The sequence below is a fragment of the Bradyrhizobium sp. TM239 genome, assembly GCF_036247985.1.
Taxonomy (GTDB): Bacteria; Pseudomonadota; Alphaproteobacteria; order Rhizobiales; family Xanthobacteraceae; genus Bradyrhizobium; species Bradyrhizobium ottawaense.
This window is the reverse complement of sequence record NZ_BTIR01000008.1, coordinates 165042-222712: the sequence shown is the minus strand read 5'-3', so window position 1 is coordinate 222712 and position 57671 is coordinate 165042. Positions and strand designations below refer to the sequence as shown.

47 protein-coding genes (1 of these 47 only partly in view) are annotated in these 57671 nt (G+C 64.9%); 23 read left to right on the top strand and 24 right to left on the bottom strand.

The genetic code is table 11. The features are described from left to right. Positions 1–343: 343 nt before the first annotated feature. Together AABA84_RS14770 and AABA84_RS14765 are read right to left on the bottom strand one after the other, a co-directional pair. Positions 344–604: a hypothetical protein gene (locus AABA84_RS14770; protein WP_338312396.1), complete on the bottom strand. Its 261-nt coding sequence runs from the start codon at positions 602–604 to the stop codon at positions 344–346. A gap of 29 nt (positions 605–633) precedes the next feature. Then, the gene (locus AABA84_RS14765) at positions 634–2148 is read right to left on the bottom strand and encodes a caspase family protein (protein ID WP_338312395.1); all 1515 of its coding nucleotides are present in this window, start codon (positions 2146–2148) and stop codon (positions 634–636) included. A gap of 199 nt (positions 2149–2347) precedes the next feature. On the opposite strand from AABA84_RS14765, the gene AABA84_RS14760 reads away from it, so the two are divergent. From AABA84_RS14760 to fabA, 4 genes are all read left to right on the top strand, one after another. Continuing rightward, complete coding sequence (locus tag AABA84_RS14760; RefSeq protein ID WP_338312544.1) at positions 2348–3307, top strand: helix-turn-helix domain-containing protein; 960 nt, start codon at positions 2348–2350, stop codon at positions 3305–3307. 299 nt (positions 3308–3606) lie between these two features. After that, complete coding sequence (locus tag AABA84_RS14755; protein WP_212244349.1) at positions 3607–5121, top strand: DEAD/DEAH box helicase; 1515 nt, start codon at positions 3607–3609, stop codon at positions 5119–5121. Between the two features lie 165 nt (positions 5122–5286). After that, on the top strand, positions 5287–6354 hold the full coding sequence (locus AABA84_RS14750) for a GGDEF domain-containing protein (RefSeq protein WP_338309343.1): 1068 nt from the start codon (positions 5287–5289) through the stop codon (positions 6352–6354). 95 nt (positions 6355–6449) lie between these two features. Beyond that, the gene (gene fabA, locus AABA84_RS14745) at positions 6450–6980 is read left to right on the top strand and encodes a bifunctional 3-hydroxydecanoyl-ACP dehydratase/trans-2-decenoyl-ACP isomerase (protein ID WP_338309348.1); all 531 of its coding nucleotides are present in this window, start codon (positions 6450–6452) and stop codon (positions 6978–6980) included. Positions 6981–7043: 63 nt separating this feature from the next. On the opposite strand, the gene AABA84_RS14740 is transcribed toward fabA, so the two are convergent. From AABA84_RS14740 to AABA84_RS14705, 8 genes are all read right to left on the bottom strand, one after another. Beyond that, entirely contained in the window at positions 7044–7490 is a 447-nt protein-coding gene (locus AABA84_RS14740; protein ID WP_338312394.1) for a TfoX/Sxy family protein, read from the bottom strand. A gap of 195 nt (positions 7491–7685) precedes the next feature. Then, complete coding sequence (locus tag AABA84_RS14735; protein ID WP_212244355.1) at positions 7686–8084, bottom strand: HesB/IscA family protein; 399 nt, start codon at positions 8082–8084, stop codon at positions 7686–7688. 49 nt (positions 8085–8133) lie between these two features. Then, positions 8134–8505, bottom strand: coding sequence for an SUF system Fe-S cluster assembly protein (locus AABA84_RS14730; RefSeq protein WP_338312393.1), 372 nt, complete (start codon positions 8503–8505; stop codon positions 8134–8136). Beyond that, the gene (locus tag AABA84_RS14725; RefSeq protein ID WP_338306745.1) at positions 8502–9749 is read right to left on the bottom strand and encodes a cysteine desulfurase; all 1248 of its coding nucleotides are present in this window, start codon (positions 9747–9749) and stop codon (positions 8502–8504) included. The genes AABA84_RS14730 and AABA84_RS14725 overlap by 4 nt, the downstream gene beginning before the upstream one ends. Next, positions 9746–11050, bottom strand: a complete 1305-nt coding sequence (gene sufD / locus AABA84_RS14720; protein ID WP_212244358.1) for a Fe-S cluster assembly protein SufD — start codon at positions 11048–11050, stop codon at positions 9746–9748. Before sufD ends, AABA84_RS14725 begins: the two co-directional genes overlap by 4 nt. An 11-nt stretch (positions 11051–11061) precedes the next feature. Further along, positions 11062–11814 (bottom strand): Fe-S cluster assembly ATPase SufC, encoded by a 753-nt coding sequence (sufC, locus tag AABA84_RS14715; protein ID WP_165637354.1) that lies wholly within the window; start codon positions 11812–11814, stop codon positions 11062–11064. A gap of 62 nt (positions 11815–11876) precedes the next feature. Further along, positions 11877–13373 (bottom strand): Fe-S cluster assembly protein SufB, encoded by a 1497-nt coding sequence (sufB, locus tag AABA84_RS14710; RefSeq protein ID WP_338306747.1) that lies wholly within the window; start codon positions 13371–13373, stop codon positions 11877–11879. A 113-nt stretch (positions 13374–13486) separates the two neighbouring features. Further along, a complete protein-coding gene (locus AABA84_RS14705) occupies positions 13487–14629 on the bottom strand; it encodes a cysteine desulfurase family protein (RefSeq protein ID WP_338312392.1) in 1143 nt (380 codons plus the stop codon). Positions 14630–14976: 347 nt separating this feature from the next. Here AABA84_RS14705 and AABA84_RS14700 point away from each other — a divergent pair, with 347 nt between their 5' ends. Then, entirely contained in the window at positions 14977–15624 is a 648-nt protein-coding gene (locus tag AABA84_RS14700) for an alpha/beta hydrolase (RefSeq protein WP_014495555.1), read from the top strand. Here AABA84_RS14700 and AABA84_RS14695 read toward each other — a convergent pair. The 3 genes from AABA84_RS14695 to AABA84_RS14685 all read right to left on the bottom strand — a co-directional run bounded on the left by AABA84_RS14695 (position 15621) and on the right by AABA84_RS14685 (position 18565). Continuing rightward, positions 15621–15944, bottom strand: a complete 324-nt coding sequence (locus AABA84_RS14695) for a DMT family transporter (protein ID WP_338312391.1) — start codon at positions 15942–15944, stop codon at positions 15621–15623. The two genes, AABA84_RS14700 and AABA84_RS14695, sit on opposite strands and share 4 nt — an antisense overlap. Positions 15945–15954: 10 nt before the next feature. Then, entirely contained in the window at positions 15955–16632 is a 678-nt protein-coding gene (locus tag AABA84_RS14690; RefSeq protein ID WP_338312390.1) for a glutathione S-transferase family protein, read from the bottom strand. An 829-nt stretch (positions 16633–17461) separates the two neighbouring features. Next, positions 17462–18565, bottom strand: coding sequence for an anhydro-N-acetylmuramic acid kinase (locus tag AABA84_RS14685; RefSeq protein WP_338312389.1), 1104 nt, complete (start codon positions 18563–18565; stop codon positions 17462–17464). A 164-nt stretch (positions 18566–18729) separates the two neighbouring features. On the opposite strand from AABA84_RS14685, the gene tyrS reads away from it, so the two are divergent. The 4 genes from tyrS to AABA84_RS14665 all read left to right on the top strand — a co-directional run bounded on the left by tyrS (position 18730) and on the right by AABA84_RS14665 (position 24003). After that, entirely contained in the window at positions 18730–19983 is a 1254-nt protein-coding gene (gene tyrS / locus AABA84_RS14680; protein WP_338312388.1) for a tyrosine--tRNA ligase, read from the top strand. A gap of 57 nt (positions 19984–20040) precedes the next feature. Then, positions 20041–21288 (top strand): MFS transporter, encoded by a 1248-nt coding sequence (locus AABA84_RS14675; protein ID WP_338312387.1) that lies wholly within the window; start codon positions 20041–20043, stop codon positions 21286–21288. A 219-nt stretch (positions 21289–21507) separates the two neighbouring features. Further along, positions 21508–21945 carry a DoxX family protein gene (locus AABA84_RS14670; RefSeq protein ID WP_338312386.1) on the top strand — a complete coding sequence of 146 codons (438 nt, stop codon included), beginning with the start codon at positions 21508–21510 and terminating at the stop codon, positions 21943–21945. A gap of 363 nt (positions 21946–22308) precedes the next feature. Continuing rightward, the gene (locus AABA84_RS14665; RefSeq protein ID WP_338312385.1) at positions 22309–24003 is read left to right on the top strand and encodes a methyl-accepting chemotaxis protein; all 1695 of its coding nucleotides are present in this window, start codon (positions 22309–22311) and stop codon (positions 24001–24003) included. A 132-nt stretch (positions 24004–24135) separates the two neighbouring features. Here AABA84_RS14665 and AABA84_RS14660 read toward each other — a convergent pair whose 3' ends face one another. Continuing rightward, complete coding sequence (locus AABA84_RS14660; protein WP_338312543.1) at positions 24136–27948, bottom strand: YhdP family protein; 3813 nt, start codon at positions 27946–27948, stop codon at positions 24136–24138. A 204-nt stretch (positions 27949–28152) separates the two neighbouring features. Here AABA84_RS14660 and AABA84_RS14655 point away from each other — a divergent pair, with 204 nt between their 5' ends. Both AABA84_RS14655 and AABA84_RS14650 read left to right on the top strand, forming a co-directional pair. Then, on the top strand, positions 28153–28842 hold the full coding sequence (locus AABA84_RS14655; RefSeq protein ID WP_338306756.1) for a redoxin domain-containing protein: 690 nt from the start codon (positions 28153–28155) through the stop codon (positions 28840–28842). A 110-nt stretch (positions 28843–28952) separates the two neighbouring features. After that, entirely contained in the window at positions 28953–30305 is a 1353-nt protein-coding gene (locus tag AABA84_RS14650; protein WP_338312384.1) for a peptidoglycan DD-metalloendopeptidase family protein, read from the top strand. 28 nt (positions 30306–30333) lie between these two features. Here the strand turns inward: AABA84_RS14650 and AABA84_RS14645 are convergent, their stop codons facing one another. Together AABA84_RS14645 and AABA84_RS14640 are read right to left on the bottom strand one after the other, a co-directional pair. Beyond that, positions 30334–31569, bottom strand: a complete 1236-nt coding sequence (locus AABA84_RS14645; RefSeq protein ID WP_338312383.1) for an ABC transporter substrate-binding protein — start codon at positions 31567–31569, stop codon at positions 30334–30336. Positions 31570–31677: 108 nt separating this feature from the next. Continuing rightward, on the bottom strand, positions 31678–32589 hold the full coding sequence (locus tag AABA84_RS14640; protein ID WP_338312382.1) for a DMT family transporter: 912 nt from the start codon (positions 32587–32589) through the stop codon (positions 31678–31680). Between the two features lie 63 nt (positions 32590–32652). Between AABA84_RS14640 and AABA84_RS14635 the strand changes: the two genes are divergently transcribed. Then, positions 32653–33045 carry a hypothetical protein gene (locus tag AABA84_RS14635; protein WP_338312381.1) on the top strand — a complete coding sequence of 131 codons (393 nt, stop codon included), beginning with the start codon at positions 32653–32655 and terminating at the stop codon, positions 33043–33045. 107 nt (positions 33046–33152) lie between these two features. Here the strand turns inward: AABA84_RS14635 and AABA84_RS14630 are convergent, their stop codons facing one another. The 4 genes from AABA84_RS14630 to AABA84_RS14615 form a co-directional block, all read right to left on the bottom strand. Next, positions 33153–34034 (bottom strand): NAD(P)-dependent oxidoreductase, encoded by an 882-nt coding sequence (locus AABA84_RS14630; protein ID WP_338306761.1) that lies wholly within the window; start codon positions 34032–34034, stop codon positions 33153–33155. Between the two features lie 2 nt (positions 34035–34036). Beyond that, positions 34037–35168 (bottom strand): peptide chain release factor 2 gene (gene prfB, locus AABA84_RS14625; protein WP_135213487.1). Its coding sequence is split into 2 segments (ribosomal slippage): positions 34037–35098 and positions 35100–35168, totalling 1131 coding nucleotides; the frame shifts between segments, so codons are not numbered across the junction. A gap of 113 nt (positions 35169–35281) precedes the next feature. After that, complete coding sequence (locus tag AABA84_RS14620; protein WP_212244385.1) at positions 35282–37792, bottom strand: penicillin-binding protein 1A; 2511 nt, start codon at positions 37790–37792, stop codon at positions 35282–35284. Between the two features lie 276 nt (positions 37793–38068). Further along, a complete protein-coding gene (locus AABA84_RS14615; protein WP_338312380.1) occupies positions 38069–39364 on the bottom strand; it encodes an N-acetylmuramoyl-L-alanine amidase in 1296 nt (431 codons plus the stop codon). A gap of 705 nt (positions 39365–40069) precedes the next feature. Between AABA84_RS14615 and AABA84_RS14610 the strand changes: the two genes are divergently transcribed. Together AABA84_RS14610 and AABA84_RS14605 are read left to right on the top strand one after the other, a co-directional pair. Beyond that, complete coding sequence (locus AABA84_RS14610) at positions 40070–43132, top strand: ribonuclease E/G (protein ID WP_338312379.1); 3063 nt, start codon at positions 40070–40072, stop codon at positions 43130–43132. A gap of 68 nt (positions 43133–43200) precedes the next feature. Then, on the top strand, positions 43201–44433 hold the full coding sequence (locus tag AABA84_RS14605; protein ID WP_338312378.1) for an NAD(P)/FAD-dependent oxidoreductase: 1233 nt from the start codon (positions 43201–43203) through the stop codon (positions 44431–44433). Between the two features lie 27 nt (positions 44434–44460). On the opposite strand, the gene AABA84_RS14600 is transcribed toward AABA84_RS14605, so the two are convergent. Next, positions 44461–45297, bottom strand: a complete 837-nt coding sequence (locus AABA84_RS14600) for a helix-turn-helix transcriptional regulator (protein ID WP_338306767.1) — start codon at positions 45295–45297, stop codon at positions 44461–44463. Between the two features lie 105 nt (positions 45298–45402). Here AABA84_RS14600 and AABA84_RS14595 point away from each other — a divergent pair, with 105 nt between their 5' ends. Then, on the top strand, positions 45403–46287 hold the full coding sequence (locus tag AABA84_RS14595) for an SDR family oxidoreductase (protein WP_338312377.1): 885 nt from the start codon (positions 45403–45405) through the stop codon (positions 46285–46287). Between the two features lie 28 nt (positions 46288–46315). Here AABA84_RS14595 and AABA84_RS14590 read toward each other — a convergent pair whose 3' ends face one another. The 3 genes from AABA84_RS14590 to AABA84_RS14580 form a co-directional block, all read right to left on the bottom strand. Beyond that, on the bottom strand, positions 46316–47650 hold the full coding sequence (locus AABA84_RS14590; RefSeq protein WP_338312376.1) for a dicarboxylate/amino acid:cation symporter: 1335 nt from the start codon (positions 47648–47650) through the stop codon (positions 46316–46318). Between the two features lie 83 nt (positions 47651–47733). Next, complete coding sequence (locus tag AABA84_RS14585) at positions 47734–48288, bottom strand: biotin transporter BioY (RefSeq protein ID WP_338307183.1); 555 nt, start codon at positions 48286–48288, stop codon at positions 47734–47736. Positions 48289–48377: 89 nt separating this feature from the next. Beyond that, on the bottom strand, positions 48378–49565 hold the full coding sequence (locus tag AABA84_RS14580; RefSeq protein ID WP_212244397.1) for a pyridoxal phosphate-dependent aminotransferase: 1188 nt from the start codon (positions 49563–49565) through the stop codon (positions 48378–48380). 204 nt (positions 49566–49769) lie between these two features. Here AABA84_RS14580 and AABA84_RS14575 point away from each other — a divergent pair, with 204 nt between their 5' ends. The 8 genes from AABA84_RS14575 to AABA84_RS14540 form a co-directional block, all read left to right on the top strand. Then, the gene (locus AABA84_RS14575) at positions 49770–51170 is read left to right on the top strand and encodes a M48 family metalloprotease (protein ID WP_212244399.1); all 1401 of its coding nucleotides are present in this window, start codon (positions 49770–49772) and stop codon (positions 51168–51170) included. A 98-nt stretch (positions 51171–51268) separates the two neighbouring features. Continuing rightward, positions 51269–52036, top strand: coding sequence for a DsbA family protein (locus tag AABA84_RS14570; RefSeq protein WP_338306771.1), 768 nt, complete (start codon positions 51269–51271; stop codon positions 52034–52036). A 207-nt stretch (positions 52037–52243) separates the two neighbouring features. Continuing rightward, positions 52244–53056: a DUF1236 domain-containing protein gene (locus AABA84_RS14565; RefSeq protein WP_338312375.1), complete on the top strand. Its 813-nt coding sequence runs from the start codon at positions 52244–52246 to the stop codon at positions 53054–53056. A gap of 256 nt (positions 53057–53312) precedes the next feature. After that, entirely contained in the window at positions 53313–53780 is a 468-nt protein-coding gene (aroQ, locus tag AABA84_RS14560) for a type II 3-dehydroquinate dehydratase (RefSeq protein WP_338312374.1), read from the top strand. Positions 53781–53818: 38 nt separating this feature from the next. Continuing rightward, a complete protein-coding gene (gene accB, locus AABA84_RS14555; protein WP_212244404.1) occupies positions 53819–54307 on the top strand; it encodes an acetyl-CoA carboxylase biotin carboxyl carrier protein in 489 nt (162 codons plus the stop codon). 101 nt (positions 54308–54408) lie between these two features. After that, a complete protein-coding gene (gene accC / locus AABA84_RS14550) occupies positions 54409–55767 on the top strand; it encodes an acetyl-CoA carboxylase biotin carboxylase subunit (protein WP_212244406.1) in 1359 nt (452 codons plus the stop codon). A gap of 105 nt (positions 55768–55872) precedes the next feature. Continuing rightward, on the top strand, positions 55873–57381 hold the full coding sequence (locus AABA84_RS14545; RefSeq protein WP_212244408.1) for a sensor histidine kinase: 1509 nt from the start codon (positions 55873–55875) through the stop codon (positions 57379–57381). Between the two features lie 5 nt (positions 57382–57386). Beyond that, positions 57387–57671, top strand: partial view of a response regulator gene (locus tag AABA84_RS14540; RefSeq protein WP_018323001.1) — the 5' portion only. It continues 156 nt past the right edge of the window; only the first 285 of its 441 coding nucleotides appear in the window; the start codon lies at positions 57387–57389; its stop codon lies beyond the right edge, outside the window.

Sequence of the window (57671 nt, the reverse complement as noted above, 5' to 3'; positions counted from 1 at the left end):
GTGGTGCCGTGCGTCCCCATTCCTGAAGGAGCCGACGGCCCTGAATTGGCGCTGCTCGATGACGTGCCTACTCCGGCACCCGAGCTGGCCGCGGATCCCGCGCCGGCGCCGCCGGTCCCCGTACCGGCAGCGGCACCCGCGCTGGCGCCGCCCGCACCACCGCTGCCCGCACCACCGCCGCCTCCCCCGCCTCCCTGGGCAAGAGCGGCCGTCGAAAGTGCAGCGCATGCGAAGGCTACGAGGATGGACTTGCGGATCATGGATCGTCTCCCTGGTTTGGTGGAGACAATCCAGGTGACCAAGGAGTTGTTCCTTCGCCTGCGGCGAACAGGCGCCCGCTACCTCAAGGCTTCGACTTCCGTTCCCATGGGCGCTTGCCGTCGGCGTCGCGGTCCCAGGGACGCGTCATCGGAGCTACCTTTTCATCCTCGGCGGCCTTCGCACGATCCGCTTGGACGCGTTCCCGGTCGGTCAGTGGCGGCGTGGGGATTGGAGCCGTTTGCGCCAGAACCGGAAGCGTCGTGAGGAGCGCGACGAGGATGAATTTTGTCATCCCCGGCTCTAACACTTCCACCGTTGACTTGTCCGATTTAAGTTCGTCCATCCCGTCACGCCCGCCCGATCAACACGCCCTCAATTGTTGCTGCGGTTCGCGCTGCGGAAACTCTTGATCTCCGAGACGCTGCCGTCGCGATAGGTCAGCTCCACGGAGACGGACTGCGTGCTCGGTGCGAGCTTCATGTAGAGCGGCATGCCCGCAGTGATCGCACTGGGGTCGCGCATGTCGCAAGCGGGCATCTTCAGCACCTGGTTGGGCACGGCAGTGTCGATGCCGATGCGCACCTCGCGAATGGCGCAGCGATAGGACACGAGGTGCGTGTAGTAGACGAGCAGCCCGTTGAATTCGCGGAACGACAGCCAGCTCGTCGCCGTCATGTCGAGGATCTTGCGCTGGTCCCGGATCAGCGCGGCCTCGGGATCGAACCGGATCGGGAACGGCCCCTGCATGTCGCCGGACTGATCGACATAGCGGACCTCGATGGTGCCGGCCGCAGCATCCGGGGGCAATTCGATCGACGGGTTCGGCATCCGCTTGCGCGTGCGCGGATCGAGCGTGTCGATGAAGCCGGTCTCGCGGAAATCGCCCTTGCCGGCCATGCGCCAGGAAATGCCGAGCGTCGGGTCGGCGAAGGAGAACACCACGCTCCAGCCGCCATTGTGCCGCGAGAAGCTCGCGATCGGCGCGTTGATGGTTTCCTCCTTCGGCATCTGCGGCACCGATACCGGCGGCAGCGCCGCGAGCTTCTGCGGCGGCGGATCGGCCGGCCGCGCGACCGCATCCTTCGTCATGCCGCTGAGGAAGACGTCGTCGACCATCTGGTCGAAATAGACCGGCACCTGCCTGTGCTTGACGGTATCTGCCATCTCGCTGACGGCACGGCGGGTGCGCTGCGCCACCTGCACGAGGTTCTCGCCGGGCTGAAGCAGCTCCTTGGCGAAGGTGCGCGTAAACACCGAATTGGGATTGGCGTCGTCGTTGGAGAGGCGGTCCAGCGCGGTCTGGCGGGGACCGGCCGAGAACACCGAGAACACGCCTTCGGGCAGCTGCACCATCGGGGCAAGCCCGCCGCCACCGGCGACTGCGCGGGTGCCCTTGCGCTCGAACGGGTTGTTGCGGCAGGCGTCGAACACGAGGATCGAGGTCCGCGCCTTCTTGTTCTGGAGGCGCTCGACGATGCGGTCGGCCAGGATCGAGGCGTCGCGCACCAGCTCTTCCTGGCCTTCGGTCGCCGCCGGCACGTCGGTCGGCAGCAGGTAATTCTGGCCCGCGATCTCGAAACCGTGGCCGGCGTAGAAGAAGAACGCGGTGTCGCCTGGCTCGATCGCCTTGTCGAAGGCGAGCAGTGTCTCGGAGAATTGCTGTCGGCTCTGGTTCTCGGCGATCATCACCGAGAAGCCGAGCTGCTTCAGCGTATCGCCCATGGTGCGGGCGTCGTTGACCGCCTTGAGCAGCTTCGGGACGTTCCTGTAGTCGTTGTTGCCGACGACGAGCGCGACACGCTTCTCGGCATAGGCGGGGGCTGCGAAGCCGCTCAGGGCCGCCGCCAGGCCAAGGGCCGCCAGAATTCTGAAAAGCCGACGCGTCATCACAAAATTCCCGTTGCAGAACGGCCCCTGGCCGCTTCCCTCGAACAGCAGTTCATTGGACCCCCTGCCGCTGTGTGATAGTCGGCCCAGACGTAACGGTGGTTCAAGGAACCTGGGCCCCGGTTCCATGATCTGGCTATGGCAGATTCCCGTGGAATCTGCTCTTTCTAGGACAATTGCGCTGCAAGCGGGGGCTGCCGTGTATCGCTGGTGTACCGACGAGGTCGAGCCGCACGATCGCTTCGACTATTGGCGCGAGGTGCGCTCCAAGGGATTGTTCGGTGTCACTGCCGAACTCGCGCGCGAACGGCGCGCGGACTTCTTCGGCGAATTCTCGCTGCGCCAGCTTGGCGGCGCCGGCCTCGTCGAGCTGAAGGCCTCGCAATATGCGGTCGAGCGCAGCACCTCCGATATCGCCTACGCACCCGGCGACAGCATCTGCGTCTACCAGCAGCTCGGCAGCGGCGGCTGGTTCGGCGGCATGCGCGGAAACGACTTCGCGATCGCCCCGGGCAGTTTCGCCACCAGCCATACCGACCTGCCCTACCGCACCGCGCCGCTCGGCGCCGGCGGATTCCACCTGCGGATCCTCAAGATTCCGGTCAGCAGCATCCCGGCGCAGGACAAGCGCATGCGCGAGCTTTCGCCCCGGACGTTCGGCGACCCCACCCTGACGCCCCTGCTCGGGGCCTGCTTTGCCGAGCTCGGCGAAGCCTCCGCAGATCAGGCCACCGATGCGACCTCGCTGGTCCAGGCCTTGGCCCATCTGGCGCTGATCGAGCGCGGCATCGTCAGGCCCGGCAGCCGGCGCGGACAGGCCGCGCTGCGGACCGCCCGCCTCTCGCGCGCCCGGCGCCTGATCGGCGGCCACCTGCAAAACCCCGATCTGGCGCCGACAATGGTGGCCGACGAGCTCGGCGTGTCCGTGCGCCACCTGCACATGCTGTTCGAGACCGCGGCGAAAAGCTTCTCGCAGACCGTGACGGACGAACGCCTGAAACAGAGCCGCCGCCTGATGCGTGAGGCGCCCGAGCGGCTGATCGCCGACATCGCGACCTCTTGCGGCTTCGAGAGCCTGGCGACCTATTACCGGGTCTTCAATGCCGCCTATGGCATGGCCCCCGGTGACTTCCGGGCGCAGGGCCCGGATGGGCGCTAGGCGCCGTTTTGGCGGCTCCGGCCCAGGCGCGGGGCTGGGCGGAAAAACCCCAGTCGCACCCGCTATTTGGTAAAAACCTCAGGTTTTTTAGGACCTTCCCGCGCCCGCTCCATTGACTTTGGCCGATTCCCGCCTATGTTCCGGGGCGACGCGGCTCAGATCGAAGACCGATTCCTGAGCCTGGCGCTTTGTTCGCGTGAGTCAGCACCCCCAGCTTCTTTGAGAGCGCGCCGTTTCGGGGTGGAACGCGACAGCCTTATTACCCTCGATTCCGAACGGCGGTTTCGACCAGAGGCTCAATGTCCTTTTCAGATCTCGGACTGTCCGAAAAAGTCCTCGCCGCAGTGGCGGCCACCGGTTACACCACCCCCACCCCCATTCAGGAACAGGCGATCCCCCACGTCCTCGCACGCAAGGATGTGCTCGGCATCGCCCAGACCGGCACCGGCAAGACCGCGGCCTTCGTGCTGCCGATGCTCACCATCCTCGAAAAGGGTCGGGCTCGGGCGCGCATGCCGCGCACGCTGATCCTCGAGCCGACCCGCGAGCTCGCGGCCCAGGTCAAGGAAAACTTCGACCGCTACGGCGCCGGCCAGAAACTCAACGTCGCGCTTCTGATCGGCGGCGTCTCCTTCGGCGACCAGGATGCCAAGCTGACGCGCGGCGTCGACGTGCTGATTGCCACCCCCGGCCGCCTGCTCGACCATACCGAGCGCGGCGGTCTGCTCCTCACCGGCGTCGAGCTGCTCGTCATCGACGAAGCCGACCGCATGCTGGACATGGGCTTCATCCCCGACATCGAACGCGTCTGCAAGCTCGTCCCGTTCACGCGACAGACCCTGTTCTTCACCGCGACCATGCCGCCGGAAATCCGGCGCATCACCGAGACCTTCCTGCACAATCCGCAGAAGGTCGAAGTGTCCAAGCCTGCGACCACTGCCGTGACCGTCACGCAGTGTCAGGTCCCTGCCGGGCGCGAAGCGCATGAGAAGCGCGAATTGCTGCGACGCCTGCTGCGCGAAGCCAAGGACCTCCAGAACGCGATCATCTTCTGCAATCGCAAGCGCGAGGTCGCGATCGTTCACAAGTCGCTGCAGAAGCACGGCTTCAGCGTCGGCGCGCTGCACGGCGACATGGACCAGTCGGCCCGCACGGCGGCGCTCGAACAGTTCCGCAAGGGCGAGCTGCCGCTCCTGGTCGCCTCCGACGTCGCCGCCCGCGGTCTCGACATTCCCGAGGTCAGCCACGTCTTCAATTTCGACGTCCCCCACCATCCTGACGACTATGTTCATCGCGTCGGCCGCACCGGCCGGGCCGGTCGCACCGGCACCGCGATCTCACTCGTGACGCCACTCGACCAGAAGTCGATGGTGGCAATCGAGAAGCTGATCGGCCAGAGCATTCCTCGCGCCGAAGGCGATTTTGAAATCCACTCCGAAGCCTCCGATGGGACCGATCGTCCGCGCGAGTCGCGTGGCCGCGAACGTTCACGCGGCGGACGCGGCAAGCCGCAGCGCGGCGAGCGGCGTGAGCGCAGCCACGAGCCGCGCGAGGCGCGTGGCGAGGCACGGCCTTCAGCCGAAACACGGTCCGCCCCCGAAGCAAGGCCCGCACGCGAGGCAAAGCCTCCGCGTGAAGCCAGGCAATCATCCGAGCCACGTCAGGGCGCGCGCCAGCAGGCCAATCCGACGCATGTGCCGTCGATCGGCCGTCCCGAACCTCGCCGCCAGCGCGAAGCCGACAGCGAGCCGGGCGATCACTCGCATCTGCCGGCGTTTCTGCTGCGGCCGGTCCGCTCCCCCGCCGGAGCCTGAGGCGCGAGACGCCCCAGGTTTCGGTTGAGCAAAGCCGCCGCACAATTTTTTAGATGCATTCGTGAACGTATATTTACGGGGCGTTCACGAACGTCCGTTAGCCTACGAACATAATTTAAGCATTGCTGCGGTCGACGGCGCACCGACCGCTGTGGGGTATGTTCCGTGGTCAAGGTTCTCGACGAACACGAACGCACGATGGCGTTCGCCGAGGTAGCGCTCGGGCAGATCCGATCGCTGCGGCAGACGGCAATTCCCCGCAACTATGAGATTTGGTACGTCTACGCCACCGGCTACAACGCGCCGCTCAACAAGATCGTCAACGAGACGCTGGCGCGCAGCGGCAAGCTGACTGAAGCCGATCTCGAGCAGATCTACGAGACCTATCTCTCCCACATCAAGACCACCGACCGCATCGACAAGGTCGGCGCGCGCGTCATCGGCGAGATCGACGACGTGATGAAGGTCTTGAGCGATGCACTCGGCATGACCGGCTCCTACGATGCCAGCCTGTCGGGCGCCACCGAGAAACTGGCTTCGGCCAAGAGCCGCGAGCAGATCAAGTCGATCGTCGAGACGCTGCTGCGGTCGACCAGCGAGATGCGCGAGACCAACAAGACGCTGGAAGACCGGCTGACGCTGTCGAAGAACGAGATCAGCAATCTCCAGCAGAGCCTGGAGGCGATCCGCGCCGAGAGCCTGACCGATCCGCTCACGGGCCTTGGCAACCGCAAATATTTCGACCGCATGATCGGCATGGCGGTGCAGAGCGCCCTCGCCTCGGGCGAGCCGCTGTCGCTGCTGCTGTTCGACATCGATCACTTCAAGTCGTTCAACGATTCCTACGGCCATCTCACCGGCGACCAGGTGCTGCGGCTCGTCGGCCTGTCGCTGAAGCAGACCATCAAGGGCCAGGACATCACGGCGCGCTATGGCGGCGAGGAATTCGCGGTCGTGCTGCCCAACACAGCGCTGCGTCAGGCCCTCACGGTGGCCGACCACATCCGCCGCGCGGTGATGGCAAAGGAATTGAAGAAGAAGTCCACCGGCGAGATCCTCGGCCGCGTCACCATCTCCGTCGGCGTCTCCATGCTCAAGCAGGGCGACGACACCGACGCGCTGATCGAGCGTGCGGATGCCTGCCTCTATGCCGCCAAGCGCAACGGCCGCAACCGCGTGATCTGCGAAGCCGATCCGGAATACGCCGTCGAGACCCACAGCCGCGTGGCGTGACGCGATCGCAGCATGCCGAACGGCTGCGCTTGACATTCCAACCTGACGACCAACATCCTCTGCGCCGCCAGACCGCGCGCATCGAGGACTTCGTCGTGCCCAATCCCCATGATTTTCATACGCCGCAACCGTCCTACACCAGGGACGAGCTGCTGAAATCGAGCGACGGCGGATATTTCGGGCCGGGCAATGCGCAACTGCCGGCCCCGCCGATGCTGATGATGGACCGCATCACGGAAATCAGCCTGGACGGCGGCGAATTCGGCAAGGGCCATATCGTCGGCGAGCTCGATATCGTGCCGGACCACTGGTTCTTCGATTGTCACTATCGAGGTGATGCGATGATGCCGGGGAGCCTGGGTCTGGATGCGATGTGGCAGATGGTCGGCTACTGGCTCGGCTGGTCGGGCTCACCCGGCAAGGGCCGCGCCATCGGCGTCGGCGAGGTGGAGGTCACCGGAGTGGTCACGCCGGAGACGCGACGCGTGCGCTACGAGGTCGCCATGCGGATGGTCCGCCGCGGCAAGCTGGTGCTTGGCATCGCCGACGGCCGTGTGCTTGCCGACGGCGTCTGCGTCTTCACCGCCAAGGACATGAGGGTTGGCCTGACCAAAGCCGTGGATTGAAGCTCTCGTAGGGTGGCAAAGGCGCGTAAGCGCCGTGCCCACCATCTCTCGACAACCAGCAGCCTAACCGTGGGCACGCTTCGCTTTGCCCACCCTACGCACGGTTTTCTTGGCCGCCTTCTTGGCAACGAGTTTCTTCGGCGCGACCTTCTTCGCCGGCTTGTTCGCCTTCTTCGCTTTCGGCCGCGTCCTCACCTTGGCGCGCTGGGCGGCAGCGAGCGCCGCCCTCGCCCATTGTGCGAGCTCGGCGGAATCGTCGAACAGGCGCGCCGGCAGCTCCCAGTAGGAGTTGACCACCACGGTCTTGGCCCGGGTCGAATACTGGAACGGCTTAGAGCCTTCGGCTTCAAAGTCCGGGATCGTCACCTCGTCGGCGCGCAAGAACAGGCCGGCACGCAACGACAGCGCGAAGTTGATGCCGTCGGCGGAGATGCCGTAGCCGGAGAACATTTTTCGGATGGCGACGGGGCCGAAATCGGCGAACAGGTCGGTCAGGAATTCGCGGTCCATGCCAAGCTATCTCCCCATCGTCGTCCCGGCGAACGCCGGGATCCCAGCGCGAGCGCTTCGCGCTCGTCGCGATAACCACAGGGAGCAGTTTAGCGAAGACTGGAAGCGACGCCACGCGGTACGGATATCTTCTACTATCGAAAGATCACGCGGTATCGGTCCCGGCGTTCGCCGGGACGACGGCGCGAGCCGGGCTTACCCGTCGATCTTGGCCGGCCGCAGCTCAACCGACTCGCCGCAGCCGCAGGCGGAGATCTGGTTCGGATTGTTGAAGACGAACTGGGCCTGCATCTTGTCGGCCTTGTAGTCCATCTCGGTGCCGAGCAGGAACAGCACGGCCTTGGGGTCGACCAGGATCTTGACGCCCTTGTCCTCGACGACCTCGTCGGTCGGGCGGACATCATGGGCGTATTCGACCGTGTAGGACTGGCCGGCGCAACCACCGTTCTTCACGCCGACGCGCAGGCCGACGATCTCGGAATCGGCGCGCTGGGTCAGCTCGGTGATGCGCTGGGCAGCAGCGTCCGTCAGCCGCATCACCTGCGGGCGGGGCCGCCGGGGCTTTGGTGTCGAAACTGGTGTTGCCTGGGTCATGTTATGTATCTGGTCCGTTGCGGAGCGAATTCAATGCGAGCAGAGACCGTCACCACATGTTGAGCACGAGGCGCGCCTCGTCGCTCATGCGTTCGGGCGTCCACGGCGGCTCCCAGACGACCTTGACGTCGACCACGCCGACGCCGGGGACGCTGGCAACCGCGTTCTCGACCATGGTCGGCAGCTCGCCGGCGGCCGGGCAGTTCGGCGTCGTCAGCGTCATCTGGACGTCGACGGAGCGATCGTCCTTGATTTCGACCTTGTAGATCAGGCCGAGCTCGTAGATGTCGGCCGGGATTTCCGGGTCGAACACGGTCTTCAGCCCGGCGATGATCTCCGTGGTCAGCCGCTCGGTCTCCTCCGGCGGCAGCGCCGAATGGGTCTCCATCGGACTAGCTTTGATTTCGGCCGTGTCACTCATGCGAACAAATCCCGCGCCTTCAAGAGCGCCTGTGCCAGATGATCGACTTCTTCCCGCGTATTATACATGCCGAACGAGGCCCGGCAGGTGGCCGTTACATTGAACCGCTCTAAAAGCGGCATGACGCAATGGGTGCCGGCGCGCACCGCGATGCCCTGGCGGTCGATCACGGTAGCGACATCATGGGCGTGCGCGCCCTTCAGCTCGAAGGAGATCACCGGACCCTTGCCGCGTGCCGTGCCGATCAGCCGCAGCGAATTGATCTCGCGGAGCCGATCCTGGGCATAGGTGGTGAGATCGTGCTCGTGCGCGGCGATACGCTCCTTGCCGATCGAATTGACGTAGTCGATGGCCGCGCCAAGGCCGACGGCTTCGACGATCGCGGGCGTGCCCGCCTCGAATTTGTGCGGGGGATCGCCATAGGTGACGACATCGCGCGAGACCTCGCGGATCATCTCGCCGCCGCCGTTGAAGGGACGCATCGCGACGAGGTGGTCGTACTTGGCCCAGAGGATACCGATGCCGGTCGGCCCATAAACCTTGTGGCCGGTGAAGACGTAGAAATCGCAGCCGATGTCCTGGACGTCGACGGGCAGATGCACCGCGCCCTGGCTGCCATCGACCAGCACGGGAATGCCGCGCGCGTGGGCGATCTTCACGACCTCCTTGACCGGCACGATGGTGCCGAGCGCGTTCGACATCTGCGTGATCGCGACCAGCTTGGTCTTGGCCGTCAGCAGCTTCTCGAACTCGTCGATCAGGAAATTGCCCTCGTCGTCCACCGGCGCCCATTTGATCACGGCACCCTGGCGCTCCCGCAGGAAGTGCCAAGGCACGATGTTGGAGTGGTGCTCCATGATCGAGATGACGATCTCGTCGCCCTCTTTGATGTTCGGCCCGCCCCAGGACGAGGCGACCAGGTTGATCGCCTCCGTCGCGTTGCGGGTGAAGATCACTTCTTCCGTACGGGGCGCGTTGATGAACTGGGCCACCTTGGTGCGGCCACCCTCATAGGCTTCGGTCGCGGCGTTGGCGAGGTAATGCAGGCCACGATGCACGTTGGCGTATTCGCTCGTATAGGCCTGCGTCATGCGATCGAGCACGGAGCTCGGCTTCTGCGCAGAGGCGGCGTTGTCGAGATAGACCAGCTTCTTGCCGTAGACCTGCATGGCGAGCGCCGGAAAATCCTGGCGCACGCGCGCGACGTCATAGGCACCGTTCTTGACTGCAGGATGCGTGCTCATTGGCGCCGCTCCAGCCAGCGCTCGGCGATGCCGATCACGTGCTCGCGCAAGCCGTCATCGGCGATCTGCTCGATCGCCTCGCCCACGAACGCCTGGATCAGCAGCGCCTGGGCCTGCTTCTCGGGCAGGCCGCGAGCCTTCAGATAGAACAAGAGGCTGTCGTCGAGCGCGCCGGCGGTGGCGCCGTGACCGCAGGAGACGTCGTCAGCGAAAATCTCGAGCTCGGGCTTGTTGTCGGCCTCGGCTTCATCCGAGAGCAGCAGCGCGCGCGTCATCATCTTGCCATCGGTCTTCTGCGCATCGGGACGGACGATGATGCGGCCCTGGAACACCGAATGAGCGCGGTCGTCGATCACGGCGCGGAAGATCTCGCGGCTGACGCAGTTCGGCACGGCGTGGTCGACCACCAGCGTGGTGTCGCCATGCTCGGTCTTCTGCAACAGGTTGACGCCGTTGGCCGAGAGCTCGCTGCCCTCGCCCGCCAGCGTGATGAAGCCCTGGAGGCGGCTGACCGCGGCACCGGTCGTCATGTTGAAGAAGTTGAGCTTCACGTTGGCGCCGACGGTGACGAAGTGCGACGAGACATTCAGCGCGTCAGGCGCATCGTCCATCAGGCGGATATGGGCCACGTCGGAATCGTCGCCGACCGTCACCAACACAGCGTCATGGACCTGGTAAGTCTTGGCGCCAGCCGCGACAAAACTCTCGATGATGGTGACGCGCGCGCCCTTCCCGACCGCGACCTGCGAACGGGTGAAGGCCGACGCCGACGCGGCCGTCGCAATGTGGATGATCTGGATCGGAGCGGACAGCTGCGCGCCGTCGGCAATCGACAGCACCACGCCATCGGTCGCCATGGCAGCGTTCAGCGCGATCACGGCATCGGTGGACGCGGTCTTCAGCAGACCGGCATCCTTCTCCAGCGTCTCCCGCAGCGTGCTGAAGCCCGCCTCGGCGGCCAGCGCCTTCACGTCGGAGAGATCGGCTGCGAACATGCCGTCGACCAGCACCAGCTTGCGGGCGCCCGCGATCGCATGCACCTTCACAGCGTCCGCGGCGCGCTTCAGCGCGGCCGCATCGGGGCTGGCCGCAAGCGGCAGCACCTCGCCGACCAGCGCGCGCAGGTCGGTGTATTTCCATTCCTCGATCCGGCGGTGCGGAAGGCCGAGACGCTCATAGGTCTCGAACGCCTCGCGTCGCACGGCGGTGACCGCGGTCGAACCCGGCAGCCGGCCCTCGGCGCTGGTGAAGAGATCGCTCACCGCGCGGCCCTTTCCGGTCTTTGCCACAGCAACGTTCATCGCAAAATTCCTTACGCGGCGTCCTCGAACTGAGCATAGCCGGAGGCTTCCAGCTCCAGCGCCAGCTCCTTGCCGCCGCTCTTCACGACACGGCCCTTCGACATCACGTGCACGACGTCGGGCACGATGTAATTCAACAGCCGCTGATAATGGGTGATGACGACCATCGCGCGCTTGGGCGAACGCAGCGCGTTGACGCCGTCGGCAGCAATGCGCAGCGCGTCGATGTCGAGGCCGGAATCCATCTCGTCGAGGATGCACAGGCTCGGCTCGAACAGCGCCATCTGCAGCACCTCGTTGCGCTTCTTCTCACCGCCGGAGAAGCCCACATTGACGCCGCGCTTGAGCATGTCCTGGGGGATGTTCAGCGACTTCGAGACCTCGCGAACCTTCTTCAGGAAGTCCGGCGTGGAATACTCGCTCTCGCCGCGGGCCTTGCGCTGCGCGTTCAGCGCGGTGCGGAGGAAATTCATGGTGGCGACGCCGGGGATTTCGACCGGATACTGGAACGCCAGGAACACGCCCTTGGCGGCGCGCTCGTCAGGCGACATCTCCAGGAGATCCTCGCCCTTGAACAGGATCTGGCCGTCGGTGACCTCGTAGCCGGGCTTGCCGGCGATGACGTGGGAGAGCGTCGATTTGCCGGAACCGTTCGGCCCCATGATCGCGTGCACCTCGCCCTCGTTCACGGTCAGCGTCAGCCCGTGGAGGATTTCACGCTCCTCGACACGAACCTTGAGGTCTTTCACTTCAAGCAAAGCCATCTTGGTATCCAGTTTGTTCAATTGATGTTGGAGCGCCCGAGGCGCACCGCGAGGGTCGGCGATCAGCCGACCGACCCTTCAAGCGAGATCGAGATCAGCTTCTGCGCTTCCACCGCGAATTCCATCGGCAGTTGCTGCAGCACGTCCTTGACGAAGCCGTTGACGACGAGGCCGACCGCCTCCTCCTGCGAAAGACCGCGCTGGATGCAGTAGAACAGCACGTCCTCGGAGATTTTCGAGGTCGTCGCCTCGTGCTCGAACGTCGCCGAGGAGTTCTTGGCCTCGATGTACGGCACGGTGTGCGCCCCGCATTTATCGCCGATCAACAAGGAGTCACAGGCGGTGAAGTTGCGCGCGCCGGTGGCTTTCCGATGCGCCGTCACGAGTCCGCGATAGGTGTTCTGCGACTTGCCGGCGGCGATGCCCTTCGAGATGATGCGGCTCGACGTGTTCTTGCCGAGATGGATCATCTTGGTGCCCGAGTCGACCTGCTGGAAACCGTTCGAGATCGCGATCGAGTAGAACTCGCCGCTCGAATTGTCACCGCGGAGAATGCAGCTCGGATATTTCCAGGTGATCGCCGAACCCGTTTCGACCTGGGTCCAGGAGATCTTCGAACGGTCGCCGCGGCAGTCGCCACGCTTGGTGACGAAATTGTAGATGCCGCCCTTGCCTTCCGAATTGCCGGGGTACCAGTTCTGCACCGTCGAATATTTGATCTCGGCATCGTCATGCGCGACGAGCTCGACCACGGCGGCGTGCAGCTGATTCTCGTCGCGCTGCGGCGCGGTGCAGCCTTCGAGATAGGAGACGTAGGAGCCCTTGTCGGCGATGATCAGCGTGCGCTCGAACTGGCCGGTGTTGCGCTCGTTGATGCGGAAATAGGTCGACAGCTCCATCGGGCAACGCACACCCGGCGGCACGTAGACGAACGAGCCATCGGAGAACACCGCCGAGTTCAGCGTCGCGTAGAAATTGTCCGAGGTCGGAACCACCGAGCCGAGATACTTTTGCACCAGCTCGGGATGCTCGCGGATCGCCTCCGAGATCGGCATGAAGATCACGCCGGCCTTCTTCAGCTCCGCCTTGAACGTGGTGGCGACCGAGACCGAATCGAAGACAGCATCGACCGCGATCTTGCGGCGCGCCGGATCTTCCTCACCGGGCTTGGGTTCCACACCTTCGAGCATGGCGACTTCCCGCAAGGGGATGCCGAGCTTCTCGTAGGTCTTCAGGATCTCCGGATCGATCTCGTCGAGCGAGGTGATCGACTTCTTCGGCTTCGGCGCAGAATAGTAATAGAGGTCCTGGAAATCGATCTTGGGATAGTCGACGCGCGCCCAGGTCGGCTCGGTCATGGTCAGCCAGCGCCGATAGGCCTCGAGCCGCCACTGGAGCATCCAGGCAGGTTCGTTCTTCTTCTCGGAGATGAACTTGACGGTCTCTTCCGACAATCCCTTGGGGGCCTTGTCGGACTCGATCAGGGTCTCAAACCCATAACGATACTGATCGACGTCGATGCGCTTCACGCGCTCGACCGTCTCTTGCACGGCTGGCATTCTATCCTCCGCTCGCGGTTTCAAGGACCGCGGTGGATCAAACTCGGACGAGTATTACGATGTTTTCTGGCCGAAAGCACGCGCTTAGAACCGTTCAAGCCGTGTTTCGTCGCTTAGTCTCTAAGTAGGGTATTACCGAGCTTTCGCCAAGCCTCTAACGCCCTATTGATGTCGTCCGGTTCTGTAGACCAGCCCAGACTGAGGCGCACCGCTCCCTGGGCCACGGCGGGATCATACCCCATGGCCGACAGCACGTGGGACGGCTGGACCTTGCCCGAGGAACAGGCCGAACCCGAGGAGACTGCGATTCCTTCGAGATCAAAGCCGATCACGGCGGTCTCAGCCTTGAGGCCGGGCGCGGTAAAAAGAACGGTATTTGGCAACCGCCGGACATCCTCTGAGAAGATCGTTGCGCCTGCGATTGCCCGGATGCCATTTTCCAAGCGAATTCTGAGGGTTGCCATCTGCTCCGCATCCTCTGAAAGAGTCTGAAGCGCGACCTTCACCGCAGCGCCAAAGCCCGCGATTCCCGCAACATTCTCGGTTCCCGCGCGCCGGTTCAGCTCCTGGCCGCCTCCCCGCAGCAGCGGCTCCAGTCCCGTCAGTCCCTCCGCGACGACCAAGGCGCCGACCCCCTTGGGGCCGCCGACCTTATGTGCAGAAAAAGTCGCAAGATCCGCACCCATAGCATTGATTTCGAATGGGATTTTTCCAAGCGCCTGGATTGCATCGACGTGCAGGAGACCGCCGGCCTTACGGACGATCTGGGCAACCTCCGCGACCGGCTGGAGCGCGCCGGTTTCGTTGTTCGCGGCCATGACCGAAACCAGTGCCGGAGGACCGTCACCGAGCAGGCTCCTGAGATGGTCGAGGTCAACCACACCGGCCCGCATCACCGGAATCAGACCGATCTTGTCCGCCGCGAACCGGCCACCGGCCAGCACCGAAGCGTGCTCCACAGCCGAGATCAGCAGCCGCTCGACCACCGCACCGCCGGACGAGCGCCGCAGGCCAGGCGACAGCGCCAGCGCGTTGGCTTCCGTTCCAGCGGAGGTGAAGACGACGTTCCGCGGCAGTGCCCCTACCGCTCCTGCCAGCGTGGCACGGGCCTCCTCGACCAGCCGTCGCGCCTCCCGCCCCTCAGCATGGACCGATGACGGGTTGCCGACCAGGTCCCAGGCGGCGAGCATTGCGCGTCGCGCTTCCGCGCGGAGCGGCGCGGTCGCATTCCAGTCGAGATAAACGCGGTTCCGCATGTAGTATTATATTACCTTGCTTGGGACCCGGCCCTTGGGACGCACCCGGCCCGACATGGCGCCCCGGCACGCGCTTGGCAACGGCGATTCCATATCCGCGGCAGCCGATGACGCGACCATGACACGCTAACATCTTGAGCCCATTGAGTGATGTTCAAGATGCTTGCTTTTTGACCCTCTGCCTATGTTAGAACCCGCACCGTCAAGTCACCGCGCGCCTTTAGCGCATCACCGCAAGGCGCGCCTTCTCACCCTTCATTCGCGCTTCCGTCGGCACCCGCCGATGAGGCCACAATCGGTTGATTGCCGAGGATCGTCTCTCCAGCAAATCAATCAAGAGATCATCGATGCCTGAAGTTATTTTCACTGGCCCTGCCGGCCGTCTCGAAGGCCGCTATCACCCGGCCAAGCAGAAGAACGCGCCGATCGCGATGATCCTGCATCCGCATCCGCAGTTTCACGGCACGATGAACCATCAGATCGTGTACCAGTGCTACTATGCGTTCGCGCATCGCGGCTTCTCGGTGTTGCGCTTCAACTTCCGCGGCGTCGGCCGCAGCCAGGGCTCATTCGACCACGGCACCGGCGAATTGTCGGATGCCGCCGCCGCGCTCGACTGGGCACAGACCATCAATCCCGAAGCGCGCGCCTGCTGGGTTGCCGGCTTCTCCTTCGGCGCCTGGATCGGCATGCAGCTTTTGATGCGCCGCCCCGAGGTCGAGGGCTTCATCTCGATCGCGCCGCCGGCGAACCTCTATGACTTCTCGTTCCTCGCGCCCTGCCCGTCCTCAGGCCTGATCGTGCACGGCGAGAAGGATGCGGTGGTGCCGCCCAAGGACGTCAACACCCTGGTCGAGAAGCTGAAGACTCAGAAGGGCATCGTGATCGACCAGCAGGTCATCCCCGGTGCCAATCACTTCTTCGACGCCAAGCTCGAGCCGCTGATGGAAACCATCACGGCCTATCTCGACATGCGTCTGGCCAACGTGCGCTAAGCGAGCTTTAGCGCGGCGATCCCCATCAAGACGAGCGCGATGCCTGCAAGCTTCATCGCGCTCAAGGTCTCGCCGAACAGCACCACGCCCATCACGAAGGTGCCGGCAGCCCCAATGCCGGTCCAGACCGAATAGGCGACGCCGACCTCGAGCACCTTCAGGGCACGCCCGAGCAGGACAACGAAGGCTGCGAGCAGCACGAGCGAAGCGATGCTCCAACCTACGCGCGTGTAGCCCTCCGCATATTTCATCGAGACCGCCCAGCCGACGTCGAGCGCGCCTGCGACCACCAGCATCAGCCAGGCCAAGGATTGCGACATCGGCGTCGTCTCAGGCGGCGAGCTTGAGCAGATACGCGTCGTGCCGCACCAGGAAGGCGCGCAGCAATTGAGGATAGTCTGCGCCGACCGCGGTTCGTACGCTCGGACGCTTCGCAAGCTCCGCGCGCCACGCCCGCATCTTCGGAAGATCGCTGAAGATGCCGTGCTCGGTCAGTTCGTCGAACAGGTCGAAATAGCGGAAGATCGGCGCGAACACCGCATCGACCAGGCTGAACCCATCGCCCGCGAAATAAGGCCCCGCGCCGAGCGCCGCTTCGACACGCGCGAATTTCGCGGCGAGCGCCTGCCGCTTGCTTTCGAAGGTCGCCGGATCCGTCGTCGTCTCCAGTCCCCAGAGATCGCCAAGGATAGCAGAGCCGAACTCCATCCAGGCGCGATGCTCGGCACGCTTCAGCGCATCCGCCGGATGCAGCTTCGCGCCGCCTTGCGTCTCCTCGATATATTCACAGATCACGTTGCTCTCGAACAGCGCGACCTCGCCATGGTCCGTCGTCACCACCAGCACCGGCACCTTGCCGAGCGGCGAGAGCTTTAGAAACCAGTCGGGCTTGTTGGCGAGATCGATGTCGATCCGCTCGAACGGCACGCCCTTCTCCTTCAGCGCGACCACAGCGCGCTGCACATAGGGGCAAAGCTTGTGGCTGATCAGTTTGAGCGAAGCGGTCATGGCCAAGATCCCGGCGTTTCGATGCAGCTGCACCCAACATAGATGCACTTGCATCAATTGTCAAGATCAATGCACTTGCATTAATTTAGGGCCAGCCGATCACCCTGCCCGTCATCGGCATCGGCACGCGTCGGGCAAAACACCCAAAACCCGTCAATCCCCGCCCGCAAAAATATTCCACTTTCCCGAATTTCGGATTTATGGCATACACACGCCATCCCGGCCCTGCCAGAGGGGCGCTTCGCGATCGTCACGAGATGCGGGCCGGGGTGCGGTGGACGCGGTAGCGCCGGCGCGAGGTGCGTGAGGACAGGGCGGGCGACCGTGAGTCCCGGCACAACGCGCATACGACACGGCGCGGTCACAGCGGTCTGGTCGATGGTCTGGGGTGCGCACACCGAGCCCCGGTCGCTGAGGCCAAGCCGTCCGCGGACGGAGAAGTCGTGTGGTCCCGACGCCCGGGGTTCTGGCGTCAAGGCTTGCGGTGATGCGGCGGCCCGACCGTGCACGTGCATCAGCCATCCGCAAGGCGACGGGGGCAATAGTGCAACGGCTCCCCGAGGAGAGCACGAAGGACACCGTTAAAACCATCCGCGCAGGGAAGGCCGGGCGACCGGCACACCTGTGGTCCACCCCGTGTGCGTTCTTATCGCCCACGGACCTGCGGGTGCCGCCGGCGCCCGGCCTTCCCTGCGCCCTTTGGTCCGATTGAGGGCGCCGAACGACAGCAAGGCTCGGGCGAAACCTGCCGCGAGACTGCAAAGGCGTGTCTGCAATCTGGAAACCAATTGAAAGGGCGATGCAGTTGCCCCCATTCGGGAAGCCGCCCTCAGGGCCGGGCAATCACCCCGCCCGTCATCGGCATCGGCACCCCCGTGGTGGCCGGATAGGACAACGGCAGGCCCTTCAGGCCGCGGGCGGCGAGGAAGCCGAAGGCCTGGGCCTCGATGGCGTCGGAGGCCCAGCCGAGCGTCTCGGCGGCCTCGACGGTCGCCGATCCAACCCGCTCCCGCAGCATCCGCAGCATGGTGAGATTGCGGGCGCCGCCGCCGCAGACGATCCAGCTCCGCGGCCGACGCGGCAGCAACGGGATGATGCGGGCGATCGCCGCCGCGGTGAAAGCGGTGAGCGTCGCCGCGCCATCGGCCGGGGCGACATCGCCGAGCTTGAGCGCGGCGAAATCGTTGCGGTCGAGCGATTTCGGCGGAGGCAATGCAAAGAACGGCAGCTCGAGCGCACGCGCGATCCAGGCCTCATCGACCTTCCCGAGCGCTGCGAACTTTCCTTCCGCATCGAACGCCTGGTTCATGGTGCGGTACATGAAATCGTCCAGCAGCGCGTTGCCGGGGCCGGTGTCGCAGGCGATCAGCGTGTCGTTGCCGTCGATATAGGTGATGTTGGAGACGCCGCCGATATTGACCACGACGATCGGACCCTCGCGATCCAGCGAGTTGGCGAGCGCGCGGTGGTAGACGGGTACGAAGGGCGCCCCCTGCCCGCCGGCCTCGACGTCGGCGGCGCGGAAATCGTGCATCACGGGGATATGGATCGCTCTCGCCAGCGCCTGCGCGTCGCCGATCTGCACCGTCAGCCGTTTCTCGGGGCGGTGCAGCACGGTCTGGCCGTGGAAGCCGACGATGTCGACGTCCTCGGGCTTCATGCGGTTCTGGGCAAAGAAGGCGGCAACCGCCTCGGCATGGGCCCGTGTCACCGCGCGCTCGGCCTCGGCCAGGATGCCTGGCCGGGCGTCACGTTGCAGCAGGTGCACAGCCTCGGAGAGCGCCTGGCGCAGCAGATTGCGCTCCGCAGGGCTATAGGCCCGGTAGCCGGACGGCCCGAATGCCTTCACCTGCTTTCCATCGGTTTCGATCAGCGCGACATCCACCCCGTCCAGCGAGGTGCCGCTCATCAAACCGAGTGCCGTCAACATCATGGATCAGCGTCCTCAAGAGACCCCTCCGGCATGCCGATCTTGTGCCAGAGGGACACATCTTATAATGCCACAGGCCAAAGTGGCGGGCAGCAATCGAGTTCCCACGGAAGACCCTTAAATTGCTCCCAAAACAGTAAACCAAGAATTGTCAGGCACGCCGACAGATGACTGCATTTAAATCGGATTTCCTCAACACCCTGCAGGAACGTGGCTTCATCCACCAATGCTCCGATTTCGAGGGGCTGGACGCGCTCGCCGCCAAGGGCGAAGTGACCGCCTATGTCGGCTACGATTGCACCGCCCGCTCGCTGCACATCGGCAATTACCTGACCATGATGATGCTGCACTGGCTCCAAGAGTCCGGCAACAAGCCGATCACGCTGATGGGCGGCGGCACCACCATGGTGGGCGACCCCTCCGGCAAGGACGAGACGCGCGCGATGCGCACCGTCGCCGAGATCGAGGCCAACAAGGAATCGATCCGCGGCGTGTTCGCCAAGGTATTGCGCTATGGCGAGGGCAAGAGCGACGCCATCATGCTCGACAATGCGGAGTGGCTGACCAAGCTGAACTGGATCGAGATGCTGCGCGACGTCGGCCGGCACTTCTCGGTCAACCGCATGCTGACCATGGACTCCGTGCGGCTGCGCCTCGAGCGCGAGCAGGAGATGAGCTTCATCGAGTTCAACTACATGGTCTGCCAAGCCTACGACTTCGTCGAGCTCGCCAAGCGCACCGGCTGCAAATTGCAGATGGGCGGCTCGGACCAGTGGGGCAACATCATCATGGGCGTCGATCTCGGCCGTCGCATGGGCACCCATCAGCTGTTCGCGCTGACGACGCCGCTGCTGACGACGGCGTCGGGCGCCAAGATGGGCAAGACGGCGCAAGGCGCGGTCTGGCTCAACGCCGACGCGTTCTCGCCCTATGATTTCTGGCAGTACTGGCGCAACACGGAAGATGCCGATGTCGGCAAATTCCTGAAGCTGTTCACGACGCTGCCGATGGCTGAGATCAAGAAGCTCGAGGCGCTCGGCGGCTCTGAGATCAACGAGGCCAAGAAGGTGCTCGCCACTGAAGCGACCGCGCTGCTGCACGGCCGAGAGGCCGCGAACGAGGCGGCGGAGACCGCGCGCCGCACCTTCGAGGAAGGCGCGCTGGCCGAAACCCTGCCGACGGTGGAAATTCCGCAGGGTGAGATCGACGCCGGCCTCGGCGTGCTCAACGCCTTCGTCAAGGCGGGCCTCGTTGCATCCAACGGCGAAGCCCGGCGCCAGATCAAGGGCGGCGGCCTTCGCGTCAACGACGAGCCGGTCACTGACGAAAAGATGGCGCTGTCGGCAAACAATCTGACGCCAGAGGGCGTGATCAAGCTGTCCTTTGGCAAGAAGAAGCACGTCCTCCTTAAGCCTGCATAGGCGTATGAGCTTTTCGCTGCTTGTCAGGGCGCACGGATGCGCGCTCCCTGACGGGCAATGGATCAGAACACGCCCAGGGAGAAGGTCGCGAGCGATCAGCGGCACGCTGTTCGCACCGCGCTCGTCGTGCTCGCTCTGTGCTTCACGCTGGCCGTGCTCGGCCGCGGGCTCGGCGACAGCTTTACGGTATTCCTCAAGCCGATCTCGGAAAGTTTTGGCTGGGACCGCGCGCAGATCGTCTCGGTCTATTCACTGACCTGGCTCGCGAGCGGTCTCACCGCGCCCTTCGTCGGACGCCTGTTCGACCATTCCGGACCGCGCATCGTCTATGCGCTCGGGCTGCTGCTGCTGGGCGCGGCGTTCCTGGTCGCAGCCCACGCGCAACATCTCTGGCAGTTCCAACTCTCGATCGGCCTCTGCGTCGGCATCGGCGTTGCCTTCATCGGCATCGTGCCGAACTCGATCCTGCTCGGCCGCTGGTTCGGACCCCGTCTGCCGACCGCAATGTCGGTGGTGTATTCAGCGATGGGCGGCGGCGTGCTGGCGCTGCTGCCGGCTTCGCAGCTCCTGATCGATCACATCGGCTGGCGCGACACCTACCAGCTATTCGGTTTTACGGCACTCGGCCTGTTGCTCCCGCTGATGCTGCTGCCGTGGCGGCTGTTCGCTGCGGGCTCGCCGCATGTCGTGAAGAGGACCGACCCTGATTTCGTCGACAATGGCTGGACCCTGCTCCGTGCCATGCGCCATCACGCTTTCTGGGCGCTGTTCTGGACCTTCTTCTTCACTGCCGTCGGCATGTACGCGATCGCCGCACAGATCGTGGCCTATCTGATCGATGCCGGCTTCCCGCCGCTGCAGGCTGCGACCGCCTGGGGCTTCTCCGGCGTCGTGCTGGTATTCGGCATGCTCGGCGTCTCCGCGCTCGACGGCCTGATCGGGCGCCGGCCGTCGGTGCTGCTGAGCTACGCGATCTCGATCCTCGGCATCGTCCTGCTGTGGCTGTTGCAGTATTCTCCGAACATCCTGCTGCTCACCGGCTTCGTCGTCTGCTTCGGCAGCATGATGGGCTCGCGCGGTCCGCTGATCAGCGCCACCGCGATGAGGATTTTCCAGGGCAAGCGGGTCGGCACCATCTACGGCACCATCTCGATCGGCAGCGGCCTCGGCTCGGCGTTCGGCTCCTGGAGCGGCGGCCTGATCCATGACGCGACCCACGGATATAACGCGCTACTAGCCTTCGCACTTGCGAGCGTGGTGCTCGGGATGATCCCGTTCCTGATCGTGCCCGCCTTGCGGCGGTAGGTATCTCAGAGGTAACCTGCGCGCATTCGTGTCACCGGGGAATTACGGATCGGGGCGACCCGAACACACGCAAAAAATGCGGATCGCACGCGGCTGAAACCGCGGCCTGCGGTGTTTTGTCCGACATGACGAAAATGTCAGCGCGGAATTGGTGCTGAGCGGCTTGCGGGACAGAACCGAATGCGGTCCAAGTCGCAATATTGGATGGAGGGCAAACCAATGAACTTTCCCTATCTCACTCGCTTTCAACCGGTTCTCTTGAGCCTGTTTCGCTTCGTCACCGGATTGCTGCTGTTCCAGTACGGCATCGCAAAGATCTTCAAGTTTCCGGTGCTCCCCTACTTCGCCAACATCCCGCCGCTGATCTGGACGGCAGGCGCGCTCGAGCTCGTGCTCGGCGCGCTCCTGATGCTCGGCCTGTTCACCCGCCTCGCCGCTTTCATTCTCTCGGGCGAAATGGCCTTCGCTTACTTCATGGGCCACATGCTCAAAGGCGAAACGCCGGTGCTCTTGCCGCTGCTCAATGGCGGCACCGCAGCAATCCTGTTCTGCTTCGCCTGCCTCTACCTCGCGGCCGCCGGCGGCGGTTCGGTCAGCGTCGATGCGCTGATGGGCAAGGAGAGTGACGCGGCGGGCGATGCCTACGCACGGCGCTGAGGCGCTCGCAAATTAACCTGAACGCAAGTCGGCACCGGCGGATCTGCCAGTGCCGACTCAACGCGCGCCCAGCACGTTCCAGATCAGGACGAGGGCGGCCACGAGCAGCACGGCCATGACGATGCGGTGAACGAATCGGTTCATTGCCGCTCCGGCCGGGCTCGGTCACCACCACATTCCGACATCATCTGTCTCGGCGACCTGACGCGCCACGCACTGGCGAAGCGCGTTTCCGCCTGCATGCGTGCGCATCCGGCTGCGGACGCTGCGCGCGCGGCAGCACGTCGCACGCGTCCATTCATGATTGGTAAGAACTTCATGCTACCGACGCGAGCAATAACATCCATTTCTTTCGAGGCTGCGATGAAGCTGATGAGTCATCTCAAGATCCGGACCAAGCTCGCCAGCATGGTTTGTCTTTCAGCTCTCACAGTCACAGCCATCATCGGCGTATCGTCCGTCCTCAGCAAGAGCCGCATGATGGAGGACCGGGTCCAGCAGATGCGGACTGCGGTAGAGCTGCTCTACAACTACGCGCAATCTCTTCAGGAAGAGGTTACCGCCGGCAAGCTGACGTCGGCTGACGCCAAAGCCCAGTTCCACCAGCGTGGCCGCCGCATGAACTTCAACGGCAACCAGGGCTACCCCGTCGTCTACAACCCCGACACCTCCATCCTGGTGAACGGCGCCAACCAGCAGCTGGAAGGCAAGATCACCGGGGCCAAAGACTCCAACGGCGTCCTGATCGCCGACGCCATCATCAAGGCCGGCGGCGAGACCGCGCAGGGCGGAGTGACCTCCTATCTCTACCCCCGCCCCGGCCAGACCGAGCCCGTGCGCAAGACCGTCTTCGCGCGCAAATTCGCCCCTTGGAACGCGACCATCAGCTACGGCCTCTATGTCGACGACATCGACGCCGACGTGCGCGCCCTGACGCTGGAGCTCGCCGCGATCGGCATCGGCCTGATGCTGCTGATGGCGACGCTGTCCTGGCTGATCGCCCGCGACGTGCTCGGCGCGCTCGACCGCCAGAAGAACCGCATGCAGGAGATTTCGGAAGGCGCTATCGACAAGCCGGTCGAGGAGACCGACCGCGGCGACGAGATCGGCCGCATGGCCGAGACGCTCGAAGTGCTCAGGCAGACCGCGCTGACGGCGCGGAACCTGGAAGCCGAGCAGGTCGCCACCAAGACCCGCAGCGAGCAGGAGAAGCGCGACGCCCTGATCGCCCTCGCCGATCGCTTCGATGCCTCCGTCGGTCAGCTCGTCGGCCTGATGGCCTCCGGCTCCGGCGAGCTCGAGACCACCGCCAAATCGATGTCGTCTACGGCCGAGGGCACCAACCGCCGTGCCGCCGTGGTCGGCACCGCCGCGACCGAAGCCAGCCAGCGCGTTCAGACCGTCGCGGCTGCCGCCGAGGAGCTCTCCTCCTCCATCACCGAGATCAGCCGCCAGGTCGCCCAGTCCGCCGAAGTCACGGGACGCGCCGTGGACAGCGCCCGCCGCACCGACACCATCGTGCGCGCGCTCTCGGACGGCGCCCAGCAGATCGAGCATGTCGCCGAGCTGATCTCCAGCATCGCCGCCCAGACCAACCTGCTCGCGCTCAATGCCACCATCGAGGCCGCGCGCGCCGGCGAAGCCGGCCGCGGCTTTGCCGTCGTCGCTTCCGAGGTGAAGTCGCTGGCGAGCCAGACTGCCGAAGCCACCCGCGAGATCGGCGACAAGATCGCCCAGATCCAGGGCGCGACCAAGGAGGCCGTGGACGCCATCGGCGGCATCACCGCCACCATCGAGGAGGTCAGCCGCATCGCCACCTCGATCGGGGCCGCCATCGAGGAGCAAGGCGCCGCCACCGCCGAGATCGCCCGCAGCGTCTCGCAGACCGCGGAAGCCACCAAGGAAGTCACCACCAATATCGGCGGCGTCTCGACCGCCGCGAACGAGACCGGCAACGCCGCCGGCATGGTGCTCGCCGCAGCCAGCAACCTCTCCAAGCAGGCCGAGCAGCTCTCCGGCGAAGTCGGGACGTTCCTCGCAGGCGTGCGCGCGGCGTAAGTTTCCAGGCGCCTAAGCCTCCGCATTCGTCATGGCCGGGCTTGTCCCGGCCATTCGCGTTTAGCCACGCCGCACAAAGAACGTAGATGGGCCGGGACAAGCCCGGCCATGACGGTGACGACCGTTCCGTCTCTACCGCCGCGTCAGGCTACATCCGCTCGATAGCTGGCGGGTCGATCCGGTCGAGCCGTCGTTGGACTGCGACGGGAATTCCTCGAACGGCGTGTTCTGCTTGCCGGTGTTGAACTCGAAGATCTTGCGGAACACGCCCGGCACCATGGCCGAGACCGGATTGACGCGCATCACGGGCGCCGCCGGCGTACCGACGACCTCATAGGTCACACCGATCAGGCCCTCTTTATCGCCGCCCCCCAGGAACAGTCCGAGTACCGGAATCTGTCCGAACATGTTGTTCAACCCATACATCGGCACGAAGGTGCCGCTCATGCAGACCTGGTTGCCGGGATAGTCGATCGAGCCCTCGATGGTGGCGCCGATCATGGGACCCTTGACCACGCCGTCGCGGACCGTCAGCGCGCCGTTCTGCCGGGTGAACTCGGCGCGGAGCGCACTGAAGGAGACGCCGTTGCCGGTGCCGTTGGGCGCGCCGGCGGCAACGCGTTCGAGCTGCGCCTCGCCCTTCACCGTGAAGTCGCGGACGTTGATGAGGCCCTCGCGCGAGGTGTTCGGCTCGGATGTCGGCGGCTCCATCGCCACCACCATCTGGCCGCCGACCGCCTTGGTGTAGGTGTCGGTGAACCGCAGCAACGCGCCGGCATCGTTGGTCTGAAGGTAGATCACCTCGCGGTTGCCCTGCGCACGCCCGCCGCGCAGATCGGCGGCCACCGGGGTGTCCTTGCCGATCCTGCCGTTCAGCGTGAAGGCCTTGATAGCGCCGTTGCGTTTCGACATCTTGGCGTCGATGCTGCGCATCGCCTCGCCGTTGAAGCCCATGACGGCACCGAGCTTCACGTCGATGTCGAAATCGACGTTCTTCATCTTGTTGTTCTTGTCGTCCTTGGAATTGCCTGAGATCGCCGATTTCAGGAAGCCGCGGCCATCGAACACGTCGCCGCGCATGGTGCCCTTGACGACGCCATCCTGGCTGCGTTCCACCTTCAGCGACGCCTTGTCGCCGTCCGACGGCGAATAGACCGGGAAGTTCGCGTTCATGAGATCGCCGTTCGCATCGACCTCGAGCGAGCCCTTGATCGAGGCGCCGCCGCCTTCGATGACGATGTCCTCCAGGCGCGTCGATTGCGCGGTCGGCACGACCTTGAAGCTGGCCTTGCCGGACTTGCCCGGCAGCTTGACCCAGCCGGGCAGGATGTTGTCGAGCTTCACCGACGTCAGGTCGGCTTCGACGCCGAGCCTCGTCGTCTGGTCGGGACCGCCCGCGATCTTGCCCGATAGCTTGATCGGCAACGATCCGCTGACGGCGGGGCTGAGATCGAATCCAAGGCGCGCGCGGCTCGCATCATCCAGCGTCGCCTGCAACCTGACATCCGCGTCGCCCTCGGCGGGCTTGCGATAGTCGAGCGAGGCCGCCTGCCCGTTGATCTTGACGTCGCCCTTGACCTGGTAGCCCTGGTTGCTCGCAACGATCTTGAGTGTGTTGGCCTCCAGCTTCTGATTCATCACCAGCTTGTCGGCGGCAAAACCGTTGAGATCGGCGGTGACGGCGTAGGTCGTGTCCGCCTTGGTCAGCTCGCCCTTGACCGGGAGGCCGAGCTGGATGTTCGCCGTGAAAGTCCCCTTGCTGGTGTTGGGATCGACGACGGTCGACGACAGATCACTCAGGCGATCATTCGAGAGCATCTCGGCTGCCGCCGGCACAGGCCCCTCGACGCGGAACCTGGTCCGCGACGGCGACGGCTTGGGCGCCATATCAGGCACCTCGAAGACGAAATCGGAAATCGTGACCTTGCGGCCGGCGGGCGTATCGGCAATGCCCTGCCCGATGGTCACGGTCGCGGTGCGGCCGGTCACGCGCGCCTTCAGATCGGCATCGTGCACGACAGGCATGCCGTCCACGGGACGGACCGCGACGCCGCTCGCCACGATGTTGACCGAGAGGCCGTCGTCGGGAATCGGCGGCCCCTTGCGCGGAAGGTTCTTCGTCGGCGAATTGACGCCGATTTCGATGCGCTGGAGCGTACCGCGCTCGATCCGCTCGATCACCCACTCGCGCAACTCGGGAACGACCAGCGTCGGCCACATCCGCTTCAGCGCGGAGGCCGACATCGGCGTTCCCGCAAAGCCCAGCGTCAGCCGCGGCTCGCCGGAATAGTCGATGGCACCCGTGCCGGCGACGCCAATCTCGCCATTGCTGACGTCTGCCTGCGTCAGCAAGAGACGCTTGTGGTCGGTGTCGAAGCGGAAGCCGATCGCGATGCGGTTGAAGACGAGCGGTGGCTCGTTGTCGATGCCGCCGAGCAGGATCGAACCGCCGCTGAAGCCGAGCTGCCAGTCATTGACGGTGCCGTTGGGCGGCTCGAGATGGGCCAGAAGCGTCAGGCGGTTCGGGCCCGACAGGATCTTGAACGGTGCGACCAGCACCCGCCGATTGGCGTCCCACTCGACGTTGATCTCGGCCTGGTCGATCGCCATCGGATAGTCCGGCGTGTCGGTGTCGATGATATTGCCCGCGCCGATCGCGATCTTGCCGCGGAAGAAGGTCGGCACACCATCGCGGCCGAGCTCGCCCTTGAGCTCACCCGTCAGCGGCAGGTCGGCCGTGTAGGTGAGATCCTTGACCCGCAGGGCCAGGAGGATGTTGGAAGTCGAGACCTTGTCGGCCTTGATGTCGACCGAGCGCACGCCGTTCTCGGCCGGCCCGATCGTGGCGCGCAGCATCCACGGGCGCGCGCCCTCTTCGCCCAGGCTGAGCGTGACGCCTCCGCGGCTCGGCCGGCGCAGGCTGAGCGTGATGTTCTCAAACGACCATTTGCTGCCGCGCTGCTGATCGTCGACGATCAGGTTGCCGTTCTTCAGACCGATCTCGTTGAGGTTCTGGCCGTCGAGGCCGGTCATGCTCAGACTGTCGAGCCAGTCGAGGCCCTGAAGGATGCCGCTTTGTGCCGTCGCCGGAGGCGGGCCTTGCGAGGCGGCTTGAGATGGATCCTGGCCCGCAGGCGCCGTGGCGAATGGCGGCGGCGGCACGCCATTGCGCGGGAACGTCGGCGGCAGGCCCGCGTCCTTCTTCGAGGCGACGCCGGTTGCCAGCGGCTTTGCGGTGTCGCCGGCGGACACGGTGACGGTGCCGTCGGGCGCGATGCGGATCGCAAGCTCAGCGTCGACCAGATTGAGACTCTCGGCGCGCAGATGCCCCATCAAGAGGCCCGCACCCGATAGCTTCACTTCCGCCTTGGGCGCGCTGGCAACGATGGCGTGATCGCGATCGCGGACGATGATGTCTCGGATACGGACGGCGATGCGGACCCGGCCGGCACGCTCGATCTGGGTGCCTCCGATCTCAACCGTGTTGCCGTGACCGATATTGTCCTCGATCGCGGCCGCCAGCCATGGCGTTGCGATGTCGAGATTGATGGGGCCGGCACCGAGCCGCCACCACAAAGCACCGAAGCAGCCGACGAAGATGACGGCGAGAGTCCCGACGACAAGGACGACGCGCTTCAGCCAGCGATCGGCGGCCAGCCAGCGGCGCAACGCGCCAAACCCGTCACCGAAGCGATGAAAGCCCGAATGGGAACGCGACAACAGCCGGCGCGCGCGATGGCCCGCGGCCGCCTCCTGATCCGGATCCCAATCGGCGTCGTCCCATTCCTGCGGCTGTTGCTGAATGCCGCGCCGATCGAAGTCCCGATTGTAATCCTGGGGCGACTTATTCCTTGCCATTGCCTCTCGATACAGGCGCCCGTCATAGGATTGAGCGCCGCCGGGACCGCAGCCGTCGACGGGAAGCGAAGCTCCCTGCGCCGGCATTGCCGCCATACCTCGAATATTCCTGCTGTTCGTCATTTCGCCCCGGGAGCGCGTTCAACGAGCAGTGGGGTGGTGCGTGGAATTCCTTGTAACCATACTCCGGCGCCGCCAGACTTGCCCAGCCGAGGGCGCGATTCCGGCACACCGGACGAGAGCTGCAATACCGTTTCGGTTGACCCGCCGAAAGCGTCGAAAGGAAGGCGTATGTCCCAGAAATCCCGAAAGAAATCGTCCAAAACGCCCTCCGCCAGTCCGACGGCTAAAAAGAAGGCCCTGAAAACGCGGGCCTCTACCCCAACAAAGCCCGCGAAGACACAGCGGACACCGGCGAGCAAATCAACCGCGACCTTAGCAAAAGCAGGATCACATAGGGCCGCATCGAAACAGTTAAATTCCTCCAAATCGGCGCCCCCGCCCGCGAAGGCGAAGCCGGGCCTGGCAGAGGGTCAGAAGGCCCCCGCCTTCCGCCTGCCCCGCGACGGCGGCGAGGTCGTCACATTGGCGGACTATGCCGGCCGAAAGCTCGTCCTGTTCTTCTACCCCCGCGCCGACACCCCGGGCTGCACCCGCGAGGCGATCGACTTCACCCGCCTCGCCGGCGCCTTCGCGGCCGCCGGCACCGCCGTGCTCGGCATCTCCGCCGATCCGTTAAAGGCCCAGGAGAAGTTCCGCGACAAGCACAAGCTCGGTATCCCCCTGATCTCGGACGAGACCCACCAGATGCTGGAAGCCTATGGCGCGTGGGGCGAAAAATCCATGTATGGCAAGAGCTTCCTTGGGATTCTTCGCACCACGATACTGGTCGGAGCTGATGGCAAACTGGCCAGGATCTGGCGCAATGTCCGGGTCGACGGCCATGCCGACGAGGTGCTGGAAGCGGCAAGAAGTCTTTAACCAGTCCTTTAAATTCGCGCGTTCCCATTTCCGGAAAATTAACCATGACCGGCCCAGATTGCTGCGGCAATTAGGCCGTACGGACTCATCCGACCGGCGCGGGAGTGCCGATGTCGAAAAGTTCTGCCCAATACTCGCAGTACGCCCAACATCATCCTCACGACCACGGACGGGCCTTCCAACGCCGTCCCGCCCTCGCGGCAGCCGCAGCGATTCCCCTTCCCGCCACCGACGACGCCTACACCATCGTCCATGCCGGCAAACAGGTTCGCTTCGGGCCCGTGGTGTTCTGGATCGTGGTCGGCACGGTGGTGCTGCTCGGTCTCTGGTCGGCGGCAACCGCCACCTATTTTGCGTTCCGTGACGACGTCCTGACCCGGCTGATCGCCCGCCAGGCCGAGATGCAATACGCCTATGAGGACCGCATCGCCGAGCTTCGCGCCAAGGTCGACCGCACCACCAGCCGCCAGTTGCTCGACCAGGAACAGTTCGACCAGAAACTCGACCAGATCATGAAGCGCCAGACGGCGCTGGAGTCCCGGGCCACGGCGCTTGGGGCCATGCCTGACGTGACCGGCTCGATCCCCCGCGCGGCCCCGCAGCGCGGCGAGGCGAGCCAGAGCACGCCAAAACCCTCGCCGATCAGCGACACCGTGATCTTCGTGGCACCGCCGGACCGTGAGGCGCGGCTCGAATCGCGCGCGCCGACCGTGGCAGCTCCCTCGACCAGCCAGTTCGCCAAGAACCAGGGTTTTGACAACGTTCTGGTCCGGCTCACGACCTCGCTCGATCAGGTCGAGCGGCGCCAGATGGCGGCGCTCAGCGCCGTCGAAGAAGGCATGGATTCACGCATGCGCCGGATGCGCGGCGTGGTCAGTGATCTCGGCCTGAATCTCGCCAATCTCGAATCCGCCGTGCCGCGCACCGCGATGGGCGGGCCGTTCGTACCGGTCAAACTGACGGCCAATGCCGGACCGTTTGAGAAACAGCTCTCTCGCATCAACACCACGCGCGCCGAGATGGACCGTCTCAACCGGACGCTGGCGCTGGTGCCCTATCGCAAGCCCGTCATCGGCGAGGTCGAATTCACCTCCGGCTTCGGCGTCCGCAGCGATCCCTTCCTCGGCCGGCCCGCGATGCATACCGGGCTCGATTTCCGCGCCGCCACCGGCGATCCGGTCCGCGTCACCGCCAACGGCAAGGTGGTCTCCGCCGGCTGGTCCGGCGGCTACGGTCGCATGATCGAGGTTGACCACGGCAACGGCCTTTCGACCCGCTACGGCCATCTCTCCGAGATCAACGTCAGGGTCGGCGAGATCGTGAAGATCGGCCAGGTCGTAGGTCTGGTCGGCTCGACCGGTCGCTCCACCGGTCCGCATCTGCATTACGAAACCCGGATCGAGGGCGAAGCGGTCGATCCGCAGAAGTTCCTGCGCGCCGGCGTGCGTCTCAGCGCTGGCTAAGCCCGCGACAAAAGGCGACTGCGCATGATCACTGGCTGCGCTCGTGGCCGACCTCGCCGGTGATGACGTCGCCGAACAGCTCCCAGGCCTGCCCGTTGAAGCGCATCAGCTGCATCTGCTCGATCGGGAAGTAGTCGTCGGCTGAGGTGTTGACCATGATGCCGGGCAGCATCAGGTCGGTGTGAAAATTCTTCAGGCTGGTGGCCTGCTTCATCGCGTTCTCACGGGTGAGGTTGTCGCCGCACTGCTTCAGCACCTGCGCCATCGCCTCGGCCTGCACATAGCCATAGAGGTTGTTGGCATTGGTCTTGTCGCCATCGGGGTAATATTTGTCCATGAATTCGCGCCACTTCACCACGGCCGGATCCTTGTCCCAGGTCGGATCGGTCGGGTCCTTCAGATACGCGGTCGAGATGATGTCCTTGGCATAGTCGAGCCCGGCAGGCTTCAGCACCGACGCGATGGATGTGGCCGTGTTGGCGAGGAAGAATTTCGGCTTCCAGCCGAGTTCGCCGACCTTCCGGATCGCCTGCGCCGAGCCCTTCGGCGCGGCCCACGAGAAGAAGATGTCGGCGCCGGAATCGTGCAAGGCGACTATCTGGGAGTCGATCGAGGGATCGCTGACCTCATAGGATTTGTCGGCGATGATCATGTTCGCCTTGTCGCCGAGTCCATCCTTCAAGCCCTTGAACTGGTCCTTGCCGGCGTCGTCATTTTGCCAGAGCACGGCGATCTTGCTGTTCGGAAACTTGTCACGAATATATTTCGCGTAGATGCGTCCCTCGCTCTGATAGTTCGGCTGGAAGCCCATGGTCCACGGGAAATTCCTGGGGTCGCCGAACTTGGTGCCGCCGGAGGCGACGAAGAGCTGCGGCACCTTCTTGGCGTTCATGTATTTCATGATCGCGGAATTCGAGGGCGTGCCGAGCGGCTGGAAGATCAGCAGCACCTCGTCGCTCTCGACCAGCTTGCGCGCCTGTTCGATCGCCTTCGGCGGCGAATAGGCGTCGTCATAGCTGATGAAATTGATCTTGCGGCCGTTGATGCCGCCCTGATCGTTGATCATCCTAAAGAAGGCGGCTTCAGTCTTGCCGATCACGCCATAGGACGAGGCCGGCCCGCTATAGGGCATGATGTTGCCGATCTTGATGTCGGTGTCGGTGGCGCCGGGGTCGTATTTTTTCTGCGCCGAGACCGGTGTCGTGACCAGTACTCCGGCAGCAAGCATGGCGAGGGCAGCAAGGCTTTCGCGACGACCCGGCATCGTTCTCTCCCCTGTTTTGTAGTCTTGTTTTGTGGGGGAGTGTCGCAAGGCCGCTCGCGGCTGGCAAGCGCTGCGATTTTCCGCGCGGTGAAACGACGAAGCCGGAACTTACGTAACGCGCCGCAACAGATTCAAAACGCGCCCGTCGATCACCAGCAACGCGCTGCCGATGACGATGGCGCCCGCGATTTCGCGCATCGAGATCGGCTCACCCAGCACCAGCCATCCCAGCAGGATGGCGGTGACGGGAATGAGCAGCGTCACCAGCATGACATTGCTCGCACCGGAGCGCCGTATGATCTGAAAGAAGACGATGTAGGCGAGCGCCGTCGATAAGCCCGCGAGGCCAAGCACCGCGAGCCAGGTCGTGAGGCCCGGCACCGGAAGACGCCAAGGCTGCTCCACCACGCCGGCGACGATCGCCATCATCACCGTCGACGCCATCAGCTGAAACGTCGCCGTGCCGAGCGGCGGAGAGTCCTTGAGCAATCGCCGCGCCGCCAGTGCGGCGAAACCATAGCTGAGGGCGCCGCCGAGGCAGAGCAGGATGCCGAGCCCCTGCCCCGGCCTCGTCTCGAGGCCCCATCCGCGCAGGATGATGACGCCGGCAAGGCCGAGCCCCACACCGGCCACGCGCCGCATCGCCAAGGCCTCTTCGCCCGCCGCCGCCATCACGAGCACCGTGAACAGCGGCGTCGTCGCATTCAGGATCGACGCCAGTCCGCTCGGGATGAAAGTCTGCCCGGCCACGATCAGCGAAAATGGAATGACATTGTTGAACAGCCCGATCGTAACGAAAGGCTTCCAACCTATCATGCGCTTGGGAAAGCCGATCCCCTGCCTGCGTAGCAGCGGCAGCAGAATGGCCGCCCCGAGCGCGACCCGCAAAAACACCAGCGTCAGCGGCGGCAATTCCCGCAGAGCCGCTCCGTTGAAGAAGAACGAGCCGCCCCAGAGGACGGAGAGCACGGCGAGCAGCGACCAGTCTCGCGTGTCGATCCGGTTGTCGGTTGGGGGCATGGGTGTCACCTCGGCGCCCGACTACTCCAAGCTGACGGATAGCTCCACCCGATTTCCGATCACATGGAAGACTGCTCAGCTCGGGCCGGCGCGCAACTTGTGGATCAGCGCATTTTCCGGAACAGGTTCGAAGGCCCAATCGTCGGCGATGCACTCAAACGTCTCGTCACGAAAGTAAAACAGGAAGGGACGCGACGAAGTCGAAACTCCATCCACAATCTTCCAATCTATCGGGTCCAGCAAATGGGGATCAGGACCTACGATCTCGTAGAACTCGCCCCAACCTGGCGCCAACATGCTGTAACGGCATTGCCCGCGATACCACCCCTCATCGTTGGTGGCTTCGAGGCGATATCGGATGCAATTCTCGAAACGAAGGACGCCTTCATCTTCATCCGCAAAGGATTTGAAGAGCAAAGGGTTCAGCAAGAATCGGAGAAGGATTTCATGTTCTGATGCAGTCGCCCGCGGCCACGGAGCATTCGGCTCCGCGTTCCATTCCTCGTTCAACTTCTGAAATGACAGCCGCTCCGACCTGTCGCTTCCAAACGTGATGCGACCGGCTAGGACGGCTTCTTCGGCCGCGACACCAGCTCGATCATCCTGCCTTCATCATCATCCGGCATCGCCGCCTTCGCCTGCGCATAGGACTCGACCGCGGCGCGCGAGACCAGCGGCTTGTCGGCCAGCAGGCTCTCGGCGAGCTTCACCGCATAGGCGGCATCCTTGTGCCGCAGCGCTGCGGTGAAGGTCGCGCCGGTGAAGTCGCGGGCCACCATGCGCTTGGAGTGGCGCTGCACCTGCGGGCTTGCGGCCACGCCCGCCTGGATCGAGTCCAGCACGAGGTTCATGTCGAGCCCGGCCTGCTCGGCGATCGCGAGGCCCTCGGCAAGGCCCGCGATCTGGATCGCGCCCATCAGATTGTTGATGAGCTTGTAGACCGTGCCAGCGCCGACCGCGCCGAAATGGCGGATGGTCGAGCCGATCGGCGTCAGATACGGCCGCGCGCGCTCGAGGTCGGCGGCATCGGCGCCGACCAGCAGCGTCAGCTTTCCGCCCGCGGCAGCATCCGGCAATCCGGTCACGGGGCAGTCGATATAGATGAGCCCGCGCGCGTTCAGCTCGCGGCCCATCTCGCGGGCATGGTCATAGGAGACGGTCGAGCATTCGATCGCGATGGTGCCTGATTTCGCCGTCTTGGCCGCGCCCTTCGGCCCGAGCCAGACCGCGCGCGAGGCTTCGTCATCGGCAACCATGGTCACGACCGCGTCGGCATCGATCGCGGCGTCCTCAGGCGAGGTCGCCCAAAGCGCGCCGCGCGCGATCAGGTCTTCAGCCTTGGCCTTGCTGCGATTCCACAGCGTCACCGTGAAGCCGGCATCGAGATAACGGCCGGCCATTCCATGGCCCATCCGTCCAAGCCCGATGAAGGCGACGCGTGTCATCGCTAATCCACGTCCTCGATGTCGGCACCAGTGGTGCCGAAGGCGCGCTGTGCCAAGGTCGCGGCCATGAAGTCGTCGAGCTCGCCGTTGAGCACGCCCGATGTGTCGGAGGTCTGCACGCCCGTGCGCAGATCCTTCACCATCTGGTAGGGCTGCAGCACGTAGGAGCGGATCTGGTGGCCCCAGCCGATGTCGGTCTTGGCGGCCTGGTCGGCTGCGGCCTTCTCCTCGCGCTTCTTCAGCTCGATTTCATACAGGCGCGCGCGCAGCATGTCCCAGGCCTGGGCACGGTTCTTGTGCTGCGAGCGGCCGGCTTGGCAGACCACCGCGACACCGGTCGGAATGTGCGTCAGCCGCACCGCGGATTCGGTCTTGTTGACGTGCTGGCCGCCGGCGCCGCCCGAGCGCATGGTGTCGACGCGGACGTCAGCTTCCTTGATGTCGATCTTGATGCTGTCGTCGATGACCGGAAACACCTGCACGCTCGAGAACGAGGTGTGCCGCCGCGCGTTGGAATCGAACGGCGAGATGCGGACGAGGCGGTGCACGCCAGCTTCGGTTTTCAGCCAGCCATAGGCGTTATGACCTGAGACCTGAATCGTGGCGGACTTGATGCCGGCCTCTTCGCCCTCGGACTCTTCGAGGAATTCGACCTTGAAGCCGTGGGTTTCGGCCCAGCGCGTGTACATGCGCAAGAGCATCTGCGCCCAATCCTGGCTCTCGGTGCCGCCGGCGCCGGCATGGACTTCGAGATAGGAGTCGAAGCGATCGGCCTCGCCCGACAGCAGCGCCTCGAGCTCGCGCCGCGCGACTTCCTTCTTCAGGTTCTTCAGCGCGGCTTCGGCTTCGGCGACGACGCCGGCATCGCCCTCGGCCTCGCCGAGCTCGATCATGCCGATGTCGTCTTCGAGCTCCTGCTCGACCTTGCCGATGCCAGAGAGCGAATCCTCAAGCGAGGTCCGCTCCTGCATCAGCTTCTGGGCTTTCTGGGGATCGTTCCAGAGATTGGGATCTTCTGCGAGCTTGTTCAGCTCAGCGAGGCGCGCCGTCGATTTCTCGACGTCAAAGATGCCTCCTCAGCAGCCCGACTGACTGCTTGATCTCTTCTACCAACCGTTCGATTTCGGCGCGCATGTCGTTCTCTGGTCTCGCGGAATTGTTCCGCGTGCAATTCGAGATGGGGATGTAGCGGCGGCGGCTGCAAAGCGCAACCGCCGCTGCGACAAACGACCGTCTTGTCCTAAGCCTTAGTACAGCCCGCCGGTGCCCGGCCGCATGAAGAAGCCGGAATCCGGCTGCTGCTGTTGCGATGCCGGCATGCCGCCGCCGCGCCCGTCGGCGTCGGCCACGCCGATGACGGAGTAGTTGTCCGGCGGCGCCGTGCCCGGCTTGAAGGCTTCGAGGATGGTTCCGCCGGTCTCGCCGGGACCTGCGCGCATGCCGGTCTTGGCGACGACGCGGACCAGCTTGATGCCGGCCGGCACCTTGAACGGAACGGCGGGCTTGTCGGCGAGCGCAAGCTTGAGGAAATCGCGCGCGATCGGCGCTGCCAGATGGCCGCCGGTCGCGGCGTTGCCCTTACCGAGCGCACGCGGCTTGTCGTAGCCCATATAGATGGCGACGGCGACGTCCGGCGAGAAGCCGACGAACCAGGCGTCCTTGGCCTCGTTGGTGGTGCCGGTCTTGCCGGCGATCGGCTTGCCGACCTCCTTGACCACGGTCGCGGTACCGGCCTGCACCACGCCCTCCATCAGCTCGGTGATCTGATAGGCGGTCATGGAATCCAGCACCTGCTCGCGGCGATCGATCAGCTGCGGCTCGGTCTGGTTCTTCCAGCCGCCCGGCGCGTCGCAGCCGCGGCATTCGCGCTGGTCGTGCTTGAAGATGGTGTGGCCGTAGCGGTCCTGGATGCGATCGATCAGCGTCGGCTTCACGCGGCGGCCGCCATTGGCGAGCATCGAGTAGGCCGTGACCATGCGCATCGCCGTCGTCTCGCCGGCGCCCAGCGCGTAGGACAGATAGTTCGGCAGCTCGTCATAGACACCGAAGCGGCGGGCATATTCGCCGATCAGGGGCATGCCGATATCCTGCGCCAGCCGCACCGTCACGGTGTTGAGCGACTGCCGCAGCGCGTTGCGCAGCGTCACCGGTCCCTGGAACTTGCCCGAGGAGAAGTTTTCCGGCCGCCACACGCCGGCGCCCTGCCCCTGGTCGATTTCGATGGGGGCGTCGAGCACGACCGTCGAGGGCGTATAGCCATTGTCGAGCGCCGCCGAATAGACGATCGGCTTGAACGACGAGCCCGGCTGCCGATAGGCCTGCGTGGCGCGGTTGAACTGGCTCTGGTCAAATGAGAAGCCGCCGACCATCGCGAGCACGCGGCCTGTCCAGGGATCCATCGCCACCATCGCACCGGACACTTCGGGGATCTGGCGCAGCCGGTACTGGCCCTCGACAGGCTGGCCGTCCTTATAAAGCGGATCGGCATAGATGACGTCGCCGGGCTGCAGCACCTGCGACACCGCCGTCGGCGTCTTGCCTTTGGTTCCGCCCTGCACGGCCCGCGCCCAGCGCACGCCGTCAACCGTGACGATGCCGGTCTCGCGCTGCTTGCTCACGGCGCCGCCAAGCTCGCGGCTCGGCTGGAAGCCGATGCGGGCCGACTGGTCGCTGGTCTCCAGCACCACCGCCATGCGCCATGGCGAGATGTCGGAGAGCGATTTGATCTCGGCGAGCTTCACGCCCCAGTCGCCCGACGTATCGAGCTTGCTCATGGCGCCGCGATAGCCCTGCTGCTCGTCATAGTTCACGAGGCCCGAGACCATGGCCTTGCGCGCCATGACCTGGATCTTCGGATCGAGCGTGGTGCGGACGGAGAGACCGCCCTCATACAGCTTCTTCTCGCCGTAGCGCTCGAAGATGTCGCGGCGGACTTCCTCGGCAAAATATTCGCCGGCGAAGGTGTGGGCGCCGTTGGACCGGTTGGTGACCGCCAGCGGCTCCTTGCGCGCCTTGTCGGCGTCCGCCTGCTTGATCCAGCCGTTCTCCACCAGACGGTCGATCACGTAGTTGCGGCGCTCGATGGCGCGGTCACGGTTGCGGACCGGATGCAGCGTCGCCGGCATCTTCGGCAGCGCGGCCAGATAGGACGCTTCTGCCACCGTCAGCTCGTTCACCGACTTGTCGAAATAGACCAGCGAAGCGGCCGCGATGCCGTAGGCGCCGAGGCCCAGATAGATTTCGTTCAGATACAGCTCGAGGATCTTGTCCTTCGAGTAGGTCTTCTCGATCCGCATCGCGAGCAAGGCTTCCTTGATCTTGCGGGCGAAGGAGACCTCATTGGTCAAAAGGAAGTTCTTGGCGACCTGCTGGGTGATGGTGGAGGCACCCTGCGGACGCCGGTTCGAGCCGTAATTCTGGATGTAGACCACGCCCGCGCGCGCCATGCCGGTGTAGTCGATGCCGCCATGCTCGTAGAAATTCTTGTCCTCGGCCGCGAGGAACGCGTTGATCACGAGCTTCGGCACCGCCTGGATCGGCAGATACAGCCGCCGCTCCTTGGCGTACTCGCCGAGCAGCGAGCCGTCGACCGCGTGCACGCGGGTCATCACCGGCGGCTCGTAATCCTGAAGCTGAGAGTAGTCCGGCAAGTCCTTGGAGAAATGCCAGATCAGGCCTGCCACGGCCCCGACACCGACAAGGAACACCACCGTTCCCGCGGCGAACAGGAAGCCCATGAACCGCACCAGCAAGCGCATTATGTGTTTATCCGTTCAATCTCTGGATCAGCTCAGTATCAGCCCCTTGGCACCCAAACAGGGGCCAACCTTCACGTCACCAATTCACCGGCTTACGCAATACCATCAGTGCCGGACTTCAGACGCTTGCCGAGCGGGATTCTCTCCGATTCCGGAACCCCCTGCGGCGTTTTTATAAAGCGCCCGCTGTGGCCAAACTAGGGCTTTTGCGGCGGGACGGAAAAACCCTTTCAATTCGACGATCCCCGGGTCGTCAATTCGACGATCCCCGGGTCGTCAATTCGACGATCCCGCCGTGGCCATCCGCTTGGTCAAGAACCCGTCGATGGCCTGCGCCATCGAGCCCACGGCCTTGGACCGCCAGCCTTCGGAGACCAAGTGCTCGAGGTCGCCCTTGTTGGAGACATAACCGATCTCGACCAGCACCGAGGGCACGTCAGGCGCTTTCAGGACCCGGAAGCCCGCCGACTTCAGGGGGTGCTTGTGCATCCGCACCGTCGACTTCATCTCGCCCATCAGAAGACGCGCGAAACGGTTTGAAAAGGTGCGGGTTTCCCGCTGGGTGAGGTCGATCAGGATGTCGGCGACGTCGGTCGGCTCCTCCGCGAGGTTGAAGCCGGCGATCGCGTCCGCCCGGTTTTCGGCATCCGCCAGCCGCTGGGCCTCGGCGTCGGACGCCTTGTCGGACAGCGTATAGATGGTCGCGCCCTGCGCATCGCCCTCGGTACGGGGCAGCGCATCGGCATGAATGGAGACGAACAAGGCCGCCTTCAGATTCCGGGCGACCTTGGTCCGGTCATTGAGGGGAATGAAGGTGTCGTCGTTCCGCGTCATGACCACACGGTATTTGCCGGCCTTCTCCAGCCTGTCGCGGAGCGCCAGTCCAAAGGCCAGCACCAGGTTCTTCTCGCTCTCTCCGCTCGACTGCGTGCCGTTGTCGATGCCGCCATGACCGGGATCGATCACGACCACCGGGCGGCCATCGGCCTTCTGCTGCGCCGTGTCCGGCGCCGTCGTCGCGGGAGCCGTTGCGGGCTGCGCCTCGGCGATCGTGGGCCGCAGCTCGGGGCGATTTTCGGGTGCGAGCGACTGGACGAAGGCGGTCCGGTCGACCTCCTCCAGCTCCAGCACGAGCCGGGCCGGCTGGCCGTTGGCCGCCTCCAGCACATAGGAATTGGCGATCTTGGCCGGTCCGGTCAGGTCGAACACGATTCGCGAGCCGCCGGGCATGACGAGCCCGTAGCGGAAGGCCTTCACCAGGCCGCGCCCCCCAGCCCCCGTGCCCGCGGGCAGCTGAAAATTGACCTGCGGGACGTCAACGACGACCCGGTACGGGTCCGCAAGCGTGACCGCACGGAAGGTAACGGTCTGGTCGATGTCGAGAATGAAGCGAGTCTGCTTGCCATCGCCGGCCAGCCGGGCGGCCGAGGCGACTGGAAAATTCGCTACCGCGACAGTGGGTTGCGGCTGGCTTTCCGCGGCGCTCAGGCGCGAGGAATCGGCACACGGCAACGCCGCGGCGCACAGAAGCGCGCATCCCAGCAAAACCCGTTGATTTGTGCGGCTCGCCACCGATTCCGTGCCTCCGAGCAGCCCTTTTAACGCAATAGAACCACAGGGTTAATCGATCCTTAATGACAGAAACGCGAAACTCGCTGACTGTGACCGCCGTGCGACGCTCCCTTGCACCGATGGCTCATTCCTCGTATGTACGGAATGCTGACGGCCGATATTTCCGGTTGTGTCGCATTCAGCCTCCCGGTGCAGCGCCGGAACTCTCAAGGTTTGGGAATTCCAGCGTTTTCCGTTTCCCTCTAAGACCAGCGCGGTGCGCGGCAGCGAGGTGGAGCGGGTCAAGCGCCGGCGGCGGACGGTCCTGGGTTACCTCTCGCGTTACCGGGACAGTTCTGACAGCGACGTAACCCATTACCCGGTCCCTTGATCCCAAGGGAGCGGTTCGTGATCCCCAAGGCGAGCGCGCTCGCGCCATGCTTGGCCAGCAGCAACTGATTGAAGGGCGGCCTCGCCGCCCAGTGTTTCATACGGGCCGACGCTTGATGCGCCAGACTGTGCCGACGAATTCTGAAGGATCATTCGCGACGCTGCGGAGTGAAAATCCCGCGCGCCGCCTTGATCCTGAAGCTTCCGGTTCGGCAAGGCGCGAGAGACGGCGTTTCGGCCTTCCCCTCACCCCCGAATCAGGTGGACCGTCGCGTCACCCGGCAGCGCAACTCGCGCCCACGGTGAATCGCGCCCGCCGCCGCCAAGAGTTAAGACATGCCCAACAAGATGTTGATCGATGCCACCCACCCGGAAGAGACCCGGGTCGTTGTGGTCCGCGGCAATCGCGTCGAAGAGTTTGATTTCGAGACCGCGCAACGCAAGCAACTGCGCGGGAATATCTACCTCGCCAAGGTCACAAGGGTCGAACCTTCGCTCCAGGCCGCCTTCGTCGAATATGGCGGCAACCGCCATGGCTTCCTCGCCTTCAGCGAAATCCATCCCGACTACTACCAGATCCCGGTCGCCGACCGGCAGGCGCTGATCGAGGCCGAGGAACAGGCCCATCGCGAGGCCGAGGAAGAGAGCGAGAACCGCTCCCACGGCCGCCGCCGCTCGCGCCATCGCAATTCCCGCCGCCGCAGTCATGGCGAGCGCGTGCGCAGCGACATCGTCGAAGGCGCAGATCCCGCGGCCCAGCCGATCGAAGGCGCGGCGCTGTCGGAGCACGCCGAGGGTGCACTGCACGAAGGCGAGCATCTGCACGCCGATGCGGAGCATCACGGCGAGCACGAAGCTCACGATCACCACGATCATGATCATGGCGACCATGATCATGACGATCATCATGCCCATGAGTACGGGCACCATCACGCTCACGATCATGACCATGGTCACGATGGCGAGCATGATCATCACGACCACGATCACGCCGACGAGACGCCCGCGCCCGTCGCAACCATTGGCGCCGAGCCCGTGGTCGCTGCCGAGCTGCAGGAGACCGCCACCCCCGAAGCGCATGCGGAAGCTCTGGCTGAGGCCGTGACCTCCGCCGCTGAGCCGGCCGATGCCGTGTACGCGGCGGGCGAGAGCGCCGAGGCGCAGCAAGCCGAGGCTGCGGAAACAACCGGCGAAGACGACGAGGACGACGACGAGGACGGCGAGGAAGCCGAAGAGGAAGTCGTTGAATCCGTCGGCGGCGACGACGTGCTGGAGGAAGTGCCGGAGCGCACCTTCCGCCCGCGCCGCCAGTACAAGATCCAGGAAGTCATCAAGCGCCGTCAGGTGATGCTGGTGCAGGTCGTCAAGGAAGAGCGCGGCAACAAGGGCGCGGCGCTGACCACCTACCTCTCGCTCGCCGGCCGCTATGCCGTGTTGATGCCGAACACCGCACGCGGTGGCGGCATCAGCCGCAAGATCACCAGCGCTCAGGACCGCTCGCGCCTGAAGGAAGTGGTGCAGGATCTCGACGTGCCCGAGGGCATGGGCATCATCCTGCGCACCGCCGGCGCCGCCCGCACCAAGCCCGAGATCAAGCGCGACTTCGAATATCTGATCCGGATGTGGGAGACGGTGCGCGACCTGACGCTGAAGTCGCAGGCCCCGACCCTCGTCTACGAGGAAGGCTCGCTGATCAAGCGCTCGCTGCGCGACCTCTACAACAAGGAGATCGACGAGATCTCGGTTGCCGGTGAAGCCGGTTACCGCGAAGCCCGCGACTTCATGAAGATGCTGATGCCCGCCAATGTCAGCGCGGTGAAGCAATATCGCGACGGTCAGCCGCTGTTCTCGCGCATGGGCGTCGAGAGCCAGCTGGATGCGATGTTCTCGCCGACGGTGCAACTGCGCTCGGGCGGCTACATCGTGATCAACCAGACCGAGGCGCTGGTCTCGATCGACGTCAACTCGGGACGATCGACCCGCGAGCACCATATCGAGGACACCGCGCTCAAGACCAATCTGGAGGCGGCCGAAGAGGTCGCCCGCCAGCTCCGCTTGCGCGACCTCGCCGGCCTGATCGTCATCGACTTCATCGACATGGACGAGAAGCGCAACAACCGTGCGGTCGAGCGCAAGCTGTCCGATTGCCTGCGGCAGGATCGGGCGCGCATCCAGGTCGGCCGCATCTCGCATTTCGGCCTGCTCGAGATGTCGCGCCAGCGCATCCGCGCCAGCGTGCTCGAGAGCTCGACCGATCCGTGCCCGCATTGCGGCGGCACCGGCCATGTCCGTTCGGTGTCTTCGGTGGCGCTCCAGCTGCTGCGCGGCCTCGAAGAGATCCTGATGAAGGGCGCGACCCACAATCTCGTGGTCCGCACCCGTACCGACGTCGCGCTCTATGTGCTGAACCACAAGCGCGGCCATCTGCGCGACCTCGAGAACGGCTTCAAGGTGACGCTGTCGGTCATCGCCGACGCAAGCGTCAGCGGGCCGCAGGCCTATCTCATCGACCGCGGCGAGCAGGTGCATACGCTGGAAGCCGCCAAGGCTCTGCTGGCGGCGCAGGCGGCCGCAAGCCCTCCGCCGCTGGCCGAAGAAGCTTATGACGACGAGGAGTTCGATCCGGAAACCGAATCCGAGGTCGAGACCGACGAGACCGAAGGTCTCGCCGAGGAGCAGACCGCAGGCGATGCCGCTTCCGAGCAGGACGGCCAGCGCCGCAAGCGCCGCCGGCGTCGTCGCGGTCGCGGCGGCCCGCGCGATGGCGAGCTTCGCGAGGATACCGCGCCGACCCTTCCCGAGGCGGCGGTTGCTGCCGGCGAAGGCGAGGAGGATGCCGAGTCCGAGCAGGATGGCGAGGAAGGCGAGGAACAGGCAGCCCGCGGCGAGCAGCAGGGCAGCGCTGATCGCCGCCGCCGGCGTGGTCGCCGTGGCGGACGCCGTCGGCGTGGCAGCGGCGAGGAAGGTCTTGCCGGCTCGATCGGCGACGAACTCGGTGCCAGTCAGCCGTCGGAAGCGTCCGACGCCGTCGCCGATTTCGACGGCTTCAGCGGCGAGCCTGCGCCCTCGATCGCGCAGGCCGAGCACACCGCCGAGCCACAACTCTCGCAGCCCGAGCCGCGCGCCGAGGTGCAGACCGAGGCGGCGCCGGCCCAGCCCGAGCCAATTGCCGCGGAGGAAGAGCCCGCCGACGACAAGGCCGCGCGGCGCCGCTCCACGGTCCGGGAAAAAGTGAGCTTCCTGTCGAGCAGCCCGAGCGAGCCGGCAGCGCCGGTTGCGCAGGCGACTGAGCCGGCCGCCCCGCCGGCAGCTGAACCCGCGCCGGAACCGGCAAGCGAAACGCCGGCGGCCCCACGCCGCGCCGGCTGGTGGTCGCGCCGCTTCGGCGGCGGTGAATAAAGCCGAACACTCAAGAGAAAACGCCCGGGTCAAGCCGGGCGTTTTTTGATTTGGCGAGGTCAGTTTCAATGCAAAGCGCAATCGTTCTCGGCGGCGGCATGATCGGCGTGAGCGCGGCGCTGCACCTCCAGCAGCGCGGCTGGACCGTCAGGCTCGTCGACCGCAGGGAGCCGGGCCGCGAGACCAGCTACGGCAACGCCGGGATGATCCAGGCGGAAGCGGTCCGCCCCTATCCGATGCCGCGCGACCTTGCGACCCTCCTGAAGATCGCGACCGGCCGCACCAACGATGTGCGCTACAGCCTGTCGTCACTTCACCTCCATATCGAGCCCCTGCTCCGCTACTGGTGGCATTCGGCGCCGAAGCGCCATCGCGAGGCGGTCGACGCATGGGCGCGGCTGATCGCCTACGCGACGAGCGAGCACGACATCCTCATTCGCGAAGCCCATGCCGACAATCTCATCCGCCGCGCCGGCTATCGCATGCTGCATCGCGATGCCGCTTCGTTCGATCTGGCGATCAAGACGGCGGAGGAAGACCAGCGCGAGTTCGGCGTGAATTTTCGCGTGCTCTCCGGCAAGGAGCTTGCGAGGGCCGAGCCGGTCCTGCGCGACGATCTTCCCGGCGCGATCCATTGGCTCGACACCTGGACCGTGTCCGATCCCGGCGCACTGGTCACCGCCTATGCAGAGCTGTTCGAGCGACGCGGCGGCACCATTGTGCTCGGCGATGCGCAGTCGCTGCAGCAGACCGCGACCGGCTGGTCGGTCGATACGGACCAGGGGCGCCTCGATGCCGCCCACGCCGTCGTGACCCTCGGGCCCTGGTCGCCCGATCTCCTCCACAAATTCGGCTATCGCATTCCCCTGGTGCGCAAGCGCGGCTACCACATGCATTACAGCGGCGGCGCTTCGCTCGACCTGCCGCTGATCGACAAGGCCGGCGGCTATGCCATGGGGCCGATGGCCAAGGGCATTCGCATCACCACGGGAGCCGAGCTGACAAGCCCCGACGCGCTCGCGACGCCCGTGCAGCTCGCCAGCGCGGAAGCATCCGCACGCGAGCTGATCGACCTCGGCAAGCGCGTCGAGCCGGATCCGTGGTTCGGCACCCGTCCCTGCACGCCCGACATGCTGCCGGTGCTCGGGCAAGCTCCGCGTCATCCCGGCCTCTGGATGAATTTCGGCCATGGTCACCAGGGCTTTACGCTGGGACCGGCGACGGGGCGCCTGCTCGCGGAGATGATGAGCGGCGAGACGCCTGCGATCGATCCGACGCCGTATCGGCCGGGGCGCTTTTAGGCCTTTCGGGCAAGCTGCCGAATTCCGTCAACCTGTTCGCGCGGCCAGCAGCTTTCTGATGCGCTCGGCGTCTTCGGGCGTCGCGGGGTTGTAGACGATCATGCTGAGATCGGAGCGACCCTCGACGTTGAAGCTCGAATATTCGAACGACATCATGCCGTGAACGGGATGGCGCAGCCGCTTGGTGCCGTCGCCATGATGGCGCACGTCGTTGTCGCGCCAGAGCGCTGCGAATTCCGGACTGGTGCGGCAGAGCTCATCGACGAAGTCGGCGACATGCGAGACCGCGCCCGCGCGCGCCGCATCCGCCCGGAACGCCGCCACCACGAAGCGCGCCACGCTGTCCCAATCATATTGCGCGGCGCGGACGCGCGGATCGCAGAAGATGAAGCGCAGGATGTTGCGCTGTCCCGGCGGGATCGCGCCGTAGTCCGTCAGCACGGCGGTTGCGGCACGATTCCAGGCGACGACGTCCCAGGTCGCGGTCCGCACCAGCGCCGGGCTGAATGCGAGCGCGTCGAGCACGCGCTGCAGCCGCGGCGAGACGCCTTCGGTGGCCTGGTAGCGCACCTCGGGCGGGCGGCCGAGGCCGATCAGGAACAAATGCTCGCGCTCGACATCGGTCAGCATCAACGCGCGGGCGATGCGGTCGAGCACGTCGGCCGACGGCGCCCCGCCGCGGCCCTGCTCCAGCCAGGTGTACCAGGTCGGACTGATATTGGCGCGCTGCGCCACCTCCTCGCGGCGCAAGCCGGGCGTGCGCCTGCGGCTGCCGGCAAAGCCAAACGCGGCGGCATCGAGCCTGGTGCGGCGATCCCGGAGATAGGCCCCGAGCAGGTTCTCGGCGGTGACGGTCTCGCTCATGCTGTTAGCTATTATACCCTGATAAACTCACTACTTTACCCGGATATCTGTAACGCGGATGGTCGTCTCCACCAACCCCTCCCCGCCAATTCCTGGAGATTGCTCATGCGTGTATTCGTCACCGGCGCCACCGGCTTCGTCGGCTCCGCCGTCGTTGCCGACCTGATCGCCGCCGGCCACCGCGTCGCCGGCCTTGCCCGGACCGATGCGGCTGCCGCGGGCCTCACCGCGATGGGCGCCGAGGTCCATCGCGGCTCGCTGGAGGATCACGCCTCCTTACGCAGCGGCGCGGCCGCCGCCGACGGCGTGCTTCACCTCGCCTTCAACCACGACTTCTCGAAATTCACTGAGAATTGCGAGCTCGACCGCCGCGCGATCCTCGCGCTCGGCGACGAGCTGAAAGGCTCCGAACGTCCGTTGATCGTCACCTCGGGCGTCGCGCTGCTCGCGCCGGGACGGCTCGCCACCGAGGACGATGCGGCGGCCCGCCACTTTCCGCGCGTGTCGGAAGCGACCGCCGAAGAGCTCGCTGACCGCGGCGTCCGCGCCGGCATCGTGAGGCTGCCGCCGACGACCCATGGCGAGGGCGACCACGGCTTTGTCCCGCGCCTGATTGCGATCGCCCGCGAGAAAGGAGCTGCAGCCTATATCGGCGACGGCATGAACCGCTGGCCGGCCGCCCATCGCCTCGATGCCGCACGCGTCTATCGCCTCGCGCTCGAGCAAGGCGCATCCGCTCGCCGCTATCACGCCATTGCCGAGGAAGGCGTGCCGTTCAAGATGATTGCGGCGGTGATCGGCAAGAGGCTCGGCGTGCCCGTGGTTTCGAAATCCGCCGGCGAAGCCGAGGCTCATTTCGGCTGGTTCGCGCGGTTCGCTGGCGTCGATGTTCCTACCTCGAGCGCGAAGACGCGTGCTGCGCTCGGCTGGGCGCCCAAAGAAATAAGGCTGATCGAGGATCTCGACCAGCCCCATTACTTCAAGGTCTGACGGCGCAGCTCGCGCCGCCCCATCCAGATCAGTCCGTCGTGATCGCCGTCTCCATGTCGGTCGGATCGATCTGCTTGGAGAGGTTGGCGTTGAGCTTGTCGCGGTCGAGCTCACCCTCCCACCAGGCGACGATCACGCAGGCGACGCCGTTGCCGCACAGATTGGTCAACGCGCGGCACTCGCTCATGAACTTGTCGATGCCGAGCACGATCGCCATGCCCGGCACGAGGCGCGGGTCGACCACGGCCAGCGTCGCCGCCAGCGTGATGAAGCCCGCTCCGGTGATGCCGGAGGCGCCCTTCGAGGTCAGCATCGCCACGACCAGGATGGTCAATTGCTGGCTGAAGCTGAGATCGTAGCCGAGCGCCTGCGCGATGAAGAGCGTCGCCAGCGTCATGTAGATGTTGGTGCCGTCGAGGTTGAACGAGTACCCCGTGGGCACCACGAGGCCGACCACCGACTTGGAGCAGCCGAGCCGCTCCAGCTTCTCCATCAGGGACGGCAGCGCGCTTTCCGAGGACGAGGTGCCGAGCACGATCAGCAATTCGTCCTTGATGTAGGCCAGGAACTTGAAGATCGAGAACCCAGCCAGGCGCGCGATGATGCCGAGCACGACGAAAACGAACAGCGCCGCAGTGAGGTAGAAGGTGGCGATCAGCCCGACCAGATTGAGGATGGCGCCGGTGCCGAACTTTCCGATCGTGTAGGCCATCGCGCCGAACGCGCCGATCGGCGCCGCGCGCATCACGATGGAGATGACGCCGAACACGGCGTGGGCGGCATCATCGATGAAGCTGCGAATGGTGTGGCCGCGCTCGCCGAGGCTCATGATCGCGAAGCCGAACAGCACCGAGAACAGCAGCACCTGGAGGATCTCGCCTTGCGCGAACGCGCCGACCACGGTGTCCGGAATGATGTGCAGCACGAAGTCGACGGACCTCTGGCCGGCGGCCTGCTTGGCGTAATTTGCAACGGCCGCCTCGTTTGCCGCCGCATTGCCGAAGCCCGCGCCCGGCCTGGCGAGATTGCCGACGAGGAGACCGATGACCAGCGCGAAGGTCGAGACGACCTCGAAATAGACCAGCGCCTTGACGCCGATGCGGCCGACCTTCTTGGCGTCCTGAATGTGGGCGATGCCGGAGACGACGGTGCAGAAGATGATCGGCGCGATCACCATCTTGATCAGCTTGATGAAGCCGTCGCCGAGCGCCTTGATCCATTCGTTGGTGGCGATCGTCGGCCAGAGCCAGCCGACGATGGCGCCGAGCACGATGGCAATCAGCACCTGGACGTAGAGAACCTTGTACCACGGCTTGGCGACGGGCGGCGCGACCGGCGCCCCCGCCATCGTTGTCGTCGTCATCGTTTCACTCCCCCTCAAAACACTGGCCAGCCAAGATCAACTTGGCCGGCCCTGTCAATCGGAACCGCCCGCTCCTGCGCGTTTTACCGGCGATCGATCAGCTTGCGCGCCGCCGGCATCAACGCCGCGCCTAGCGCGTTCTTGACCAGCGAGGCCGCAACGAACGGCACGATGCCGACCTGCCAGGCCTTCGCAACGCCGAGCCCCAGGCCGAACGCCAGCCAGCCGAACCCGGCGGCCAGAATGACGATATGGCCGACAGCCATCGCCGCAAACAGCAACACCACACTGCGATCCCAGCCGCGCTCGGCGAGCCAGCCGGTCACGAAGGCGGCCGCAATGAAGCCGAACAGATAGCCCGCGGTGGGGCCAACCAGCGGTGCAATTCCCCCCACCGGCCCGGCGAATACCGGCGCGCCAAGCGCGCCTTCGGCGAGGTAGGCGACCATGGTTGCGCTGCCAAGGCGCCAGCCATAGGCAGCGCCGATCATCAGCACCACCAGCGTCTGCAGCGTCATGGGCACATAGGGCAGCGGCAGGCTGACCTTGGCTGACAGCGCCATCAATGCGGTGCCGAGCGCAATCAGCACGACGGCGCGCACTGCGCCAACGGTTTCGCCCGGCCGGGTCGGCCACATCAATGCGGCGAGAGGAAAATGCGGCGTGGCAGAGGTCGGGACAGATCGGTCAGACAAGATCAACTCCGGAAGTGGTCGAAAACTGGCGGCTATTTAAGCCAGTGAGCGATCCGGTCAACTGCCTCGCGCATCTCCCCGGGCGAGCGCGCATAGGAAAGACGAATGAACGAGCGGCCATGAATGGGATCGAAGTCGAGCCCGGGCGTGGCGGCGACGCGCGCCTGTTCCAGCATCTGCTTGGCGAATTCGAAACTGTCGGAGGTGAAGTCCGAGACGTCGGCATAGAGATAAAATGCACCATCGGCCGGCAGGAACTTGGCCAGGCCGGCTTTCGGCAATCCCTCGATCAAGATCCGCCGGTTTTCCTGGTAGCCATGCTTGATCGCCTCCATTTCGGCTGCGCCGTCGAAGGCAGCTTCTGCCGCGATCTGCGACAGCGACGGCACCGAGATCGACAGGTTCTGCTGGAGCCGCTCGATCGGCCGCACCAGAATTTCAGGCACGACCATCCAGCCGACGCGCCAGCCCGTCATGCAAAAATACTTCGAGAACGAGTTGATCACGAGTGCGTGCTCGGAAAGCGCGGCCGCGGTGACCGCCGGAAACGCATAGTCCAGCCCGTGATAGATCTCGTCCGAGATGAAGCGGATCCCGGCGTCTTCGGCGGCCGCCATCAGGCCGGCGAGCGCTTCGCGGGACATCATCGTCCCCGTCGGATTGGCGGGGCTGCCGACCAGCACGCCCTTCAACGGCGCCTTGCGATGCGCCGCGAGCAACGCCTCGCCGGTGAGCGCGTGGCGCGTCTCGTTCGTGGTCTCGATCAGCACCGGCTCGCAGCCGAGCGCGGTGAGGATATGCCGATAAGGCGGATACCCCGGCACCGTCACGGCGACGCGGTCGCCGGGCTCGAACATCGACAGGAAGGCCAGAATGAACCCGCCGGAGGAGCCGGTGGTCACCACGATCCTGTCAGGGCTGACGTCACAGCCATAGGCATCGCGGTAATGGCGCGCGATGCGCTCGCGCAGACTGGGAATACCGAGCGCGGAGGTATAATCGATCCGCCCGGCCTCGAGCGCCGCGTGGGCGGCCGCAATCGCGGTGCTCGGCGCCCCGGCCGCGGGCTGGCCGACCTCCATATGGATGACATGGCCGCCGGCGGCCTCGATTCGGGCCGCCGCGGCCATGACGTCCATCACCATGAACGGGGGAACATCGCTGCGGCGGGAGGGCTCGAGCCACTGCCCCAACCGGTTCCTCAATGTCGCATCGTGCATCGATTTCTGCTATTTCGCTGGCGGACCGGTGCGTCCGGTCCGGGAAACGGGGCGCTTGCGCCCCAGACTGGCCGCATTGTACGGCTCATAAGGGGTAAGGCTCGTAAGGGCATATCGCGTATCCGGTCCGCCGCCAATCGCCAAAACCAATCACGAAACTGCTTTCCAAATCCCCTTGCCAGACCGTTTGACCAAGACCGTTTGATGTTGCTCCAGATCGCATTGCGCAAGAAGGCCTCCGCCCTCACCGCCCTCGTCACGGCTGCGGCGATCGCGTTGCTGCCGCTTCCGGCGGCGCGGGCGCAGCAGAAGGGTCCCCCGGTCCTGCGCGACACCGAGACCGAGCAGCTGCTGCGCGAATACACGCGCCCGATCCTGCGCGCCGCGGGTCTGGAGAAGCAGAACATCCAGATGGTGATCATCAACGACGGCTCGTTCAACGCGTTCGTCGCCGACGGCCGCCGCATCTTCGTCAATTACGGTGCGATCCTTCAATCGGAGACGCCGAACCAGATCATCGGTGTGCTCGCGCACGAGACCGGGCATCTGGCCGGTGGCCATCTGTCCAAGCTGCGCGAGCAGCTCGCCGCCGCCCAGACCCAGATGATCATCGCGATGCTGCTCGGCGCAGGCGCGATCGCCGCGGGCAGCACCCAGCGCAGCAGCGCCGGCAACAACGGGCTCGCCAATGCGGGCGCGGCCGCAATCTCCGCTCCGCAAGAGGTGATCCGCCGGACGCTGTTGTCCTACCAGCGCCAGCAGGAGGAGAACGCCGACCGCGCCGGCGTGAAATTCCTGACTGCGACCCAGCAATCGCCGAAGGGCATGTACGAGACCTTCAAGCGCTTCACCAGCGAGAGCCTGTTCGCCGCGCGCGGCGCCGATCCCTATCTCCAGTCGCATCCGATGCCGGCCGAGCGCGTCGCCGCGCTTCAGGAATTCGCCAGCTCCAGCCCCTACTGGAACAAGAAGGACGATCCCGCGCTCCAGCTCCGCCACGACATGGTGCGCGCCAAGATCTCCGCGTTCATGGAGCGGCCGGAGACGGTGTACCGCCGCTATCCCCAGACCAACGACAGCATGCCGGCGCGCTATGCCCGCGCCATCAGCACCTATCTGCACGGCGATCTGCGCAGCGCGCTCGCCCAGATCGACGCGCTGATCCAGGTCCAGCCCAACAACCCGTACTTCTACGAGGTGCGCGGCCAGGCCCTGTTGGAGAGCGGCAAGCCGGCCGACGCGGTCGCTCCGCTGCGCAAGGCCGCACAGCTCTCCAACAACGCGCCCCTCATCGAGATGTTACTTGGGCAGGCTCTGGTTGGAACCGATAATAAGGCCTACACCGACGACGCCGTTCGGATTCTCCGCGCCGCGGTGGCGCGAGAGCCCGAGGCGGTGCTCGGCTTTACCCAGCTCGCGATGGCCTATGGCCGGAAGGGCGACTATGCCGAAGCGGATCTCGCCTCGGCGCAAGCCGCTTACCTGCGCGGCGACAACAAGACCGCCCGCGAGCTCGCCACGCGCGCGAAAACCCGTTTCGCCGTCGGTACGCCCGGATGGGTCAAGGCCGACGACATCGTGGCGGCGAAGCCGCCGCGAAACTGACGCCACTCGAACGACGCCCGATACCACGACGTCACGACACCGAGCCTAAGTCCGCCGGGACGTATTCCGAAACCTGCTTTGGATAAGAGGATTTGCCTATGCCTTCGCTGCGCCTGCTTGCTCCCGCGTTGTTTGCGCTCGCCCTGTTCGGTGCAGCCGTGCCCGCGTCGGCCGACAGTTTCTCCGACACCCAGCGCACCGACATCGAGGCCATCATCAAGAACTACCTCATCAGCCATCCCGAGGTGCTCGAGGAGGCCATGGCCGAGCTCAGCAAGCGGCAGGCCGCGGCCGAGACGCAGAAGCACGAGGCCAGCATCGCGCAGAATGCGGACGCGATCTTCAACTCGCCGCGCCAGGTCGTGCTCGGCAACAAGGACGGCGACGTCACCTTCGTCGAGTTCTTCGATTACAATTGCGGCTACTGCAAGCGCGCGATGGACGACATGCTCACCCTCATGAAGGCCGATCCGAAGCTGAAGGTGGTGCTGAAGGAATTTCCGGTGCTGAGCCAGGGCTCGGTGGAGGCGGCACAGGTCGCTGTCGCCGTGCGCATGCAGGATCCCTCCGGCAAGAAATATCTCGACTTCCACCAGAAGCTGCTCGGCGGTCGCGGCGCCGCCGACAAGGCGCGCGCGCTTCAAGCCGCCAAGGAAGCCGGCCTCGACACCGCCAAAATCGAGAAGGACATCGCCAGCCCCGAGGTGCGCGCCACCATCGAGGAGAACTTCAAGCTCGCCGAAGCGATGGGCATGAACGGCACGCCGAGCTACGTGATCGGCAAGCAGATCGTGATCGGCGCCGTCGGCGTCGAAGGCCTCAGGGAAAAGATCGGCATTGCCCGCTGCGGCAAGGCGACCTGCTGATCACACGTTACGATCCCGAGAACACGAAGGGCCGGCTGAACAGCCGGCCTTTTTTCTTGCGCCGAACGTTGGCAGCTTCGTGCGAAGTCATTCATCTGGCGTTCAACAAACAAATGCCGCGGAACAGACGAAGTTCCGGAACAACTCAAATCCCCTTTCGTTGTCGGCGCGGGCAATGACGCAAAGAACCACGTGAGGAGAATTTCGATGTTGAACCGCTTTATGATCTCGGTTGCCGCGGCCGCACTCGTCGCGGGCGCCGGTGTGGCGAACGCACAGGGCATGAAAGGCGATACCGGTGGTGCGGCAGGCGCACAGCCGACGCAACAGCAGCCGGCGCAGCACGCGCAGCCTTCGGGTGGCGCGGCAGATCATGGCGGCGCCATGAGCCGGGACAAGGGCACTGTCGGCCAGGCCGGCGGCGCCATGAAGCCCGGCGGAGCCGCCGAGGAGAAGTCCTCCGGCACGATGGAGAAGTCGGGCGGGATGGAAAAGTCCGGCTCGATGAACAAGAACGCAGCCGATGACAAGGCCGGCGCTGCCAAAGGCGACGTCAAGGGTGAGCGAGCCCAGGGCGCGCAGGACAAGTCGAAGAGCATGAGCTCGGACTCGACCAAGTCCGATTCCACCAAGTCCGGTGCCAGGGACATGAAGGCCGAGGACAACAAGGCGGGCGGCGCCGCCAAGAGCAACAATGCCGAGAACCGTCCGGCTACCACCGACAGCAAGTCTCAGACCACGACGGGTAACGCCTCTGCAACCGCGGCTGCGCCGCCCGCCGAGAAGCGGACTGAAATCTCGACGGCGATCAAGTCGACCAAGATCGAGGAGACCACCAACGTCAACTTCAACATCGCGGTCGGCGCCGCGATCCCGGCATCGGTCCACTTCCACCCGCTGCCGCCCCGGATCGTCGAGATCTATCCGCAATGGCGTGGCTATGAAGTGATCTACGTCCGCGGCCAGTACGTGATCGTCCGTCCGCAGACGCGCGAGATCGTCTACATCATCGAAGGCTAAGCTGCTTCGCTGAAGCCCACATGGGCCCTTGCCGAGACATCGGCAGGGGCCTTTGGCCTGTGCGTCGCCCTCCCCCGCGAGCCTCCCTCCGGCAGCCACGATTAGAACTGGTTAACAAGCAATTTCCGTAGCTTCCGCACAGGTTTTTGCACCGGGGATGAGGTACCTGAAGGCCCCTGGGAGGCCCTTCAAGGCTTCCCCTAGGCCGCTTTGTTACCTATAACCCCGCCACGCCGAAGCACCTGCCGGGATAGGAATGGCCGAACCAGCAACCGATACGATCCTCGTCCTGAACGGGCCGAACCTCAACATGTTGGGGACGCGCGAGCCCGAGAAGTACGGCCACGCCACGCTGGCCGACGTCGAGGCGCTGTGCCGGGAGATCGCGGCAACGTTCGGCCTCAAGGCCGATTGCCGGCAGTCCAACCGCGAGGGCGAGTTGATCGACTTCATCCACGAGGCGCATGCGCGCAAGATGAAGGGCATCATCATCAATGCCGGCGGCTATTCGCATACCTCGATCGCGCTGCACGACGCGCTGCTCGCGGTGCAGATCCCGACGGTCGAAGTGCATGTGACCAACATCCACGCCCGCGAGAGCTTTCGTCACCACTCCTACACCGCACGCGCGGCTTTCGCCTCGCTCTGCGGTTTCGGCATCGAGGGCTATCGCCTCGCCATCCAGGGCCTTGCCGCCAAGCTTGCCATCAAGCCCAAAGCCTGAAGCCCCCTTCATCAAACAGAACATTCGGATCAAAGAACATGGCGCGCCAGCCAGACGACAAAGCAGCCGCAAAGTTTTCCAGCGAGGATTCCGCGCTCGTCCGCGAGCTCGCTTTGCTGCTCGATGAGACCAGCCTCACCGAGATCGAGATCGAACGTGCGGGCCTGCGCCTGCGCGTCGCCCGCAACATCAGCGTTGCTGCGACCATGCCGATGCAGATGGCGGCCGCACCCGCCGCCCTGCCGGTGGCCTCCGCCGCGCCTGCCGCCGCCGGCCCTGACCTGTCGAAGCATCCTGGCGCCGTCTCCTCGCCAATGGTCGGCACCGCCTATTGGGCACCGGAGCCCGGCGCCAAGCCGTTCATCGAGGTCGGCAGCAAGGTCTCGGTCGGACAGACCCTGCTGATCATCGAAGCCATGAAGACCATGAACCAGATCCCCTCGCCGCGCGCCGGCACGGTGACGCAGATCCTGGTCGAGGACGGCCAGCCGGTCGAGTACGGCGAGCCGCTGGTGATCATCGAGTAAGGCGAATGGCGATTAGCGAGTGGCGAATGGCATCACCGTTCCCCTGCTCGCTATTCGCCACCCACTATTCCCTACTCCCCCTCTTCGCCCGCTGAGGCACCATGTTCGACAAGATCCTCATAGCCAATCGCGGCGAGATCGCCCTTCGCATCCTCAGGGCCTGCAAGGAGCTCGGCATCGCGACCGTCGCCGTGCACTCCACCGCCGACGCCGATGCCATGCATGTGCGCCTGTCGGACGAGAGCGTCTGCATCGGGCCGCCGGCATCCAAGGACAGCTATCTCAACGTGCCCGCGCTGCTCGCGGCCTGCGAGATCACGGGCGCCGATGCCGTGCATCCCGGTTACGGCTTCCTGTCCGAGAATGCCCGCTTCGCGGAGATCCTCGCCGAGCACAATCTGCATTTCATCGGTCCCAAGGCCGAGCACATCCGCCTGATGGGCGACAAGATCGAGGCGAAGAAGACCGCCAAGAAGCTCGGCATTCCCGTGGTGCCCGGCTCCGACGGTGCGGTCGGTCCCGATGACGACGCGCTGGCGATCGCCAGGAAGATCGGCTTTCCGGTGCTGGTGAAGGCGGCGGCCGGCGGCGGTGGCCGCGGCATGAAGGTCGCGCATAGCGAGGCCGACCTTCAGGTGGCGCTGTCGACGGCGGCCAACGAGGCCAAATCCGCTTTCGGCGATGCCTCGGTCTATCTGGAAAAATACCTCCAGAAGCCGCGCCACATCGAGATCCAGATTCTCGGCGACGGCCGGGGCGGCGCGATCCATCTCGGCGAGCGCGACTGCTCGCTGCAACGCCGTCACCAGAAGGTCTGGGAAGAGGGCCCCTCGCCTGTCCTTTCCGCCGCCGCGCGCGCCAAGATCGGCGAAACCTGCGCCAAAGCGATGCGCGAGATGAAATATCTCGGCGTCGGCACGATCGAATTCCTGTTCGAGGACGGCGAGTTCTACTTCATCGAGATGAACACCCGCATCCAGGTCGAGCATCCCGTCACCGAGAGCATCACCGACATCGACCTCGTGCTGGAGCAGATCCGCATCGCCGCCGGCGGCGATTTGCCGGCAAGACAGGAAGAAGTCCAGGTCATCGGCCATGCGATCGAGTGCCGCATCAACGCCGAGCATCCTCAGACCTTCCGCCCCTCGCCAGGCCGCATATTGCAATACCATCCGCCGGGCGGCCTCGGCGTCCGCATCGATTCCGCGGTCTACCAGGGCTACACGATCCCGCCCTATTACGATTCCCTGGTCGGCAAGCTGATCGTGCACGGCAAGACCCGGGCCGAATGCCTGATGCGGCTGCGCCGGGCACTGGACGAGATGGTCGTGGAAGGCATCGAGACCACGCTGCCGCTGTTCCGCGCGCTGGTGCGGGAAGACGACATCATCAACGGCGACTACCACATCCACTGGCTGGAACAGTACCTCGCCGGCAAGACGGAACCCGCCCCGCAATAATCCGCCTTCGCCGTGGAACCCTTTGGCCCCCATCGCGTTCTCGACGCGGGGACAGTTCCAAGGGGGCGTTTTGACTTCCGCTGAGTGCGACAGAGCGAGGCAGTCGTGACGGCCGAGGCCCAACGACGGCGCGCATTTTGGCAGATCCTGCTGATCTCGGCGGGCCTTCTGATTCTGACCGGGATCAGCGCCGGCTCGGTCTATCTGGTCAACAAGGCCAGAGACGACAGCAAATGGGTGGTTCACACCATCGAGGCGGAAAACCAGATCAACAGCCTGCTGCTCGAAATCCGACGCGCCGAGAGCAGCGCCCGCGGCTTTCTCCTGACGCAGGGACCGGATTTCCAGTCGGACCACGAGAAGGCCGTCGCTGCGATCATTCCGGCACTCGACAAGCTCACGCGCCAGATCGGCGACAATCCGGCGCAACGCGACAGCATCGAGAAGCTGAGCGCGGCGATCGCGACCCGGCTCGACCAGTTCTCGCGCGAGATGACGTTCGTGAGGCAGGGCCAACCCGACAGCGCCACGGCGCTGATCCGCGAGGCCGCGGCCGGCAACACCACGACGACGATCACCAACATGGCCAACGCGATGATCCGCGAGGAGGAGCGGCTGTTCCGGGTCCGAACGGCAAACTCCGACCGGAGCCAGACCCTGGCTGCATCGATGACCGGCATCGGCTCCGGCCTGGTGGTGCTGCTGGCCCTGATCTCGACCTGGCTGGTGCGGCGCTCGGCCCGCGCCCGTGACGAGGCCGAAGCGCGCCTGCGCGATGCCAACGTCAACCTGGAGGCCGTCGTCGACGAACGCACGGCCGACCTGCGCGAAGCCAACGACGAGATCCAGCGCTTTGCCTATATCGTCAGCCACGATCTGCGCTCGCCGCTCGTCAACATCATGGGCTTCACCAGCGAGCTCGAGGAGCTCAGCGGCGATGTCTTCCGCCGCATCGGCAGCCTCACTCAAGTCCCCGCCGGCGGGCCGCCGCTGGCACCCGGCGAGATCGCGCTCGAAGGCGCCGACAAGCAGCTCTCGGAGGATTTTTCCGAAGCGCTCGGCTTCATCAAGACGTCGATCGCCAAGATGGACCGGCTGATTTCGGCCATCCTCAACCTCACCCGCGAGGGTCGGCGCGAATTCCAGCCCGTGAAGATCGACACCAGCGAGCTGATCGAGGCCATCGTGTCGACGCTGGCCCACCAGGCCACCGAGGCGCAGGCCCAGATCCACCTCGAGGCCCTGCCTGACATCGTCAGCGACCGGCTCGCACTCGAGCAGATCTTCTCCAATCTGATCGACAATGCGATCAAGTACCTGAAGCGCGGGGTGCCCGGCGAGATCAGAATCCGCGGGCGGACCAAGCTCGGCTACGCTATCTTCGAGATCAGCGACAATGGCCGCGGGATCGATCCGAAGGATCACCAGCGGATATTCGACCTGTTCCGCCGCGCGGGAACCCAGGACAAGCCCGGCCAAGGCATTGGTCTTGCACATGTGCGTGCACTTGTGCGTCGCCTCGGTGGCACCATGTCGGTATCATCGGAACTGGACGCGGGCAGCACCTTCACGATCACGCTGCCGATCGCCTGGAATGTGAGCAACCGGAACTGAGATCTATGACCCAGCCTGTCACCATCATCATGATCGAGGACGACGAGGGCCACGCCCGCCTGATCGAGCGCAACATCCGCCGGTCGGGAGTGAACAACGAGATCGTCTCGTTTCCCAACGGCACGGACGCGATGCAGCATCTGTTCGGTGCCGACGGCAGCGGGCTCGTGCAGAAGGGTAATGCGCTCTTGATCCTGCTCGACCTCAACCTGCCCGACATGACCGGGATCGACATCCTGCGGCAGATCAAGGAAAACAAATATCTGAAGGCTTCGCCGGTGGTGGTGCTG

Bases quoted from the DNA above. Each gene is read 5' to 3' on its own strand.
- AABA84_RS14770 (WP_338312396.1), bottom strand. From the start codon at position 604: ATGGACGAACTTAAATCGGACAAGTCAACGGTGGAAGTGTTAGAGCCG.
- AABA84_RS14765 (WP_338312395.1), bottom strand. From the start codon at position 2,148: ATGACGCGTCGGCTTTTCAGAATTCTGGCGGCCCTTGGCCTGGCGGCG.
- AABA84_RS14755 (WP_212244349.1), top strand. From the start codon at position 3,607: ATGTCCTTTTCAGATCTCGGACTGTCCGAAAAAGTCCTCGCCGCAGTG.
- AABA84_RS14740 (WP_338312394.1), bottom strand. From the start codon at position 7,490: ATGGACCGCGAATTCCTGACCGACCTGTTCGCCGATTTCGGCCCCGTC.
- AABA84_RS14735 (WP_212244355.1), bottom strand. From the start codon at position 8,084: ATGACCCAGGCAACACCAGTTTCGACACCAAAGCCCCGGCGGCCCCGC.
- AABA84_RS14730 (WP_338312393.1), bottom strand. From the start codon at position 8,505: ATGAGTGACACGGCCGAAATCAAAGCTAGTCCGATGGAGACCCATTCG.
- AABA84_RS14725 (WP_338306745.1), bottom strand. From the start codon at position 9,749: ATGAGCACGCATCCTGCAGTCAAGAACGGTGCCTATGACGTCGCGCGC.
- sufD (WP_212244358.1), bottom strand. From the start codon at position 11,050: ATGAACGTTGCTGTGGCAAAGACCGGAAAGGGCCGCGCGGTGAGCGAT.
- sufC (WP_165637354.1), bottom strand. From the start codon at position 11,814: ATGGCTTTGCTTGAAGTGAAAGACCTCAAGGTTCGTGTCGAGGAGCGT.
- sufB (WP_338306747.1), bottom strand. From the start codon at position 13,373: ATGCCAGCCGTGCAAGAGACGGTCGAGCGCGTGAAGCGCATCGACGTC.
- AABA84_RS14705 (WP_338312392.1), bottom strand. From the start codon at position 14,629: ATGCGGAACCGCGTTTATCTCGACTGGAATGCGACCGCGCCGCTCCGC.
- AABA84_RS14700 (WP_014495555.1), top strand. From the start codon at position 14,977: ATGCCTGAAGTTATTTTCACTGGCCCTGCCGGCCGTCTCGAAGGCCGC.
- AABA84_RS14695 (WP_338312391.1), bottom strand. From the start codon at position 15,944: ATGTCGCAATCCTTGGCCTGGCTGATGCTGGTGGTCGCAGGCGCGCTC.
- AABA84_RS14690 (WP_338312390.1), bottom strand. From the start codon at position 16,632: ATGACCGCTTCGCTCAAACTGATCAGCCACAAGCTTTGCCCCTATGTG.
- AABA84_RS14685 (WP_338312389.1), bottom strand. From the start codon at position 18,565: ATGATGTTGACGGCACTCGGTTTGATGAGCGGCACCTCGCTGGACGGG.
- tyrS (WP_338312388.1), top strand. From the start codon at position 18,730: ATGACTGCATTTAAATCGGATTTCCTCAACACCCTGCAGGAACGTGGC.
- AABA84_RS14675 (WP_338312387.1), top strand. From the start codon at position 20,041: ATGGATCAGAACACGCCCAGGGAGAAGGTCGCGAGCGATCAGCGGCAC.
- AABA84_RS14670 (WP_338312386.1), top strand. From the start codon at position 21,508: ATGAACTTTCCCTATCTCACTCGCTTTCAACCGGTTCTCTTGAGCCTG.
- AABA84_RS14665 (WP_338312385.1), top strand. From the start codon at position 22,309: ATGAAGCTGATGAGTCATCTCAAGATCCGGACCAAGCTCGCCAGCATG.
- AABA84_RS14660 (WP_338312543.1), bottom strand. From the start codon at position 27,948: ATGCCGGCGCAGGGAGCTTCGCTTCCCGTCGACGGCTGCGGTCCCGGC.
- AABA84_RS14655 (WP_338306756.1), top strand. From the start codon at position 28,153: ATGTCCCAGAAATCCCGAAAGAAATCGTCCAAAACGCCCTCCGCCAGT.
- AABA84_RS14650 (WP_338312384.1), top strand. From the start codon at position 28,953: ATGTCGAAAAGTTCTGCCCAATACTCGCAGTACGCCCAACATCATCCT.
- AABA84_RS14645 (WP_338312383.1), bottom strand. From the start codon at position 31,569: ATGCCGGGTCGTCGCGAAAGCCTTGCTGCCCTCGCCATGCTTGCTGCC.
- AABA84_RS14640 (WP_338312382.1), bottom strand. From the start codon at position 32,589: ATGCCCCCAACCGACAACCGGATCGACACGCGAGACTGGTCGCTGCTC.
- AABA84_RS14635 (WP_338312381.1), top strand. From the start codon at position 32,653: ATGGAAGACTGCTCAGCTCGGGCCGGCGCGCAACTTGTGGATCAGCGC.
- AABA84_RS14630 (WP_338306761.1), bottom strand. From the start codon at position 34,034: ATGACACGCGTCGCCTTCATCGGGCTTGGACGGATGGGCCATGGAATG.
- AABA84_RS14620 (WP_212244385.1), bottom strand. From the start codon at position 37,792: ATGCGCTTGCTGGTGCGGTTCATGGGCTTCCTGTTCGCCGCGGGAACG.
- AABA84_RS14610 (WP_338312379.1), top strand. From the start codon at position 40,070: ATGCCCAACAAGATGTTGATCGATGCCACCCACCCGGAAGAGACCCGG.
- AABA84_RS14605 (WP_338312378.1), top strand. From the start codon at position 43,201: ATGCAAAGCGCAATCGTTCTCGGCGGCGGCATGATCGGCGTGAGCGCG.
- AABA84_RS14600 (WP_338306767.1), bottom strand. From the start codon at position 45,297: ATGAGCGAGACCGTCACCGCCGAGAACCTGCTCGGGGCCTATCTCCGG.
- AABA84_RS14595 (WP_338312377.1), top strand. From the start codon at position 45,403: ATGCGTGTATTCGTCACCGGCGCCACCGGCTTCGTCGGCTCCGCCGTC.
- AABA84_RS14590 (WP_338312376.1), bottom strand. From the start codon at position 47,650: ATGACGACGACAACGATGGCGGGGGCGCCGGTCGCGCCGCCCGTCGCC.
- AABA84_RS14585 (WP_338307183.1), bottom strand. From the start codon at position 48,288: ATGTGGCCGACCCGGCCGGGCGAAACCGTTGGCGCAGTGCGCGCCGTC.
- AABA84_RS14580 (WP_212244397.1), bottom strand. From the start codon at position 49,565: ATGCACGATGCGACATTGAGGAACCGGTTGGGGCAGTGGCTCGAGCCC.
- AABA84_RS14575 (WP_212244399.1), top strand. From the start codon at position 49,770: ATGTTGCTCCAGATCGCATTGCGCAAGAAGGCCTCCGCCCTCACCGCC.
- AABA84_RS14570 (WP_338306771.1), top strand. From the start codon at position 51,269: ATGCCTTCGCTGCGCCTGCTTGCTCCCGCGTTGTTTGCGCTCGCCCTG.
- AABA84_RS14565 (WP_338312375.1), top strand. From the start codon at position 52,244: ATGTTGAACCGCTTTATGATCTCGGTTGCCGCGGCCGCACTCGTCGCG.
- aroQ (WP_338312374.1), top strand. From the start codon at position 53,313: ATGGCCGAACCAGCAACCGATACGATCCTCGTCCTGAACGGGCCGAAC.
- accB (WP_212244404.1), top strand. From the start codon at position 53,819: ATGGCGCGCCAGCCAGACGACAAAGCAGCCGCAAAGTTTTCCAGCGAG.
- accC (WP_212244406.1), top strand. From the start codon at position 54,409: ATGTTCGACAAGATCCTCATAGCCAATCGCGGCGAGATCGCCCTTCGC.